A 57,671-nucleotide genomic window follows, 5' to 3' on the forward strand; every position below is an offset into this window, starting at 1 on the left:
TTAATTCCCGGAGAACACCTTAATTTGCCTTTGCCCTTGTAACTATTGTAAAACACAAGTTCTATACTCTGTTTTACTTTTACAAGTCTAAAGGAGAACACCAACCAGGAGAATAAGCACACGCGACACGCCTGCGCCAGGGATGGTTTACTTTTACAAATCTAAGAGAGAACACCAACCAATTGGAATCATGCTATATTAGAGACTGGAATTGAATATGGCAACAGAAAAATTAAATGATAAATTAATCCTTGTGGAAGGATTAAAGATGCAGATTGATGGTATCAGGATGATATCAAATCTTTTAAAATCTGCTATTGTCAAAGCAGTGGTATCAAACGAAATTTCCGTTACTAAAACAGCAGTATGTGCCTCCAATGTACAAATCGCGGCAAACTCGATCGTTCGTCTTGCCAGTGATATGGGAAGTATCTCAAATATTATTTCTGCAGGAGATTCTGGGAGTGATCTGCATGAACTATGCAAAAAATCTATAGATCAAATAAATAAAACGGCTAAAAAGGCAGAAATAGCCTCGCAATTAGCGATGGAGGCATCCATATTTAGTTCTGAGGTGTCCTTAAATATTGTTGGATCTAGTATCGAGAAAATCTCTGGTTCTATTCAGAATCTGTTGAATGTTCATTTTTCTGCTCCCGATTCTTTTTTATCTGAACTGCTGGTACATCCAATCCGAATCAGGAAAGTGCCAGAGAAATTATTGGCAAAATCAGGTTTAAACCATGAATTGGAATTGAAACATAATCAGTCTCTTGTTGATTTGTGGCAGAGTGAATTAGCTGTTGTGACAGAAATCAAGAATGCCGCCACATTTAGGGTGGAAAGAACAAAAGAAAGAGCTGAACTTTTCAAGCAGGTAAAACAGGATATTTTTGCTCTGCAAATGAATGGAATGCTTGCACAATCTGAATTGATTGAGTGGAGTATTAAAATGAAGTCACTTTTTCATGAGATGAAAGCGATTAACAGAGACTTGAAAGTTGCTTTTGCATCTGTTAGAAACCTTTCTGAACTGGTGGTTCGAAAAAAAGCAATAAATCCTTTGATTTCAGATGAATTAATAAGCATAATCGTGCAGGCTATTCAAGATTCTGATAAGGCTGCTGCATTGTTTTCTATCGCGCTTAAATCAACATTTGCTGCCAGTCCTGATAAGCTTTTAAAGGAGTCATCAATTTTATTTGGGTGCCTTTTTTATCTCGCTGAAACAGAAAAAAATAGCAATTGGTCAAATCTTCAGGATTTTATTGCAAATACTTCAAAGAAGTCAGAAAGTCATTTAATCGCGGTTAATAAGGCCGGGGATTTAATTGTGGAACAACTTAAAGTTGCCAATGAGGACTTATCAAAGGCTGTAATGCTTTCAACTATTGAAGAGAGTGCTTCGCGGGCAATTCAAGCCGCTAAGGGGATTTAAATATCCCTGTGCCCGGAATATCATCAGGCACAGGGATATAATTTATACTGCGTCAGACAATGAAGAGAACGTGAAATCTCTGATCTTCATTGGTGGTATCAGTGCATTGATTCCCGATTCACCACTCACTGTTCTTTCCGGTTTGCCCAGGGCTTCCAGATTATTCAGCATGATGATCGGACTTTCATTGAACCTGAAATTTTTCACAGGGAATTTGATCTCGCCATTTTCGATATAAAAAGTACCATCACGGGTTAATCCGGTTAGTAAGACAGTTTGTGGGTCCACACTTCGGATATACCATAGACGGGTTACCAAAATGCCCTTTTCAGTACTTTTGATAAGATCTTCCAACGATTGATCGGTACCGGCCATGATCACTGCATCGGGAGTTGGAACGGCTTTTACACCTTTCTTTTCTGCCCAATAGCGTGAGTAGAACAGGTTTTTCATTACTCCGTTTTCAATCCAGTTGACTTTTTCCTGAGCTCTGCCGTCACCACTCCAGGTGCTTGTTGGGAGTTCAGCATTGAATGGATCTGAATAGATATTTACACGCTCATCAACAAGTTTTTCACCAAGTTTAGTTAATCCGCCGGGTTTACTCATAAAGCTTCTTCCTTCATCCGCCTGACGGCCATCCATCCCGAAAAATAAATTTTCAAGAAGCACCAGACCTGCAGCAGGTTCAAGGATCACCGTGTATTTTCCCGGCTCGATAGCTCTGGCTGTTGCAGAACGGGCCGCTTTAAAAGCAGCTGATTCCGATGCAGCCTTTACATCTAATTTTTTGAAATCGTTATACGATTTGGTCGCATAACCCGAACCTTTTCCATCCTCTGTACGCAGGGTCACATTGAAGCTGACACCGGTAGATGTATTGTATGCAAATAGTCCTTTAGAATTCATCATTGCCGAGTAGGAGGTGTTATTCTCCAGAAAACCGGCTGCAGTCAGATTATTGTCTTTGGAGATCTTTAGGCTTGCCGCAACGGCATCGGCACGGTCTTTCGGACTCATATCTGCAGTCGCCTGAACAAAAGTGGCAGATTCAGGATAGGTCTGCGGTCCCATAAATGAAACAAATTCCGGATTTTCCGGTGCCAGCATTGCGAGCTCTTCTGCGCGCTGAACTACTTTACGAAGAGATTCATCATCATATTCATTGATGGTTGCAACTCCCATTTTTTTGCCGAAGGCAGATGATACCACCAGACTATTGGAGCTTACTCCACCACTGGTTGAAACCGAATTTCGGGCATATCTTATATTTCCTGCATCAGAACCACTGAGATTTACCTCACATTCATCTGCTTTGGAATAACTCAGTACTTTCTTTAAAAGTGCCTGAGCCTGTTCTTTACTTAGTATTGACATGGTCTTATCCTCAGATTTTTCTAGCTGTATTGATTACATTAACTCCATTAAAACGGGTAGTAGCACATCCGTGTGAAACTGCACTGGATTGTGCCGGCTGACCTTTGCCATCAAAGAATGATCCACCCAAACGATAATCGCTTTCATCACACATATCGCTGCATGCATTCCAGAATTCCTGTGTATTTGCTTGATAGGCAACATCTTTCAGCATTCCTGCAATTTTTCCTTCTTTGATCTCATAATATAGCTGACCACCGAATTGGAAATTATAACGCTGCTGGTCGATCGAGAATGATCCGTCACCAATGATATAAATTCCCTTTTCAACATTTTTGATCAGGTCATCAATGCTTTTCTTTTGCTTTCCCGGTAACAGGGATACATTTGGCATCCGCTGAAACTGAACACTGCTCCAGTTATCTGCATAGCAACAACCCTGTGATTCATTCAGCCCAACAATATGTGCCTGATCGCGGATAGCCTGGTAATTGACCAGAACACCATCCTTAATAATATCCCATTTCTTTGTTCCAACACCTTCATCATCATAACCTACGGCACCAAGAGATCCTGGTTGTGTTTTATCACCTACGATATTCACCAGTTCACTTCCGTATTTAAAGTTTTTAGACTGCCATTTATCCAGGGTCAGGAAGCTTGTTCCGGCAAAATTAGCTTCATAGCCTAATACCCTGTCCAATTCAGTTGGGTGACCGCTTGACTCATGAATGGTTAACCAAAGGTGTGAAGGATCTAATACAAGGTCGTATTTTCCGGCTTCAACAGATTTGGCAGTTATTTTTTGGCCGACCTGGGTAGCTGCAGCTTTCGCATCTTCCAGCATATCATATCTTCCTTTATAGAGGGTAGTAACTCCCTGAATCTTATCCTGCGGGCGGGCTTCCAGGTATTCATATCCCATGCCCATTGGTGCGCTGAGGGAATTCCGGGTTTCGAATTTTCCGGTCTTGGCATCGATCTTAGTTAAGAAGAACGTTGGCCAGATGCGGTGAATGTCCTGGTCGATATAGGAACCGTCTGTAGAGGCAAAGTATTTTTGTTCATTGACAAGAAACAGTATCGAGTTGGCATAGTTTGCACCGCCTTTCAGCGCAGCATCATTCACCGAAAGAAGAAGATCAACTTTTTCTTTCATCGGTACTTCAAATGCATTTTTCTCGATCGGTGCTTTCCAGCTTACTTCTCCATATCCTTTTTGAGGCGCCAGCTGAACGGGTTCTGTAAGCAGACGTGAATTTTCTTTGGCTATAGCTACAGCCAGTTCAGCTGCTTTTGCAATACTGTCATTGTCCATCTTGTCGGTAGCAGCAAAGCCCCAGCTTCCGTTAGCGATCACGCGGATCCCCATACCATAGGATTCGGTATTGACTATGTTCTGCACCTTGTCTTCACGGGTAACCACGAACTGATTCAGGTAACGCCCAATGCGTACATCTGTGTAAGTTGCTCCTCTGGAACGTGCAGCATTCAAAGCTACATCCGACATCCGTTTTTTAAGAGCCGGATCGATCCTGTCGAGAGCAGCATCCAGCGGAACTGAATTACCCCAGACAGGAATGGACGGAAGCATGGCTGCAGCAGCACCCAGTCCCGTTAGGTGAACAAAATCTCTTCTTTTCATTTATTTTTTGGTTAGTTTTTTCCTTGGTTAATGTGGTCAGCAAAAATTTCACTTAGATACTTTTACGGTTTTTGACAGGCCTTTGAGCTGAAACAAATTAAATATATAAATAATTTATTTTTCAATTAAGAGAAACCTCCTTTTAAATTTCATGCTATTCTTAAGACGCAGGCGGAACCAGAATGTTACGATCTCTGATTTAGAAATAAGTGAATAAAGAGCATGAAAAGAGTATCAAATAGGGGTCGGAAGCATTATCTTCTTTTAGCCTTTGATAACAGCCAAAGGCCTTAGTTTCGCTACTTTCTTTGCTATCCCGGCTTGTTGAACTGTCTCAACTACCAGATCAACATCTTTATAAGCAATGGGTGCCTCTTCGGCTAAGCCGCGAAAAGATCCCGACTGTATGTGTATGCCCTGATCCTGTAATTTCTTCTTTAATTGTACAGCTTCCACTTGTTTCTTTGCCGCAGTTCTGGATAATCTCCTGCCGGCACCATGACAGCATGAGCCGAAGGTCAGATCCTCGCTGCCCCTTGTACCAGCCAGAACATATGAATTGGTACCCATGCTTCCTGGAATTAAAACCGGCTGGCCCGTTTGAAGGAAATGGGCAGGTATTTCCTTGTTCCCTGGTCCGAAGGCCCGGGTTGCTCCTTTCCTGTGAACGATCACTTTTTGAATTTTAGAATCTATATGATGTTCTTCAATTTTTGCAATATTATGTGCTACATCATATAAAAGATCAAGTTTCCCGCCGTTTTCTCCAAATACCTTATTCCATGCTTTTCTAATTTCCCAGGTAATAACCTCCCGGTTACACCAGGCAAAATTCGCTGCTGCACACATGGCTTTATAATACTCCTGACCCTCTTTTGAGTCGAATGGGACACAGGCCAGTTCCCTGTCGGGACTCTTCAACCCATAGCGGCTCATGGCAGTCTGCATGATCCGGATATAGTCGGTAGCAACCTGATGACCTAGTCCGCGTGAACCGGTATGGATCAAAATGACTATCTGTCCTTTCTGTAATTGAAATACCCGGGCTGTTTCTTCGTCATAAATTTCTTCAACCCTGTCGACTTCCACGAAATGATTTCCAGCTCCAATTGTTCCCAGTTGTGCGAAGCCTCTCTGGAATGCATGCTCAGACACATATTGCGGATCTGCAAAGTCGAGAACTCCGCCAGATTCAATATTCTGAAGGTCTTTCCTATCGCCGTAGCCATTTTCTACCGCCCATAAAGCCCCTTTCTTTAAAACCTGGGTAAGTTGTTCCCTGTCTAAAGTTAGCTGGCCACCTTTTCCAATGCCGGAAGGCACTTCTTTGTAGAGTTCAACTGACAGCTCTTCAAGCTGAGCGCTGATTTGTTTTTCATGTAATTGACTTCGTAAAAGCCTGACTCCGCAATTGATATCATAACCTATCCCACCAGGAGAAATTACACCGTCAGGCCATCTCATAGCAGCAATACCTCCGATCGGGAACCCATATCCCTGATGTACGTCCGGCATCACCATAGCAGCTTTCATAATTCCGGGTAGCATGCTAACATGGATCAGTTGTTCTATGGAATTATCATTAAGAATTGCATCGATCATTTCCTCCAGAGCATAGATTTGGGCAGGAACTAACATTCCGGGCCTTGTTCCCATTGGTATTTCCCATAAATAAGGCATTAGCTTCTTTAAATCTGTTCTGCTGATCATATTTTTTGAGTAAAGAGGACTTAAATATCAAATACGATGCTGGTTTGCCATTTCCCATCAGGCCTTTTTTCAACTTTGGCCATATGATAGGTTACAGCTTTCACATCATCATCGAAAGATTCTACAGGAATTCCATAAATGCAGGCTTTTATGTAAGAGGTTTTTAAATCGAGGATCTTTAAACCAGAGTATATCCTCCTTTTTTCATGGCTTTCGGTCAATATGTCTGAAAGGAAATCGATTAGTAGGCAGGTTTGATCTGGAGCACCGACTTCAATTTCAAATTTTTCGTTTTTTGTGATATTAACTTCCGGGATATCAGCTTTAAGAATGCGATTCATCCCATCCAAAGCACCTTCAAAGAGCTCTTCCATGGTGTCAGCTTTAACCAGAATCTGTACATCTGCTGTATGCGATTCATGTGTGATCGTTTTCATTTGAGGATAACTCTTTTGTATATGGAACAATCCTTCGGAATTTCTGTTTTTATACAGGACCTCAAATACTATTAATATGCCAAATAGTTGTATGATAAGACTCATGGGGGATGTAATGATTGGAAGATCGGTGAACCGGAATATCATTGAGTATGGCTATGATCATCCATGGGGAAATGTTTTGTCTTACCTGAAAAATCCGGGAATTAACATCATTAACCTGGAAGCAGCCCTGACAAGCAGTGAAAAAAAGGTAGCTAAAGTTTATAATTTCAAGGCGGAACCGGATCACGTTAAAACCCTGAGCAGTGCTCGTATTCATGTGGCAAATATTGCGAATAACCACATTCTTGATTATTCAGAAGAAGGTTTATTGGAAACGATCAGGGTGCTGGACCGTTTCGGAATACTACATGCCGGAGCAGGAAAAAATATTAAAGAAGCAAGAAAGCCTGCTATTTTAGAGTGCAATGGTGTAAAGATTGGACTATTAGGCTGTACTGATAATGAACCCGGGTGGAAATCGAACCGGCATCCCGGGATTAATTATGTTGAAGTCGGGGATCTGTCTGACCTGAAAAAAGATATCAATTCTCTTCGTCCTAAGGTGGATATTCTAATCCTCTCTGCCCATTTCGGACCCAATATGGTGGAAAGGCCTGGTAAGGATATCATTGAATTCAATCATCAGTTAATTGATCTCGGTGTAGACATTATTCACGGTCATAGTGCGCATATATTTCAGGGAATAGAGCTTTATCACAGGAAACTGATCTTATATGATACCGGCGATTTTATCGATGATTATTATGTTGATCCTGAATTGAGGAATAATCGGTCTTTCCTTTTCGAAATTACAATTACTGATAAAAGGGTAGTCGGATTGAAGATTTTACCTGTTCTGATAGAGAATATGCAGGTGAACTTTGCGGATAAAGAAATTTCAAAATGGTCGATTGCGCGGATGCAGTATTTGTCTGAACGTTTCGGGACAAAAATCAGCGATAGCGGTGATTTGAAGGTTTCTGAATTTCATCCTGGTTTGGGATCTGAATAAATATTAATTACACATAAATTCTTATTCTATGCACACGATAAACAAAGAGCTTGCCCGAATCTTTGAAGATATGGGCTCTATCTATGAGTTTTTAGGGGAGGAAAACCGCTTCCGGTCAATAGCTTATCATAATGCTGCTGCAGTGCTGAATGATTTGAATAAGGATATTCAAAGTTTTATTCATGATGGAGAGTTTGAAAAAGTACATGGGATTGGTGAAAGTATCGAAGAAAAAATACTGGAGTATTTAAAAACCAGGACGATGAAAAAGTACGAAGAGCTAAAAAAGGCTGTTCCATATGATTTTATCGATCTGATGAAGGTTCAGGGCCTGGGTCCCGAAACCTTAAAGTATTTACATGATGAATTGAATGTAAGTTCCAAAAAGGATTTGATAAAAGTCCTTGAAGATGGAAGTGTTATGAAATTGAAAGGATTTAAAGAAAAGAAGGTCAAAAATATTCTGGAAGCATTGAACCTTCAGAAGAGCTACGAACAAAGAGTCACGCTTTGGGCTGCTCTTGATCTGGCGGAAACGATCATTGGAAGGTTAAAAAAAATACCGGAGATCCTCAGAGTGGATACTGCGGGGAGTGTGCGGAGAGGAAGGGAAACAATTGGCGACATCGATATTTTGATAGCTGCAAAAGTGCAGGATAGAAAAATGATCATATCTCAATTCACAAAAATGGAGGATGTCAGTAAAGTTCTGGCTGAAGGTGAGACCAAGGCCAGCATTTATCTGGAACATTTTAACAGACAGGTTGACCTGAGAATTGTTGCCGAAGACGAATGGGGAGCGGCATTACAATATTTTACCGGATCAAAAGCTCACAATATTCATCTCAGGAAAATAGCCATTGATAAAGGTTTGAAGATCAACGAGTATGGCCTTTTTATGGTTGGATCAGACAAGAAAATAGCAGGAGAAACTGAAGAGGGAATCTATGAAAAATTAGGACTGACATGGATGCCACCTGAAATGCGGGAAGACAGTGGAGAGATAGAACTTTCAGCATCCGGGAAGATTCCTGAGCTGATCAGCCTGAAGGATATCAAGGGTGATATGCATACTCATTCCAAATGGTCTGACGGTACTTTTTCTCTTGATGAGATCGCTGAATATGCAGCAAAAAACTTAGGATATGAATATCTGGTGATCACGGATCATTCAAAAACAGAAATTATTGCCGGCGGATTGGATGAATCTGAGTTTGAAAAGCAAATTCAGGAGATCCGGGAAATTAATAAAAAACAGAAGAATGATCTTCTTAAAACAGGTGCAGAAGTAGATATTCTGGCCGATGGGACATTGGATCTTTCAGATGAATTACTTCAAAAACTGGATTGGGTGGTAGCAGCTATACATACACAGTTTAACAGGGATAATACAGAACGCATCATCCGGGCTTGTGAGAGCCCTTTTGTCCATGCCATTGCTCATCCAAGCGGAAGGTTACTGGGGATCAGGGAACCATATGATGTAGATATGGAAAGGGTAATTAAAGCAGCTGCATCAACAGGCACCGCACTGGAAATAAATGCCCATGCATTGCGAATGGATCTGGATAGTAAGTGGGCCAGAATTGCCCGTGATAAAGGAGTAAAATTGGTTATTGGTACGGATGCTCATAATAACGATAACTATGGCTATATGAAATTGGGCGTGTTAACTGCCCGCCGGGCATGGTGTAAAGCCGAAGATATTCTCAACACCAGATCATGGGCAGGAATAGTCGATTTTAAAAATGCAAAATTGAAAAGGCGTAAAAAAGTAAGAGAGTTGATAAAAGTTTAATGATAGTAGGAATTAGTTTAGAGTCTGATTTTAATCAAAAAAATACCGGCAAAGTATGTAAGCTTTGCCGGTATCAAATGATTCTGTCTGAATTATATCTTCCTTCCAGTATTAATGACATTCACACCTTTAAACAGGGTAGTAGCACATCCGTGCGAAACCGCACTTACCTGACTAGGCTGACCTTTTCCATCGAAAAAGGATCCGCCCAGGCGATAATCTTTTTCATCGCAAATGGCTGAACATGAGTTCCAGAATTCCTGGGTGTTCGACTGATACGCCACATCTTTCAATAAGCCGCCGATCTTTCCATCCTTCACTTCAAAACAAAGTTGTCCGCTGAACTGGAAATTATAACGCTGCTGATCGATAGAGTAGGAGTTACGACCGAAAATGTAAATTCCTTTCTCCACATTTTTAACCATATCATTTGCACTGAGTGGGGTTTTTCCGGCTTTCAGTGAAACATTTGGCATTCGCTGAAATTGTACCTTATCCCAGCTGTCTGCATAGCAGCAGCCCTGAGATTCAGGAAGTCCCAGGATATGTGCCTGGTCGCGAATGGTCTGGTAATTGACCAGAATTCCATCTTTAATGATATCCCAGTTCTTGCATTTAACGCCCTCATCATCATAACCAACTGCTGCAAGAGATCCTTTTTCTGTTTTGTCGGCTTCAAAGTTGACGATCTTACTGCCAAAGTTGAATTTCTTGCTTTCCCATTTATCCAGAGTAAGGAAACTTGTTCCGGCATAATTTGCTTCGTATCCCAAAACACGGTCAAGCTCAGAAGGGTGTCCCACAGATTCATGAATAGTAAGGAAAAGATTAGTCGGGTCAATGATCAGATCATATTTTCCTGGCTCTACCGGTTTTGCTTTTAATTTCTCCTCAACATGCCGGGTTGCAGTGGTAGCATCCTCCAGCATATTATACCGGTTTTTGTAAATGGTGAATACTCCGTCGATCTCTTCTTCCTTCTTCGGATTCAGGTATTCATACCCCATTCCCATAGGTGAACTAAGAGAGTTACGGGTTTCAAATTTTCCTGATTTCGCATCGATCTTGGTCACAGTGAATGTTGGCCATAGCCTGTGAATATCCTGATCAATATATGATCCTTCGGTTGAAGCAAAGTACTTCTGCTCATTTACCAGAAACAGGGATGAATTGACAAAGTTGGCACCACCTTTTAAGGCGGCATCATTCACAGCAAGAAGCAGTTCTGTCTTTTCCTTGATCGGAATCTCGAAAGAGTTCTTTTCAAAAGGAGTTTTCCAGTTGACTTCACCATATCCCTTTTGAGGAGCCAGTCTGACTGGTTCGGCTAACAGTTTAGAGTTTACTTTTGCGATCTGTACTGCAGAGGCAGCCGCTTTTGCAATATTATCCTCGGTTAGATTATCGATTGCTGCAAAGCCCCAGCTTCCATTAGCAATAACCCGGATTCCCATTCCATAAGATTCCGTGTTGCTGATGTTCTCAACCCTGTTTTCACGGGTGGTGAGAAACTGGTTCAGATACCTGCCAATGCGAACATCAGCATAGGTAGCTCCTTTGGATCGGGCAGCATTTAATGCGATATCTGCCAGTTTTTTCTTCAGACTTACATCAATTGGCATCAAAGCATCTTCAATAGCAATATCACGGCCTATGACCGGGATAGACTGCAGCATGGAAGCCCCAACACCTATTCCTGAAACATATAAAAAATCTCTTCTTCTCATAACGATAATTAATTAATTCTGAGTTAAATATAAAATGAATTATACTGCGTCAGAAAGTGATGAGAAGGTGAAATCTCTGATCTTCATTGGTGGTACGATCATATTTCCGCTACGTTGTGGTTTACCTAATGCTTCCACATTGTTCAGCATGATAATCGGACTTTCGTTGAACCTGAAGTTTTTCACGGGGAACATGATCTTTCCGTTTTCAATATAGAAAGTACCGTCGCGTGTCAGTCCGGTTAGTAATAAAGTTTGCGGATCAACACTTCTGATGTACCAGAAACGTGTTACCAAAATGCCTTTTTCTGTACTTTTGATCAGATCTTCAAGAGAAGCCGTTCCGCCTTCCATGATCACTCTGTTAGCTCCAGGGACAGGTTTTACATTTTTTTGCTGTGCCCAGTAACGGGAATAGCTCAGGTTTTTGACCACGCCTTTTTCCACCCAGGTTACTTTTTCCTGTGGAAGACCATCGCCATTCCATGTTGCTGAAGGAAGATCAACATTAAAAGGGTCTGAATAAATGGTTACCTGTTCATTGAACAATTGTTCACCTAAGCGGGTTCCACCTCCTTTTTTACTCATGAAACTTCTGCCTTCTTCTGCACTTCTTGCATCAAAGCCCCTGACCATATTAGACAGCATATCACTTGCTGCAAGTGGTTCCAGAATTACGGTGTATTTACCTGGTTCAATAGCTCTGGCTCCTGCAGAACCATTTGCCTTTCCTGAGGCAACTTTAGTAAGTGCCAGGGTATCCAGTTTGCGGATGTCATTAAAGGTCTCACTTACATAACCAGAACCAGTACCGGCCTGATTACGTGTTGTTACTGAGAATGAAACATCAGTATCTGTATTATAAGCAAACAGTCCTTTTGAATTCATGATCGCTCTGAAACTGGTAGAATTTTCAAGAAATCCTGCAGCTTCCAGGTTAGCGCCTTTGGCAACTTCCAGACTCTTTCTAACGGCTTCAGCTCTGATGTCGGGATTGACAGCAGCAGTTGCAGCATTATAGGTGATGGATTCTGCAAATGTTTTTGGTCCTTCCAGGGAAACGTATTCCGGGTTAGGAGGTGCCAGTTGTGCCAGTTCTTCAGATCTTCTCACAACTTTTTCAAGTGATGCATCATCAAATTCATTGATCGTTGCAGAACCTGTTTTTTTACCGAATGTGGAGCTGATCGCCAGTCCCATCGTGCTGATATCTCCTGCAGTAGAAACCGCATTTCTTGCATAACGGATATTACCTCCCTCGGTACCGTTCAGACTTACTTCGCATTCATCTGCTTTAGAAAAACTCAATGCCTTCTTTAGAATTGCCTGAGCTTCTGCTTTACTTATTATGCCCATATCTTATATTTTTCTTGCTGTATTAATAACATTAACTCCATTAAATCGTGTTGTTGAACTTCCGTGAGATACGGCATTCGACTGGCTTGGCTGACCCTTGCCATCATTGAAGGCACCACCAAGACGGTAGTCACTTTCATCGCAAACAGCTCCCACTGCATTCCAGAATTCCTGGGTATTCGATTGGTAGGCCACATCTTTAAGCATCCCAACGATCTTACCTTCTTTGATCTCGTAGAACATTTGTCCGCCGAACTGGAAATTATAACGCTGCTGGTCAATAGAGAATGAACCATCACCAATAATATAAATGCCTTTTTCAACATTTTTGATCATGTCATCCACGCTTAACTTTTCCTTACCCGGTTGAAGAGATACATTCGGCATGCGCTGGAACTGAACATCTGCCCAGCTTTGAGCATATGAACATCCCTGAGATTCCTTTAATCCGATCATATGTGCCTGATCACGGGTTGCCTGGAAGTTTACCAGGATTCCATCTTTTACGATATCCCATTTCTTACATGCTACACCTTCATCATCATATCCCACTGCTCCCAATGAGGTTTTTTCGGTCTTGTCAGCAACAACATTGACCAGCTTATTACCAAAATTGAATTTTTTGGAGTTCAGCCTGTCAAGACTTAAGAAGCTGGTTCCTGCATAGTTTGCTTCATAACCCAGTACGCGATCCAGCTCTGTCGGATGCCCAACAGACTCATGAATAGTTAACCAAAGGTGTGAAGGGTCAAGCACCATATCATATTTGCCGGGCTCAACCGATTTTGCTTTCATTTTCTGGTCTACATTAACTGTAGCAGATTTTATATCTTCCAGAATATCGTAGCGATCTTTGTATCGGGTAACAATACCTTTAACCTTACTGCTTTCTTTTGGCTCCAGATATTCGTATCCCATTCCCATTGGTGTACTCAGCGACTTGATCGTATCAAACTTTCCGCTGCTGCGGTCAATTTTTGTGACTGTGAAATTCGGGAAGATCCGGTGTACATCCTGGTCGATATAAGATCCGTCAGTTGATGCAAAATACTTCTGCTCATTCACAGCGAATATCACTGAATTGACAAAGCTAGCACCGCCTTGCATGGCCAAAGCATTGGTAGCCAAAAGAAGGTCAACCTTTTCTTTTACTGGAACTTCAAATGCATTTTTTTCTATCGGCGATTTCCAGCTTACTTCACCATAACCCTTTTGTGGTGCCAGCTGAACAGGTGCACCCTGAATCTTTGAATTTGCTTTGGCAACGGCAACAGCCTTTTCGGCAGCCTTAGCAATATCTTCTTTGGTAACGTTGTTGGTTGAGGCAAAACCCCAGCATCCGTTAGCAATTACGCGTACACCAACCCCATAAGATTCGGTATTTGCAACCCCCTGTACCCGGTTTTCGCGCGTAGCAACAAACTGGTTCAGGTAGCGCCCGATCCGAATATCCGCATAGCTGGCTCCTTTTGCCCTGGCGGCATTCAAAGCCACATCGGCCAATTCCTTTTTAATTTTCACGTCAACCACATTCAATGCTTCCATTGGATCGATTGGATTACCAAAAAGTGCCAGGTTTGGTAGCATTAATGCACCCGCACCTAATCCACTCAGGTAGAGAAATTCACTTCTTTTCAATATGTTATCCTCCTTTAAATTGGTTATTTGAAATGACTGATACTGCTATCAGCTTGTTTCTAAAATTGAAGTTATGATAATTTTACTTCAAGCCATAAATATGTGCAACAAAGTAAAAATAAAATGTAAAACCAAATTGGGGGAATAGTGTCTTCATACACCTGGATGGCCCCATTTTTTGTTGTGATATTTTCCTCAGACCGTTCGATAGAGATCTGTGTGTTTTTTAGTTTTTCTGATGCCTTAACTCCCTTCCATGATTTTTCATCAAATACATAGAACCAATCGATATCAGTATTTTCAGATTGTAATGATTGCCATCCGGACTGTGCTGGCCAGAATGATCCTGTCTGCTGAAATCTCAGTACAGGATGCTGCTTAAACGCTATCCCTTCCTCATTTATTTGAATGCCTGGAATAGTACCGTTCTCACTTTGAAATTCAATACCCGAGTTCTTGTTAATCACAGGAAGGGAATTAATTGCAAAGCTTTTGGAATTTTCTTTCTTTCTGGCTGCTTTTTCAAGAATGTATGACCAAAAGGAGGAATAATCTTCTACATTGTTGCCAAGTACCCAAGTGTAGGAATCATTGATGACAGTAAGAATGATTCTTCCCTTACCTGATAGCTTACTATTTGTTAAAATATCTCCGCTTTCATTTTTTACCAGACTTTGTGTTCCGGACTGTGCTATGATCTCGATAGAATTACTTCCCTGAAGTACTGTTTTTATTGCAGAATGATCTTCCCAGATCAATTTAATTGTTTTTGGGATCAGCTTTTTATTTTCACGTATGCTGAACGCTTTCCTGTAAAATCCATTTCCGGGTTCTGAAGCATCAGCCTTGATGATCAAGCCCATGCCATTGTTAATCTGGTTTTGAACTGCCTGATTTTCTGTGCTGCTCAAACGCGACAATTCACTCATATCGCCAATTAGGATATCAAAATTATTAAGCAGTGTCGTGTTGATACGATTGAGATCATTTTTCCTGCTGTTCAGAAATTCTGTGCTGTATTTTGCAGTGCTGATGGTAGTTCTTACTGATACACTGTATCCCTGTTCCGAAAGCCAGTTTTTTAGAAATTTATTCTCAAAATCAGGAGATGATGCCAGGATCAATACCCTCAGCGATTCCCGTTCTTTCACCAGCACCGGTAATTCTTCCCTTGAAATGGTGTCCTTGTCGGCAATTGCTATCAGTGAGTAAATAGCTTTGTCGAGATGTTTGGGAATGCATTTTAACTCAAAATCAATCCATGTTTCTTTCCCGATTATCACCGAGTCCAAATTCGTTCCCAAACCTTGAAGAATAAGTTTGACCCCGGTTTCTGTGGTATTATTATATCTTCCCTGCACGAGCAATTGTTCGCCGGATCGGATCTTTCCCCGCCAGCTAATTGAGCTGATCCCATCTGCTAAGGCCGATGGATGAAAAATCAGATTTTTAGTTTTCAGGCTTTTTAATTCATCCGGTTCCAAACCATAGCCAAGAATATGAATGGTTTGAAAATCAGGGTTTGAACTTAAAAAATAAGCGATATCAGGAATGTAGTTTACTTTTTTATCCTTTTCGGTGATCTCTTTGTCTGTGCTGAAAAGAGAAACATCTTTCCATGCAGCCAAACTATCTTTGCTATATCCCTCAGTTAATAAAACAGCAGTATTACCATTGCCCGTACTAACTTTTCTGTCATAAGAAATGGGCAATGCAATGAAGAACAAGGAAAGAATGGCAAGAATTGAGGCGGCAATTCTGAAGATCAAATTAGACTTGTTCTTCCTCCCGATTTCTTTAAAAACGATAAATCCGAGCAGCAGGGCAAGAGTGATTATAATATAGATCTTATCCATCTTAAGGTTGCTGGCGCTTTAAACTATTGAAATATTCTGTCGAAAGCGATGTCCCCGGTGCTGTTATTTTAGCCTGAGGTGTTTTAACTTCGTTTTTGATCATTCTTTGTAATGCGGCCTCCATTAGGAATAGTTCCCCGGAACTTACCTTCGAACTTCGTGATGTGTCGAGTATTTTCCGCATGATTCCCAATGCCTTTAAATAGGATGCAGGTTCTGCCGAGGCTTTTGCGGCAAGTTTCCTGTTTGCCTCCTGCAGAATAATGAGATCCGACTGGTTTAATTTCTCTCCTTCTTTTAGTTTTGCAATAATTGAGGTCGATTTCTTCAGGGGATTTTCTTCATCGTTTTTTGAAAGAGTTCGCTCTGCCGAAGGCTGAATGATTTTATCAAGTTCGGCGGTGAGACGCTTTTCAGCTTTTATCGCTGGCGTTTTAAGTGCTGTTTTCGAAACATAAGCTCTCGACTTTTGCTGAAGATCTTTGAGCAGGCGGAGGGCCTTGTATTCAAAAGGGAGCGCTTCCTCAGGTTTATAGGTCCTTAACCTAAGCTCCGATTTCCACATTTCAGTCAAGGTGGCTTTAAGCTGAGCTTTTAACTCTGGTTCAAAGAAAGTGGCATCCTCAGCGATATCATGTTTGTGGGCATAAGCATCCATGATTTTTTGAGCATCTCCAAAGGCGGCAGATTCTTCCCCTGCTGCATGTTCATCATGTTCTTCACCAATCTCTTCATCGGTTTCTTCACCCAGGAACTTCCCGTAACGAAGCCGGAGTAATTTTTGATCGATCCCCAGATTATTACTTCGATTTTTAAATTCTTCTTCGCTGATCGAGTTTTTTTCTTTCAGGATCTTCTCCGTGTCTATAATGATCTGCCTCTGACTTCTGAAATATTCGGGAACTAAGTTGATGCCTCCCAGCATACCGTCCATACTCATTAATTTGGCAGTATCCTGGATGGTCACAATATAAACATCAGACCGGCTTTGCTGCTTCCTGCTGTCAGTTGCGTTAATATAGAAATACAATTCATCACCTGGCACCATCCCCAATGCAGGGAGATCAATCATTTTCTGAAGCTTGTATTCCTGTTTTCCATTAATACTTTCGCTGAACCGGATCACCTTCTCCTTGAATTTTACGCTTTCCCCTTGTCCGCTGCTAATTGTTGCCGATATATAGGTGTCGTTTATTCCGTAATCATCGTTGATCTGAACCTGTAAATTTGTCTTTTGAGGTTCACCAAAATCAATGGTACTATACTGTTTTGGAGAGGTGATGCGGATCAATGCTGGCTCATCCTTTATCGTTTCCAGTTTATAAAGGTCAGAAAGTTTGCCATCCAAATCCACCTGGTAAAATCCGGGTTTATTGATCGCTTTGCTTAGGGTCCACTTTGTGCCTGTTTTATTCAGTGAGTGTAATTTCATTCTCTCTTTATCATTAAAAATAAACTGGAGTTTATTTACAGGCTGACTTGTCTCAATGACCCACTCCAGCAAGGCTCCATCTTCTACTGTTGCCGAAAACTGCTGCTGAACTCTGGTATTTTTATTTGTATATGCCGGAGGAATGACCTTTAGCCTGACTGAAGATATTTCAGGCAATATTTTATCTGGTATTGATGGTGTTCCTTCGTTTTCTATCCCTGAATCGATGGATTTTAAAGTGTTAATATCAGTTTTTGCGATCAATACTGAAACAAGTACCGAAATGATAAGGAAAAGGGCAGAGATCTTCAAACGCTTATAGATCAAGGCTGGCGTTTTGATGTTATTTATCTCATTTTCAATCTTTTGAGCCTGTAATCTCTCCAGAATATTCAGGGTTTCAGATTTCCTGAGGACTAATGAGGAACTTTCTTCAAGCTGGGGATAGGTCTGGTCGAGGAGCCTTGAAACATCATCTTCGTTGATCTTCCATATTCGAAAGATTTGGACTATCACAACAGAGATAAGCAGGCTTAGAGGAAGTATCAACCAATAAGATGCCGGCGAAATGATATTCCAGAAGGTGATTCCAACCAGTGAGATGGATGCAGCCAAAAATACAGATGCAAGTAGCCCCGAGCTAATCCAGCGCATCCTGATCGACCTTAAATATTTTATCCCCTCTGAATCTCTCATGTCAAATAAGATTGTTTCTGAAGGTTAAATACCTTTCCAGTAAAAAAATTACAACTAAAGCAAGCCAGAATTGATCTTTCAGGCTTTTTTGGCTCTCCGGATTTTTGTCGGAAGGCTGAGCGTTATCATTTATAAAGACTGGCTTGATCTGTGTCTGGTTGGCAATTCTTTTGTCTGAGGGATGCATCTCTGAAACATTTTGCTCCGGAATAATAATTGAGATCAAAGCTTTGGGAAAATCATCGCTCCAAACCAGTTCGTTCCAATCCGGGTTAAACCTGGAGTAAAAATGAAAGACTGATAACTTGTTTTTCATCTGCAGATCAAGTATGGGCTGACCATAGCCATCTTCCCAAACGGGAAAACCTCTTCCCCCAGGTTCAGAGTAGCTTATTCTTTTGTAAAGATCAATATCCCCTTTTTCTGTATTGCTAATTGCCGGTGATAATTTTAATCTGCTGCTGACCTGTTCCAGCTTTCCTTTTTCATACACAAAGAGCGAGTTTAATGGAATAATGCCTGAAGGTATAGCTGACTCTGATAGCCAGAAGATAATATTTTGGCCGGATGGAATATTCATCGTTGAAAATTCACTTAACTTTATTTTCCTTTCTGTATATTTTTGGATGGCACCTATTGCTGCCTTCAGATAGCCCGCATCACTTTTAAATTTATCTGTATAAATTGCTATTCTGATTGTTGCAGTATCTATAATCACCGGTAGGGAATCGCCTTGACAGATATCTTTAAATTTGAGACTTGCATTCCCATTTTGAATGTCAATTGCAAAGGATGAGTTTTTATCTGCCGGATCAATTGTTACGGTTTTGTAAGTCGTTCCAACCGGACTGCTGGAGGCAATCGTTACCTTTACACTGTCTGACTCACTGAACCAGGCATTTTCAATCCATGTGGCTGTTGAATCAGAGGGTGTATAAGTTTTCCAGCTTAACTGTTTGGATATTACCGGCCGTTCAGCTCCTAATCTATTTAGCCTGTTAGGTGTGAAAATAACAGCTTTGGTATTCTGTGGAATTTTATCATCCAGTAATTTGATCAATGACCAGTAGGGGAGTAACACCTCTGAACCTTTTTCGGTGGTCATTTCTTTCAAGGCACCCCGTAGTTTGGCAAGCTCGAATCCCGGCTCAAAATAGTGAAACTCATAACCAAGACTGTTTAGAGAATCAATTTCTGACTTAAATTTGGTATAAGTTTCGGTAAGATTTTCTTTTTCTATCAGGAGCCAGCCCTTGTTCACAGCGGTATTTATTTTGCTGTTCCATATTGGTCCGGCGAAGATCAAAGCTAAAATGATCAGTAATAGGCAACGAAGAAATAATAGGAGCAGGTCGATCAGTTTTAAACTGCGCGCACTTTGCCTGGAGCTTTCTCCCAGGAGACTTATACTTCCAATTTTCAGGGTCTTCCCTTTTTTAATATTCCACAAATGGATGATCAGCGGGATTGAAATTCCGCCGATTGCATATAGCCATATAGGATTTATTAGTTGGAACAAGGCTTAGGTTCTTAATTTACTGCGTTGGTTTAAAAAATCTCTCAATGCCTGATCGAGAGGTTCAGCCATACTGATCAGGCGATAATAGATCTGACGGTCGAGCAGTTTCATTCTCAGACCGCTCAAATGCTGTTCAAGCTTCTCCTGGTAGATATTTTTTGCTGTTTTGACATCAATTTTAATGGTTTCACCAGTTTCAAGATCTTCTAATTCTGAATAACCTTTAAAATCAAGTTCCAGTTCGTTTTTTCCCATCAGGTGGAACACGATCACTTCATTTTTTAGGGATGTTAAGGTGTCCAGCAATTGTATGATCTCAGCATTCTTTTCATACATATCGGTAATAAAGATCAGTAGCTCCCTCCTTTTTGATCCAGTGTAAATATCTTTATAATGAATGGGCTTTGTAAACTCACCACCAGCCTTGATGTTTTCCAGCTGGTAGAACATCCTGGATAAATGCTGAAAATCCTGTTTGGATGCTAATGAGAATAAACCCCCATCCTGAAATACATACAGGCCAATTGCATCGCCTTGAATATTAGCAAGATAGGCCAGGGATGCAGCGAGATATCGGGCGTAATCTATTTTTTTATACCCTCCATCTTCATGGTTCATTGATCCGCTGGCATCGATCAGAAACCGTACAGAAATACTGGTCTCAACTTCTGATTCTCTGATATAATACCGATCAGAACGGCCATACATTTTCCAGTCGAGCCAGCGCAGGTCATCACCTGGTTGGTAGCTCCGGTACTGGCTAAACTCCAAACCCGGACCTTTAATAGAGCTTTTATTAACGCCTGTCATAAAGCCATCCACCACAGTTTTTGCTGCCAGCGAAAGGTCTTTAATAGCCATTACGACTTTTGGGTCTAATAATTTACTCATAGGATGGATTAACCATAATTTATTAAGAAGAGGGCAAATTGCCGTTCTAAACCTGAACCTTTGGCCGTTCTACAGTTCTGATCAGCTCTGAAGTAACCTGGTCTGAGTTGACGTTTTCTGCTTCTGCCTTAAAGTTGACAAGAATACGATGGCGCAAAACCGGATAGGCCATTATATGGAGGTCGTCCATTATAACTGCATATCTGCCTTTTAGCAGGGCTCTTGCTTTAGCGGTTAATATCAACGCTTGTCCGGCTCGAGGACCTGCACCCCATCTTACCCATTCCTTCACATAATCTACGCTTGTAGTATCCGGCCTTGTTGCACGGATAAGCTTGCTTACATATTCAATCAGATCATGGCTGATGCTTACATCTCTGACAAGCGACTGGATCTGTAATATTTCTTCGCCTGTTAAAACTGGCTCAATGGCAGCTTTCTTAGATCCTGTGGTGCTGTTTAATATTCCGAATTCTTCCTGCTCGTTAGGATATCCAATTTTCACGAAGAGCAGAAAACGATCCAGCTGTGCTTCCGGCAAAGGATATGTTCCTGCCTGCTCGATCGGGTTTTGTGTTGCCAGTATAAAAAATGGACGGTCTAAAGGGTAGGTCTGACCACCATAAGTAACCTCAAATTCCTGCATTGCTTCCAATAAAGCGGCCTGAGTTTTTGGCGGTGTACGGTTAATCTCATCAGCAAGAATGATATTGGCAAAAATGGGACCTTTATTGAATTTGAAAAATCGTTTTCCTGTGCTATGGTCCTCTTCCAATATCTCTGTTCCGATGATATCTGTTGGCATCAGATCGGGTGTGAACTGTATTCTTCTGAAGGAAAGATGCATGGCCTGCGACAGGGTTTTAACCATCAGCGTTTTGGCAAGACCCGGTACTCCTTCCAAAAGGCAATGCCCGCCAGCCATTAAGGCGATGATCATTTCTTCCAAAACCTGATCCTGCCCAACAATTACTTTCTGGATCTCTTGCTTTAAATGCGGTAGCTTAGCAATTATTGCCTTAATATTACTTTCTGAAATTTCCAAGTTCGTATAATTGGTTTAATAATGCGAAAATTAGGAATAAATTGGCGGAAACAGGACATATGTGTATGCCCATCGGTATTTTTACAAAAATATCTTCTGAAAAGAGTCTTTTTGGAATAATTATAGAGATAATTTAGACGAATGTTTGGTTCGAAGTTCACATTTGCAAGGATAAAATACCGCTCAGGCGACTGGGATACAGATCAGCGTATGCCATCAAATCTGCTAAACTCTCTGGTAGAGTATACCACTATTCCAATTAATAACGAAGAAAAAGTGGTGGAACTTTCTGGTAATGAGTTGTTTCTCTATCCATTTACATACCTCAGCGGACATAAACTGGTTCAGTTCGATCAGCAGGAGAAATCCAATTTCAAGAAATATATTGAGAATGGTGGCTTTGTATTTGTGGATGATTGTAACCATGATATTGACGGACTTTTCGCCAGGTCGTTTGAAGCCCAAATGAGTGCTATTTTCGGTCCGACAGCCTTGAAAAAGATCCCCAATGACCATGAGATCTATCGTTCCTTTTTCAAATTCGAAAAGGGGCCCCCTACAACGTCTTTTGAATTAAATGGCTGGGGTGATGATCTGGTGCATGATTATCTGAAAGCTGTTGAGATCAATGGCCGGATCGGAGTATTGTACAGTAATAAGGATTATGGTTGTGAATGGGATTATGACTTCCGGAATAAACGGTTCTATGCAGAGGATAATACCAAATTTGGAGTGAATATTATCCTGTATGCGATGGGAGTATAATTGTCAAAATGTCCTGTGCAGGCAATTTTGTTCTGAACAGTTTAATGATTATCGGTGAATAATACCACTGAATCAGTCAAAAACAAGATTGTCTCCTTCCTGATGGGTTGACAGTTTCGATTTTTATTCCAGAACAAAATTTGACATTACATAAGCATCATATTATGTAGTTTTGTAAAATATTGATCCCTTTTAATGATTAAGAAGCCTTTTGATGCTTTAAGCGGCAAGTATTGTAATTCTTTGGATAGTTATTCCAGATTTCTAACCCGTGAAGTAACTATCGGACATATCCCTATGGGGGCAAATAACCCGATCAGGATACAAAGTATGACCACAACGGATACTATGGATACCATTGGTACTGTAGAACAATCTATCCGTATGGTGGATGCTGGTTGCGAATACGTAAGAATTACTGCTCCAAGTGTCAAGGAAGCCAAAAATCTGGCCCTGATCAAGAAGGAATTAATTGTCCGTGGGTATAATGTTCCGCTGATCGCTGATATTCATTTCACTCCCAATGCCGCTGAAGAAGCGGCAAGGATCGTTGAGAAAGTACGGATCAATCCTGGAAATTATGCGGATAAAAAGCGTTTTGAGAATTTTGAATATACCGAAACTGAATATAAGGCTGAGCTTGAAAGGATCTACAAAAAATTTACTCCTTTAGTAAAGGTTTGTAAAGAATATGGCACAGCCATGCGTATAGGAACGAATCATGGTTCGCTTTCAGATCGTATCATGAGCCATTACGGTGATACTCCGCGAGGAATGGTTGAGTCGGCCATGGAGTTCATGCGCATGTGTGAAGATCTCAATTACTACAATCTGGTGATCTCCATGAAATCCAGTAACCCTCAGGTTATGGTTCAGGCTTACCGGCTGCTGGTTGAAACCATGGTTAAAGAGGGGATGAACTATCCGCTCCACCTTGGAGTTACTGAAGCCGGTGATGGAGAAGACGGCAGGATAAAATCAGCTGTGGGTATCGGTGCTTTGCTGGAAGACGGATTGGGTGATACCATTCGCGTTTCCTTAACAGAAGATCCAGAATTTGAAGCGCCTGTGGCAATTTCATTAGCAGATCGCTATAAAGATAGGGAGTTATCAGTTAACAGTTATCAGTTGTCAGAAAACAGAAAACAGACAACCGATAACAGACACAATCCCTACGAATACGAAAAGCGTCATACTACTGAACTTAATACTTTTATTGGTGGGCATCAGGTTCCGCGGGTTATAATTGATATCTCCGGAAAGAATCTGAAAGATCCGTCAATTCTAACTGATGTGGGATACTTGTATTCTTCGCTGCTCGATAAATACAATATGGCTGAGCAATCAACCGATTTTGTTTATTTGGCTGATGAATTACCTTCGTTCAGCTTTCCTGGTAACCTTAAGCAGCTTTATAATTATTCAACCTGGAAAACACTCGCTCATAAGAGTAATTGCCATCCCTATTATTCTCTGCAAGAATTTGTTTCATCAAAGGATCATGATCAGGCATTGAATCTGGTTTCAATATCTAATCAGGATATTGATTCTGAATTGTTCAGGGAGCTGCCAATAGATAATACTCTGGTTTTTGTTCTTGAAACAACTGCTGTTTGTGGCTTGCAGGATCAGCGGAATGCATTTTTCAAACTCATGGATATGGGTCTGGAGATTCCGGTAATTATAAAAAGAAAATATAGCCTGACGGATCAAAATTCAACTGTTTTGCCAAAGGATACAGATTTTCAGTTATATGCTGCAACTGATCTCGGCGGATTACTTCTTGACGGTTTTGGCGATGGTGTATGGGCAGATGCTCCGGATATATCCACAAAAACGATTCTTTCTACCTCATTCGGTATTTTACAGGCTACCCGCTCAAGAATATCAAAAACAGAATATATTTCCTGCCCGAGTTGTGGCAGAACACTTTTTGATCTTCAGATCACCACCCAAATGATCCGCAGCCGTACCGATCACTTGAAAGGATTGAAGATCGGGATCATGGGCTGTATTGTCAATGGTCCGGGAGAGATGGCAGATGCAGATTATGGCTATGTTGGTACAGGTCCGGGAAAGATCACACTCTATCGTGGGAAAGAGGTCGTAAAGAAAAATGTGAATACCGAAAATGCGCTTGATGAGCTGATCGGAATCATACGCGGTGATGGAAATTGGATAGAGCCTGAGGTTGTTAATTAATATACCTATTATTGGGTATTTTAACAATTATGTAAATACGTTATTTTTATTGAAAACGTTATGCCAACTTTTCTCAAGCGCGTCCTCTTTCCTCTTTGTTTAATTTTAACTTACAGTAAACTCTCAGCACAAGTAAATTATACCAGAGGGCTTGAATTTGACAATACGGCCTACGAACAAGTATTAAAAAAAGCCAAACTCACCCGAAGCTTAACAATTGTACCTAAATCTTTCTCGATTAAAATGTTTGCTCCTTATCCTGAAAGTCAGGGCCAATTTGGCACCTGTACTGCTTGGGCAAGTGCTTATTGCGGGCGTACAATTGTTCAGGCTGTAAAGAATAATTGGACAGACAGGGATTTTATAACTAAAAATGCATATTCACCTGCATTTTTGTACAGGGTACTCAGACCTGATGACCCATCCTGTGCTGGAGGTTCCAGTATTCCGGAGGCTTTTTCCTTTTTGAAAAGCATGGGTGTTCCGGGTAAATTAGACCAGCCTGAACCGTGTATTGGAGTAATTGATCCTTCAATCCGCGCGAAAGCAGCTGATGGAAAGATCAAAGATTTCATGCGTTTATTTGACGCAGGTAATTCTAAACAAGTCAATATTCAGGCAGTCAAAAAATCGATCTCAGAAAAAAAGCCTGTTGTTTTTGGAATGATTTGTCCGCCTTCATTTAATAATGCCGGCGAACTTTGGACTCCTAAAGAGGATCCGCTTCAGTCATATGGAGGACATGCTATGTGCGTTGTGGGTTATGATGATGAGAAATTTGGCGGTGCTTTTGAAATTCAGAATAGTTGGGGTAAATATTGGGGAAATGCAGGATATACCTGGATTAAATACGATGATTTTGCCCGCTTCACCCCTTATGCATTTGAATTTGTAGATTTACCTGAACCAGCTCCTGCAAAGCCTGACCTTTCAGGTCAGATCAGGTTTGTTCTAGCTTCGGGACAAGAAATGCCGGTAAATCTTTTGGTTTCAACCAGGGGATTAAAGGTTGTTCCAGCGAAAACTACTCCTGGCCCTCTAACTATTTATCAAAGCCAGAACTCTTATTCATCAGGGACAAAATTCAGAATGTATATTTCGAATAATGAGCCTGCTTATGTCTATGCAATAAGTACAGATCTTAGCAATGAGATTACTAAAATATTTCCCAATGAAGAGGGTATAAGTGCTGCCTTGACAGACAGTAAAAATGATATCGCCATACCCGATGAGGACCATTTTATTGAGTTTGATAATAAACCCGGCAAAGACTTTTTATGTGTTCTTTACAGCAAAAATGAACTTGATATAAATGGGCTTATTCAAAAGATCAGAGGCCAGTCGGGAACTTTTAACGAACGAATTTTCAATGCAATTGGGGACCAGTTGGTTGATCCTCAAAATATGGACCTGTCCAAAGATAAAATTGCGTTTAATGGGTTTACCAAAGGAAAATCAATTGTTTCAATGGTTGTTGAACTTGAGCATTTTTAAATGATATTTATGTTAATTTTTCAACAGGAATATCTGAAAATATTAAGACTATCCTGAATTTATAGCATGTTATAATTATACCAAAAATGTGTAAGATGAAAAAAAGCTTAATGATCATTTTGACATCACTTATTCTCAGCCTTAATGCAAACCGAGGGCTAGCTCAAAGTGATAAGGTTAAAGATAGAGAAGCCTACAATAAAGCCTGGGATCTTAGAAGGGCAGGGCTTAAATTGTTTTATAAGGATAGAGCTGCGGCATTTAAATTATTCGAGGAGGCTAATATGTTCAGTCCTGGAAATCCGGATGCTTCTCTGGGTGTTCCGGAGAGTAGAAATTTAGTCCCGGCTTTATTATTTTATTATGGAGATATAAGAGGTGCAAATAAAGCTATTGAAAATGAAATAGTAAGATTGAAATCAAGAAAGGAGGTCTTTACTACAAATGGGGTCTCCGTTAATTACATTCCTGCTAATGAATGGATAAAGAAATATTATAATCTGAGAGCAAATGCAAATCTAACGTATGGAGATGCAGCATTAGCCAGCGAGGATCTGCTTAAATTGATAGAGTTGGGATTTGATGAAAAAGAATATAAAAAGCAACATAGCTCCTGGATGGGAGGATTAGGAGCTGCAACTATTCAAAATACTTTTCAATTGGGGCAATATATAGGTTTTCTAAATGATGATGTTAAACTTATTGGAGCTATGCAACCCATGTTTGAGAAAATGGGCGATAATGATTTTATTACTACTGGCATTATTTATCAGGCCATCTTAAAAGAAGATTATAAGCAGGCTATTGCTGTTGCAAGGGAATTTGAAAAAACTGGTGCCAATAATAGAATCAATGCCAGGTATCTTTTAGCATACTCCTATGCAAAACAAAAGCAAACCGCGGAATCTGAAGAGTTTATAAAAATTTTGCTCAAAGGTATTCGTGTCGGCCCTCAAATGGTGGCCCGGATTAATGCGATGAATGCTCTTAATGAAGGGAAATATGCAGAAGCTATTGCTTATGCCAATGATGCACTTAAACCTATGCGTTTTCTTACTATGAGCTATGATCAGCCTGGAAAGTTTGCCTATTATACGATCAGAGCAGATGCTTATGCTGCCTTGAAGCAATTTGCTAAGGCAAAGGATGATTATGAGCGGGCTTTGCTTTATAACCCTAGTTATAATTATGCTATAACTGGTCTGGCTAAATTGGAGTCTGCAATAGTAACGGTGCAAAAATCTGACATTATACCTCCTGTTATTACACTTCTGGAACCAGCCATTCAACGAGGACTAAAAGTAAGTAGTGCAGGTAAGGATCTGATGGTCAAAGGAATTGCTATGGATCCTTCCGGGATAAAAGAGGTAAGTGTCAATGATCAGAGGATATTTTTTAAGGCAGATGGGAATTTCTGGGGAAGTATTCCCATTAAGGATGGCTCAAATAAAATTAATATTGTTGTTATTGATAATGCCGGTAATAAGGCTGAACAAAGTTTTGAAATTGAAAAACCAACTACTCCAATAATAGTGGCAACTGAAATAATGCCGGTTAAAGAAAAACCAGGCAAGAATTATGCTTTGATCATTGCAGCTCAAAATTATGATGATAATAGTATTCCTTCATTGGAAAATCCAGTTTCTGATGCGATCAAATTAAAGCTGATCCTGAAAAACAATTACAATTTTGCTGACGATAACATTTATACCCTGTATAATCCGATTATAAATGATTTCAAGAGAAAATTTGCAGAGATGCAGGAACTTATTCAGCCTGAAGACAACCTGATAATTTTCTATGCCGGTCATGGTATATGGGTTGAAAAGGAGCAAAAAGGGTATTGGTTATTAACAGATGCATTACGTACGGATGCTAACACCTGGTTATCCAATAAGCTTGTGTTGGAGATGATCTCTAATATCCCTTCCCGCCATACCTTGCTTATTACTGATGCCTGTTTTTCCGGGTCAGTATTCAAAACAAGGAGTATCGATGCTGATGCACCTCCTGCTATTCGTGAGTTGTCTGAAAAGATAAGCAGAGTAGCGATCACATCAGGAAATGATACAGAAGTCCCTGATGAATCTGTCTTTATGAAATACCTGGTTAAGGCGCTTACAGAGAACAAGGATAAATACCTGACTGCTCAAAAGATGTTCATCACACAGATCATAGAAGCGGTAATGTCAGAGAGTAAAACAGAACCACGATATGGTACTTTAGAATTGGCTGGCCATATTGGGGGAGACTATATTTTTACGAAAAAATAAAATCAGGATTGTTGATGGTATTTGGAATGAGTAAACTATTCGAATCTTATAAAATCTTCATTTTCTAATGAAAAACATCCTGGGCCGTTTGATAATCTCCGCTTTCCATGGGTTTTTACTCCTCCTGTTAACATGGGCCTGGTTAGGTTCATACATGACCTATGGGGATGAGTTTTTGCTGGTCAAATGGTCTTCTACAGTTAAGAGGGTATTCTTAAATATAGACGAAGATCCGCCGGCTAACAGATTTCTTTTTATAGATCTGGCATATGATAAGGCCATAATACCCAGAGAAGATGGACCGGGTAATGAGGTCATTACAGACCGCGCTCAACTTTCCCGATTTTTTGAAATTTCAGGCAGGCAACAGAATGTAGCCCGTTATATTTTTTGTGATGTTTTTTTACAAGGCAGATCGGAATGGGATGATAGTTTAGAATTGAGTGTAGCAAAAAATGCGAATCTCATATTTCCAATCCATAAAGATGAAAATGGACTTTTGCTGAAACCAGAATTAAATGTCCCTTATGGAATTGCTGATTATCAGTCAAACAGAGGAAATACATTTTTGAAGTTTAAATTGTTTCAGGATAGTAGCTATCATACGGTTCCGGTTGAAATGTATAAAAAGCTGAATGACAAGTCGTTTGAAAGCGGACTATTTTTTAATTATGACAAGGGTTTACCTATTTTAAATTCCGTTATTATTGATTATCCAATAAGGAATTATGAACTTATGGATGAACAGGAGTATGCATTAATCAGCCTTTCTGAGTTATTGATGCTCCCGGAGGAAGTTATAATTAATGAATATCTTAAGAACAGAATAGTTTTAATGGGAGATTTCAAAAATGATTCTCATCAAACTATTTTTGGGCCAATGGCTGGTACCCTGATCTTACTAAATACGTTTCTGACCTTAGAAGGAGGGCAGCATCGCCTACCCTTGACATGGTTCTTATTTTTGATCATTGCTTATACCAATTTGTCCTATTTTGTCTTTTTTGCGCAGAAGAATCATCAAAATATTTCTGGAAAACAGAATGAAATTGTTCAGCGCTACCCATTTTTACTTTCGCTAATAGGATATTTGGTAATTCTAAGCTCATTCTCGATATTTTCTTATTTGATTTTTGGAGTTCATATAAATATATTAATCATAGCACTTTATCTAAATGTACTGGGCTTAATACGAAATTTAAGAGAACATTCAGGTTGGAAGGAAGCCGCAAAGAATTGGTTGATCTATATTAAAAATGAATATTTTAAATTTTATTGAAATGAAAACAGGTTTATTGGCTTTTATATTTTATCTGACTTTAATTCAGACCGATGTATATTATGTAACCTTTGTAAAAGGAATTGTGCAGCTTGAAAGCACAAAAAAAATAATTAAACCAGGTGATAAAATTACCGCTAAGGATAAATTGATCTTCAAAGATCAGGCATCAAAGGTTTCTTGTATCAGCCCTTCAAAAGGACGATTTGAAATTCGTCCGGATACAGAGGCTGCAACAAAAAAAGGGGAGTGGTTAGCAGTTATTGGAGAGAAGCTGATACCCTCTTCTACCTACCAGCGTTTAAGCACGCGATCTTTGGATGTTGATAATGGTTATGACCCAATAAACTATTTTGGCAATAAGTTGGAGAAACCAATTGTTATTTTAAGTGGTATTCCATTGCCAGTGAAAATGAGTTATAAGATCGATGCGTTTAATTTTTTCTTTCTTCAATATGATCATGAAGGTAAAACTATTGTTAGAAAAGTAGGATCAATAGGGCAGTCTCTTCTTTTTATACCTGAATTGTTTACTGATAGTGATGGCAATATGCTAACTCAGGAATCTCTTAAAAAGGTTTTTCTTTGTTATCAATCAAACATAAATTCAATTGCAAGATCTAAATCACTTGTTGAGTTTCGCCCACTCCTCGTAGATAGAGATCAATTAGCTTCAGAGATTAGCTTTATGTACAATTACTTAAAGCCACTTAAAAATAATAGTCTAAAAGATATTCATGAAGAGATTTTCGCTCATCTGATTGAAAATTACGGAAAAATTGATGCGAACCTTATCGAAAAGGAGTTCCTGGTTCAATTAAAATAACTTAAAACTCTTTTCTCAAAAACTCGACACTTTTTTCACAGGTTAACTGTAATTCAAGAGGTAATTCATCTTTAGTAAAAGGATGTGAAGCCCCAAAAACATGATTTGCATAGGGAATTATAAATAGTTCTGCATTTGGGGAACTATCCTTCAGTCTGACAGCTTCACTTAGCAACACATTTTCATCCTGATCACCATGAATTATAAGCCATGGTTTATTAATTCGGCCTGCAGCAAGCAGAATGTCGTATGATTTAGAATGTTTATCCAAATCATGTAAAAGATCAATTTTAAGTGGTGTATATTGTTTTGTTCTGGTATTGAAATTAAATATTACCCCTTTATTTCGCCATTCCACTTCATCTTCCTTTTTCCAGAGGCTCCTGAAATCAGCAATGGCAGCCCAGGTAATAAGTTTGTCAATACGCGGATCTTTGGCTGTCTGAATGATACATGTTCCACCACCCCGGCTATGTCCGATCAGGCTTAACATATCAGGTGCATTAAATTCATTTCCGCTTTTTGCAAAAGAGATCACCAGATCCAGATCAGTAAATTCTTTGGTAAAAGTATTGTCTCCAAAAGCTCCCAGGTCTGCAAAATCAGTTGGGCTTTCAGGCGTCGTTCCATTATGAGAAAAATTAAATTTGAGGAATCTGAAACCTTGTTTTACAAAGTATTCAGCTACAAGGTCATATGCTCCCCAATCTTTAAATCCCTTAAATCCATGAACGAAGATTACAATTGGGTTTTCTTCCTGGCCAGTTTTAAAGCTGAGATCCATTAAAATGGGTTTGCCTTCAGAGCCTTTAATTGTGAATGATTGCCGGATGATCATATAGATTGAACGTTTTTATTGATATTTGGAGTATGTCCCTGTTTTGATTCGATCCCATGGTTCGTATCGAAACGATCTCAAACAATATATGAAATTAAAAGGTTTTTTCAGGAATTTAATGATAGTGTTTATTCTGGTGCTGAATTTTAGTTGTGACCAGATCACAAAAACGATTGTTCGGAAAACAGTAGCTGAATACGAAATTATCCCCCTCATTGATGGATATCTCACCCTCACAAAAGTTGAAAATACAGGTGCATTCTTAAGTGCCGGAAGTTCCTTGCCCTATTTTATTCGTTTCCTTGTCCTAACTCTCCTTCCCATAGTATTTCTATCTTATGGATTATATTTGATCATTCGTAAAAAAGAGCTTCCGCAAATACTTATCATTGCCTGGTGCTTTGTGATCGGAGGAGGTATAGGCAATCTTTATGACCGGATTGTTCATGGCTCTGTTACCGATTTTCTGCACCTTGACCTTGGATTATTTCAAACCGGAATTTTTAATATGGCTGATGTTTCCATAATGACCGGAATGTTCATCATAATTTGGAGACAGTTCTTGATTGGTATAAATCAAAATAGCAAAGGGGATTAAAAAATAGATATTTGGCGTGTTTTTTCAGATTTTCATAATTTTTCACTCTTATTTATAATCTTTCTAAACGCTTGTGTTTACACAGGTGTGACACATTCAAAATCGCTTATTTGTTACATTTGTTTCGGTTTATATTTAGGAGTAGGAGAACTTGAAGTATTTAAAAGTTATTGCCTTTACGCATAAGCAGATTGACCTTAAGGATTTAGGGAAATTTGTAATCTGTAACGAGTCTTTGGAGAGTAGTTTGGAAAGTGTCAGGCAGAAGTTTGATATTCCTGAAATATTTTACATTGGAACATGCAATCGCGTAGAGTTTGTATTTACTGCCGATCAGAATCTTACAAATGAATTTGTCAGGGATTTTATTCAGGCATTGAATCTGCCTGTTTCTGACGAACAGGTTCAGGCCTTTGCAGAACAGGTTTCCATTTATGAAGATGTAGATGCATTGAACCATTTACTTCGTATATCATGCTCACTCGAGAGCCTTGTTGTGGGTGAAAAAGAAATTCTTGCTCAGGTTCGCAAAGCTTATGATACCTGTCGCCTTGCTGGATTTACGGGTGATTATTTACGCCTTATTATGAATAGGGTTGTAAAAACATCCAAGGAAGTTTATACCAACACTGCTATTGCACGTAAACCTATTTCAGTTGTTTCATTAGCTTACAGGAAGTTGCGTGAGCTCAATATGTGTACAAATTCACGGATATTGATTATTGGTGCCGGAGAAACAAACAAGAATATTTCGAAGTATCTTAAGAAACATAAATACTCCAACTTTACCATTTTTAACAGAACACTTGATAATGCTCAGGTTCTCGCTGAAGAGCTTGGAGGTAAGGCGTATGGTTTGGATGCTCTGAAAACATTCAAAGATGGTTTTGATGTGATCATCACCTGTACAAGTGCTACCGAGCCGATCATTACAAATGAAATTTACAATTCCCTTCTCAATGGGGATAAATCCAGGAAAGTAATTGTCGATCTGGCAGTACCAAATGATACAAGTCCTGAAGTGCTTGAAAATAACCCTGTTACTTTCATTGAAGTTCACAGTTTGCAGGAAATAGCAAACAGCAATTTACAGGAGCGTTATGAAGAACTTATTTTTGCTGAGCGTATCATAGAGGATAATATTCAGGAATTTAAGCCTGTGTTAAAACAACGCAGGGTTGAGATCGCTATGAGAGAAGTTCCTGTAAAGATCAAAGAGATCAGGAATACTGCTGTGAACAATATCTTCGCTGATGAAATTGAAAGTATGGATCCAAATTCGCGTGAAGTATTAGAGCGTGTGATGAATTATATGGAAAAGAAATATATCAGCCTTCCAATGGTCATGGCTAAGGATATATTGATAAATAATAGCTGAATTTCGGTTGATCCCAATCATTTTGGCTATTTTTAGCCTCGAAAAAAACACGTCCGAACAATTTTAAAAGCCATGCCTGATCATTTACCAGAAGATAATAAAAAGTCCGGAATCATAATTGGTACACGGGGAAGTGAACTTGCATTATGGCAGGCTAATTATGTAAAGGATCTTCTGGCCGGAATAGGCCTTAACTCCGAATTAAAGATCATTAAAACCCAGGGGGATAAAATTCTGAACCTGAGTTTCGACAAGCTTGAAGGGAAAGGATTTTTCACTAAAGAACTTGAAGAAGAACTCCTTAGCGGAAGTATTGATCTGGCGGTACATTCGCATAAAGATCTTCCTACTAATCATCCTGAAGGTTTGATCATTGCTGCAGTTTCTGATCGTGAGGATCCGGCTGAACTATTGCTTATTTTAAAAGATTGCGTGGATGTTCAGCAAAAACTGTCAGTAAAATTTGGCGGTATGGTTGGAACTTCTTCAAATCGCCGGAAGGCTCAGCTTTTAGCTGTTCGCCCTGATCTTGAAATCGAAGAACTTCGTGGAAATGTAATAACCCGCATTCAAAAATTACGTGATGAAAAATACGATGCAATCATGCTTGCAAAGGCAGGAGTGTTGCGTTTAGGACTCGATCTGAGTGAATTTTATATCGAAGAACTGGAGCCTAATGAATTGATACCTGCACCTGCACAGGGAGTATTGGCTTACCAGATCCGTGAAAGCGATACCGCACTTTTTCAAAAACTACAGGAAATAAATAATCATGATATTGCTGAGCAGATCGGAATAGAGAGAAAAGTGTTGAATTTGTTCGAAGGTGGCTGTCAGATGCCACTAGGCTGTTATTGCCGCAAGGATGGTTCAACCTTTCAGATCTGGACCTCCAAGGCAGCTGATGGTAATGATTTTCCTGATCGGCTATTTACGCAAACCGAAACTGCAGAAGGTATTGCCGAAATGATCGTTGCTAAATTTGCACCCGACCGTAAGTTTCCTAAGAATATATTTATTACCCGAGAACTTTCCGAATCAAGCTACCTGAGAAATGCATTGGGGAAGCATCAGATTGAAATTGAAGGCCGATCATTGATCAGAACATTTCCCTCCATAAATAAACTGGATCCATTTATCTTAAGAAATATCGATTGGGTTTTCTTCAGCAGTAAGAATGCAATTGAATACTTTTTTAAACTTGATCCTCAGCTGCTTTCAAAGAAAGTAAAATTCGGGGTTCTTGGAAGAGCTTCTGAAGATGCACTTCGCCTTCATGGTAAAAAAGCTGATTTTAATGGAGAAGAAGAAGGAATTGATACCAGCGATATAGCTAAAGAGTTTGCAAAACTGGCTAATGGGACTATTATTTTGTTTCCAAGTGCAAAGGGCTCCCTGAAGACCATTCAGAAAGAACTTTCTGCAGAAACCAAAATCATTGAACTGACCGTTTATGAAACAGTTAGCGAAGAAAATGTTCAGCAATCGTTTGCTGAGGTTCTGATCTTTACAAGCCCATCGAATGTAGATTCTTATTTTGCTGAAAATTTACTGGAGCCAGATCAGAAAGTTATTTGTATAGGGAAGACAACCGGCCAGAAATTTGATGAAATGGGAGTCAAATATACACTGCCATTTTCACCCGATGAAATGGGTTTAGCAGAGGCAATATTTGCACTGGACCAATAATTGTATTATAAACCAATGGATCATATGTTAATTCGTCCCAGGAGGTTGAGAAAATCGCCGGTATTACGCGAAATGGTTGCAGAAACCAGATTATCAAAGGATATGTTTATCTATCCTTATTTTGTTGTACCTGGTAAAAATGTGGTACATGGAATTGATGCTATGCCCGGCGTTAGTCATTTTTCTGTAGACACTCTCCTGAAGGATGTAGAGAAATCTATGAAACTAGGACTGAATAAAGTATTGCTTTTTGGCGTTGGTGAAGAGAAAACTGAAGATGCCAGCTCCTCTTTCGATAAAAACTCGATCGTAGCAAATGCAGTTCGTGAATTAAAAAGAGCATTTGCTGATGATCTGTATGTGGTAACTGATGTTTGTACCTGTGCCTATACTACCCATGGACATTGTGGTATTCTTCAGAATGATTATGTTCAGAATGATAAGACCGTGGATGTTCTGGCGCAAATGGCCTTAGTACACGCCCAGGCAGGTGCGGATATGGTCGCTCCATCAGATATGATGGATGGACGTATACTTGGCATTCGCGAAAAACTGGATCAGAATAGTATGGTCAATACTGCGATAATGAGCTACAGCATAAAATTTGCATCTGCATATTATGGACCGTTCAGAGAGGCTGCAGATTCAGCTCCCGGAAAGGGCGATAGAAAGGCCTATCAAATGGACTTCAGGAATCCGCGGGAAACCATGCGAGAATCAGCTCTTGATGAACAGGAAGGTGCTGATATACTGATGGTTAAACCTGCACTTGCTTATTTGGATGTCATTCATCGTCTGAAAGAAAGCACAAATCTGCCGGTTGCTTGTTATAATGTTTCAGGAGAGTACTCAATGGTTAAGGCTGCAGGTGCAAATGGCTGGATAGATGAGCAGAAAGTAATCATGGAAAACATGTATGCATTCAGCAGGGCAGGCGCTAATATAATTATTACTTATCATGCACGTGAGATCCTTGAAAAGGGATGGATGGATTAAGCAAAAAGCCTAAAGCTATTAGCAGAAATAAAATAATTGATTTTTAGAATAAGTTTGAAATTAAGGTACTAAGTTTAACTTAAAACCTAATACTTATAACTTAATACTTATAACTTAATACTTACAATACAACTCAATGTTAGGATCAATAAAAAAGATGTTTTCAGGATCTGAGGAAGAAACAACGGTTAATTCTACTGTTAAACCAGATATTTCAAGAGAAAGATCAGCAGAGTTATATGAAAAATCAAAGACTTACTTTCCCGGCGGAGTAAATTCGCCTGTTAGGGCCTTTAAGTCTGTACACGGAACTCCATTATTTATACAAAAGGGAGATGGTTGTTTTATATGGGATGCTGATGGCAATCAGTTTATTGATTTTTGTGCTTCCTGGGGACCATTGATCCTTGGACATAACAATTCTGCAGTACGTGAAAAGGTGATCGAGGCGATGCAGAACGGTATGAGCTTTGGTGCACCCACCGCACTTGAAAATCAACTTGCCGAACTCATTCTGAAAAATAATAAATATATCCGAAAACTTCGTTTTACCAGTTCAGGTACTGAAGCGGTGATGTCGGCAGTACGTTTGGCCCGCGGATATACCAAACGCGATAAAATTATCAAGTTTGAAGGTTGTTATCATGGCCATCTGGACTCTTTACTTGTTAAGGCAGGTTCAGGCCTGGTCACATTTGGTGAGACTTCATCTGCAGGTATTCCAAAATCATTTGCCGATGAAACCATTGTTGTTCCTTTGAACAATATTCAGGCTGTAGAAGAAGCGTTTGAACAATTCAGCGATCAGATAGCAGCAGTAATTATTGAACCTGTTCCGGCGAACAACGGACTTTTACTTCAAACACAGGAGTTCCTTGAATTTTTACGCAGGATCTGTACAAAGAATAAATCACTGCTGATCTTTGATGAGGTAATTTCCGGATTCAGAGTTGGTTTTGAAGGTGCCGCAGGGTATTACAATATCTATCCAGATATAATTACCTATGGAAAGATCATAGGTGGTGGTTTGCCTGTGGGGATGTATGGAGCATCAGAAGAGATCATGGGAATGATATCTCCTGACGGCCCGGTTTATCAGGCAGGTACTTTATCCGGCAATCCGGTTGCTATGGCTGCAGGAATTGCTCAGCTAACGGAACTGTCAAAATCTAATTTCTATAAAGATCTGAATAATAAAACCTTCGAGTTTACGGAATCAATTCAACGTTACGCAACGGCTAAGAATTATAAGTTTAAGGTCTTTACCATAGGTTCTATTTTCTGGTTTGCCTTCACAGATCGGGAAAGTATCAGTAATGCTGATGAGATCGATGCATCAAGCATGGAAAAATTCAAGATCATGCATCGTGAGTTGCTGAACAGAGGAGTTTATCTAGGACCATCGGGATATGAAGTTGGTTTTGTTTCCTCAACTCATTCTAAGATTGAGCTTGAAAAAGCAAAACGAGCTATTTTTGAAAGTCTTGATATTGTTTTCAGAGGTTCAAGGGCATGAGAAGGCCGCTCCTGATATTTTATAGTCTGATCATTTACACTGTACTTCAGGTAATTTGGTGGGGCAGACTATTGTTGTCTGCAAAACCGGATAGTTTGGGGATGATATTGGGAGAAAGTGCTGTATTTATATTCATTTTTCTTGTCGGCGCCTATTATATGCATAAGGCAATTAATGGTGAAAGGAAATTACATAATCAACAGAGGAATTTTTTACTTTCGGTTACACATGAGTTGAAATCACCTCTTGCATCTATAAAATTGTATCTGGAGACCATCCTGAAAAGAGACCTGGAACCTGCACAACAGAAATCATTCCTTAAAAATTCCTTAAAGGATATTGAGCGACTGGATGATCTGGTTGAGAACATGCTTATAGCGACAAAGATTGAGAGTAAGTCATACACCTTTCCAAAAGAGCAGTTTAATTTCTCTCAGCTTGTAAATTCAGTTGCCGGACGACTTCAATTACATACCTGTAGTTCACAGGTTATCAAAACCTCGGTTCAACCCTTTATATTTCTGAATGGAGACAAATTCGCATTAACTTCAGTGGTTACAAACCTGATCGAAAATGCCGTAAAATATTCTCCTCCATGCGCAGAAATTAAAGTAAGTCTGAAGCAAAAAGGTGGTCAGATCTACTTTATTGTTGCCGATTCCGGTATTGGTATTAATGATCAGGAAAAATCACGTATTTTTGAAAAGTTTTATAGAGTTGGGAGTGAAGAGACACGTAAAACTAAGGGAACAGGTTTAGGCTTGTTCATAGTAAAACAGGTTCTTGATAAGCATCAGGCCATTATTAAAGTTAGAAACAACAATCCTTCGGGAACTATTTTCGAAGTAATATTCAACGCAAATGCCAATTAAACAAAGAATTCTACTGGTAGAAGACGAAGAACATCTTCTGGAAGCTATCAAATTAAATCTGGAACTGGAAGGATACAAAGTTTCAACAGCAACAGATGGGAAAAAAGCATTAAAAGTTTTCAAAGAAGAACGTTTTAATCTGGTGATCCTTGATGTGATGTTACCTGAGATCGATGGATTCCAGGTGGCAGAAACAATAAGACTTGAGAATTCAGAGGTTCCGATCATGTTTTTGACTGCCAAAAACACGAGTGAAGATCGTGTGATGGGTTTGAAAAAAGGTGCTGATGATTACCTGGTAAAGCCATTTAATCTGGAAGAATTGATCTTAAGGGTTGCAAATCTTGTTCGCCGTAGTCTTAAAGGGGATCAGTTGAAGGAATTGAATTCCTATAAGATTGGTGATAAAACGATCTACTTCAACTCTTTCGAATTGAAGAGTGACGACGGTACCGTCACTCCGCTAACGAAGAAGGAGACCATGTTATTAAAACTTTTGATCGAGCGTCGTAATGAGGCGGTTTCAAGAGAGCAAATTCTTGAGACGGTCTGGAATTATGATGTATACCCATCAACAAGAACCATTGACAATTTTATTCTGACTTTCCGTAAATATTTTGAGCCTGATCAGAAAAATCCGACTTATTTTCATTCAATCCGTGGGGTTGGGTATAAATTTATTGATAATCACTAAAAATGTTAACTAAAAAGGCCCGCCTATGGGTTATTGGAATTGCAGTGCTCCTGCTTGCATGGACTATCAGTCAGCAGGTTTATGAAATAACGGCAGTTGTTGGTATCGGTATAGCCCTGTTGATCTGGGGCTATTTTCGTGAAGGTACTGTGGTTATGGCAGCCAGAGAATTTCATGCTAAGAACTACGTGGAAGCAGAAACCCTGCTAAAGGAGATTGAAGATCCTGATCGTTTGGGCAAACATAGGCGTGGGTTCTATGAGTTTATTTATGGGAATCTGGAACTTCACAGGCAAAATTATGACGAAGCTGAAAAGCATTTTCAGATTGCCAGTAAATTCCCTTTACGTAACCAGAATGATAAAGCAATCGTGTTGGTACATCTGGCAAATATTAACTTGCGTAAAAAGGATGTTGAACGAGCCAGAGTATACGTAGAAATGGCCAGGGCTTATAAAATATCATCAAGAGTAAAAGATATTATTCAAAAGATCGAATCCGAAATTAATAAAGCATAGTGAGCGAGAAGAACATACAAGATAGCCTCTTTTTAAGGGCCGCATTTTCAAAAAGTACAGAGCGTCCTCCGGTATGGATGATGCGCCAGGCCGGTCGGTTTATGCCCGAGTACTGGGAGATAAAGAATAAATACTCCTTTCTGGAGATGTGTAAAACCCCGGAGATCGCAGCAGATGTGACCATGCTCCCTGTCAATCTTTTAGGGATCGATGCTGCAATTCTCTTTTCCGACATTCTCGTTACTGGAGAGGCAATGGGTGGTGATCTGAGTTTTACTCAGGGTGTAGGGCCAAAATTTGCAAATCCTGTTCGTACTCAGGCAGATGTAGATAAACTCCTCACAGAAGTAGATGATAAGCTTCAGTATGTAGCAGATGCGATAAAAGTAATTCAGCAAAGGTTAAATGGAAGTATTCCTCTGATCGGTTTTGCTGGTGCTCCTTTTACTGTGATGAGCTACCTTGTGGAAGGCGGATCTTCCAAAGATTTTAAACTTACTAAACTTCTTATTCATAACCATCCTGAGCTGGCTCATCAGCTGCTTGCAAAGATCGCGAAGGTGACTATTGATTATTTAAACCTCCAGATCAATGCCGGTGTCAATGCGCTTCAGCTATTTGATAGCTGGGCTCTTGCATTGTCATGGGATGACTATAAAGAATTCTCTCACAGTTACAATACAGAAATAATTTCAAAGCTGAACAGAAAGGACATTCCAATCATTTCTTTCTGTAAAGGCAGCTCTGTTTTTGCACCACTGATGGCAGAATCAAAGCCTGATGTGATCTCTGTCGACTGGAATGCAGATTTGCTCGACATAAAAAAGAAACTTCCTGCTGGTATTGCTGTCCAGGGTAACCTGGATCCGCATATTCTATATGCAGATAAGAAAGTAATTAAGGAAAGAATACATCGCTTATTCGAACGTATGCGTGGAGAAGATGGCTTTATTTTCAATCTGGGCCATGGCATTATGCCGGATATTCCTTTTGATAATGTAAAATATGCAGTGGAGTTAATGAAGGAATTCAGATACTGATCAACGTCAAAAATAAAAAAGTAAAAGCATTCAGCTTTTTGACCAGCAAATTATGACCTATTTATATTTAAAGGCAATTCATATCATATTTGTTGTAAGCTGGATGGCCGGGCTGTTTTATATCGTTCGTCTGTTCATCTACCATGTGGAAGCTAATGATCGCCCTGAGTCAGAGAGAATAACTCTTCAACGACAGTTTGAGATCATGCAGCATAAGCTCTGGTATATAATCACAACGCCTGCAATGGCCATTTCTTTCCTGGCTGGTATTGCAATGATATGGGTTAATCCCAGTTTGTTAAGTATGAACTGGATGCTGGTAAAACTGGCATTTGTATTTGGCCTCTTGATCTATCACTTCATGTGTCAGAGCATCATGAACAAGTTGAAGCATGGTGTTTTTACCTGGTCATCTACTCAATTGCGGCTCTGGAATGAACTTGCAACAATTTTTCTGGTAGCCATTGTATTTACCGTGATCCTTAAAAGTGCTGTCGATTGGATCTATGGATTAACAGGGCTTATTGTATTCAGTACTGTGATCATGTCTGCTGTCAAGATCTATAAGTATTATCGTTTAAAAGGGAAATAAAATTAAAAGCCTGCAGGATTGGGGATATTCCTGATCTATATTCATCATTAAAACCTGAGATCATCATTAATGACTGATAATTTTCAATGAAGAAATACCTGATTTTTTTATTCTTCCTAAGCAATTTTAATGATTCGGTTGCTCAGATATCTACTGATAGTTTAGAATACCGCATCCGTCCTGACAGTCTGAAAACAGGTGAACTTCATTTAAGTGTTCAGAGTTTCAATTTTATGCGGAACTATGAATACTTCAATAAAATTCAGGACGGTTATACCCTTTTCGGAACCCAGTTAGAGCCTCAGCTGGTTTATTATGCGCATCCCAGGCTTGCGGTAACAGCAGGAGTACACTTGCAAAAAGATTTCGGAGCTAAGGGCATATATAGAACACTTCCCCTCTTCAGTATTAAATATCAAAATGGACATACTACCCTTATCAATGGAGTTTTGGAAGGGAATATCCATCACCGTATGGCGGAGCCACTGTTTGATTTTGAGAAAAGGATCACCGAGCCTGTTGAATATGGTACGCAGTTCATAATCAATAAGAATTCTTTATTCCTGGATGCATTTATCAATTGGAAGCGGATGATCTATAAGCCGTCTCCTGTACAGGAGCAGATTTTGGGAGGACTATCAGCAGATTTCAGACTGATCAGGAACTCAAAGATCGATCTTTCTATTCCGCTTCAATTAACGGTCTTTCATCAGGGCGGTCAGATAGATATTACACCTGAACCTTTGCAAACGCTGGTTAATACGGCTTTGGGTTTTAAATTGAAGATTCCACTAACAGGGTTTGTAAATGCTGTCAGATCGGAAAACTATCTGATGGGCTTTAATGATTTTTCATTCACAGATGTACAAGCTTTTTCTAAAGGACATGGTTGGTATCTTAATACAGGAATTGATACGCATTACGGTTCATTAATTGGAACTTACTGGAATGGTATGTCTTTTATTTCATCTAACGGGATGCCCTTGTATCAGAGCGTATCTCAACACATTGACCATGCCGGATTTACAGAAAAGAACAGAAAATTGATCATGCTCCGTTATTCCTACCAGAAGCAACTTATTCCAAATCTTTATCTTGATTTCCGGTTCGAGCCTTTTATGGATATGGGCAGACCCGCAGGAACCAGGAAAATAGAATTTTCAAATTCCTCTTTTCTGGTTTACAAACAATCGTTCAGACTTCTCAAGTCTAAAGCAGAAAGATAGCAGTAAGTGCTAAAGTTGCAGGTAAAGCCTGTACATACAGAATTGATTTTTGAACAGAAATTGCGCCATATACTCCGGCTGTGATCACACAGGCTAAAAAGAATGTTGCAACATGCTGTGACCATGTATTGTCTTCAATTATAAGCGACCAGATCAGTCCGGCAGCCAGAAATCCGTTATATAATCCCTGATTTGCAGCCATCGACTTTGTTTTTTCAAACATATCTGCCGGCATAGATTTGAAAGTTCTCCTTCCTGCAGTTGTCCAGGCAAACATTTCAAGCCAGAGAATGTAAAGATGCTCCAGAGCAACAATAACGATCAGTATTTTCGAAATAATATGCATACTTTGTTATTGAAAATATAAATTAATCAATGTCTTCATAAAGTCTTAGTCTATTCTTAAGTTGTATCACTTCCTGCTGAAGCAGATCTACCCGCTGTAACATGTGATCAATGGTATCTATTCCTTCAAGGTTAATTTCCAACTCCCTGTGAATTCGCAGTATTCGCTCCAGTTTTTCGATCTGTTCGGAGGGAATATAATCGATCTGTTCAAGTGTAATCGTTTCAACCAGTCCATACTCCTTTAAATGAAGGATAAATGAGTGCCCAATATTATGGTAAACACAAAACTCATGGGCAGAAATTAAGTTTTCCTCTGTCATGGCCTTATTTTCTAAGTTGAGATAATTCTATGAATAGCTCTTTTTCTTTTTCACTTAAGTCTGTTGGGATGATTACTGAATAAGTTATAAAAAGGTCGCCAAACTGACTTTCATTTTTATAAACGGGGAATCCTTTTCCTTTTAGTTTAACCTTGGAGCCATTCTGGGTTCCCGGTTTTACCTGAAGTTTTACCTTTCCGCTAAGGGTGTCAATCTGAATTTCACCCCCTAATATTGCGGTGTAAAGATCGATCTCAGTATTTTTAAACAGATCATTTCCAACCCGTTTAAATTCAGGATCATTGGCAATGGAGAATGAAATAAAAAGATCTCCGCTTGGCCCTCCGTTTATACCGGCTGCCCCATGTCCTTTAATTTTAATTGTCTGACCATTTTCTATTCCTGCCGGGATTGTCAGACGAATATTTTTGCCATTTACTGTAATTGTTTGTTTTTGGGTGGTGTAAACGTCTCGTAAGCTAAGACGAAGTTCGGCATTGAAATCCTGTCCTTTAAAACTGCTCTGTCTGCTTTGCCTGCCCGATCCTCCAAACATAGAACTGAAGAAATCTGAAAAATCACTTTCACCGAAGTTCCCGGAGTAAGTCTGCTGACCTCCGGAAGGTCTGCCTGCACCAGGTCCTCTTTGTCCCGCAGCTTCATACTGATCAGCATGCTTCCAGTCTTTGCCATACTGGTCGTATTTTTTTCTTTTTGCAGGATCGCTTAGAACTTCATTTGCCTCATTGATCTCCTGAAATTTTTTCTGTGCATCCTTGTCATTGGGATTTACATCGGGGTGAAATTTCCTTGCCTGTTTACGATAGGCATTCTTAACCTCTTTTTCAGTAGCATTTTTGCCAATACCTAATATCTGATAGTAATCTACAAATGCCATGAATTAAAAATTAATTTGTAAGGTGAAATGATTCATTTCACACTGAAGAATTGAATTATACTAATTTAATTAAAAGTTCGGCTAATTCAGTCGTATTGCTTTCAGAATTTTTTTTTCTTGCCGTGCAACTAATTTATAGTGTTTAGCATCTTACCTTTAAAGCATATGAATTTGGATCATACATATACGATAGATAGTTTGCTTGAAGGATGCAGAAGGGGCGATCGAAAAGCTCAGGAAAGCCTTTATAAAACTCTTGCGTCCCGCATGATGGGAGTATGTATGCGCTACGCTAAGGATACTTATGAAGCAGAGGATGTATTGCAAATGGGCTTTGTAAAGGTATTTCAAAAAATTTCCGAATTCAGAGGTGAAGGATCCTTTGAGGGATGGATCAGAAGGATCATGGTGAACACTGCCATTGAGTCCTACCGGAAAAACCTCAGGAATTTAAATTTAGTGGATATAGATGAGGTATATGACCAGCCACAAAGCACTTTTGATATGAGTGGACTGGAATTAAAAGATTTGCTTAAGCTGGTACAGCAATTATCAAATGGTTACCGGCTGGTATTTAACATGTATGTGATAGAAGGCTACTCACATAAGGAAATAGCCACGCAGCTGGGAATAACTGAAGGTGCTTCTAAATCACAGTTATCAAGAGCCAGGGCAATATTAAAGGAAAAAATAATTAAAATGGAGGGCTTAAATTATGCATCCCATATCGGATAAAGAATTGGATAAATTATTTCAGCAGCGTTTTGGAGATTTTGAAGTTGAACCTTCAAATGACGTTTGGGGAAAGATTTCCAATAAAATGGATAACAAGAAATCAGGAAGAAGATCTTTTTCACCGTTCTGGATGGCTGCTGCAAGTGTTATTGTGGTGATCTCTGCGGGTCTATGGTTTACCAGGCCATTAGAAATAGTTAAACTTCAGGGGAATTCTGAAATGGCTGAAGAAAAAGTTGAAAGCTTAGTTCCGCCAACTATAAGTGAGCCCACTGCTGAACCTGTTCAGGAAGAACCAATACTTGCTGAGCTTAATCCCGGGCTTACTGAGTTTTCTCCAGAGAAGTCAGTAACAAATGATTTTAAATTAATAGCTGAAGTTCCACAAGCATTACCTGAAGTGAAACCTGCTGCAGAGCAGCCTCAGATTGTAATAGCTTCAAATCCAGTTAAAAAGCCAATTGCTGCTCAGCAGAAGCAAGCAGTTAAAGTTCCTGCAAGGTATTCGGGTGATCAGTCACAGCTTGATGTAACCCAACCTGATATGATCGCTAAAGTGGATGTTCAGGAAGAACAAATCATAGAGGAAGAGCGTGTAAACACCGGGAGTAAGAAAATAAGAAGTATTGGAAGCCTGGTTAATTTTGTGATTGCCCAAGTTGATAAGCGTGATGATAAATTGATAGAATTTAAAGATGGTGTTGAGGGCTCTGAAGTTTCAGGAATTAATTTAGGATTGGTTAAAATAAAAAGTAGAAAATAAAATAATACAGACAGAAATGAAACGACTACTAGTTTGTGCTCTATTATGCACATTTGCAGCAGGTGCCTTTGCTCAGGACAAAAAGGATACAGTTCTTGTTATAACAAGAGATACAACCAATAAGGACAGGAAAAGTGTCACTATAAGCTTTGGTGATAAGGATTCCAACGATGATAGTACCAAAACGGAGGTAAAATCCAAAACTAAATTTTCATTCCAGTTTATTGCTGCACGCTTTGACCTGGGATTGAGTACCTATACTGATAAGGGTAGTTTCACCCTTAGTGCTGCAAATTCTTACCTGGAACGTGAGACCTGGAAAAGCAGCAATTTTGGTTTTGAGTTTTTTCAAATGGGTTACCGGTTTAACAGCTATTTTAAAATATATACTGGCGCCGGTCTCGACTGGAATCATATGCGGCTGAAACAGAATATTACCTTTCAAAAGGATAAGCCGACTCTTACCTATGTTACCGAAGCCGTTGACTTCAAGAAAAACCGCTTCTCCAGCCAGTATCTTCGTATTCCATTGTCCTTCCAGTTGCGGACTAAAGATGACAAAAATGGAGATAAACTCAATTTTGTCTTCGGTCCTGAAATTGGTTTCCTGTTGAACGGAAAAATTAAACAGGTGAGCAAAGAAAATGGTAAGGAAAAGTTTAAAGACGATTATAATCTGAATCCATTCAGATACGGAGCATTTGCCAGACTCGGATATGGCGGTACAGGGGTTTATGTCAAATACTATGGCAATGATGTTTTTGCGAATGGACAGGGCCCTGAAGATTTTAAAAATCTTTCATTTGGATTAATGTTCGGATTTTAAATAAGAAAAATAGTGAAGAGCCCCGCTTCTGCTGAAATTCAGCAGGCGGGGTTTTTTAGTATATTTGAAACTATGTCACAGCCTTTTATTTCTCTCGAAAATGTCAGTAAACACTATTCTGAAGATTCAGCAGCGGGGGTCAGTACGATCGACCTTGTAATCAAAAAGGGTGATTTTATTGCCATTGTTGGTGAAAGTGGAAGTGGAAAGAGTACACTGCTGAAACTTATTTATGGTTTGCTTGCGCCTGATTCAGGGGAGGTGTTTTTTAAGGGAGAACATCTTAATGGGCCACATGAAAAATTGATCCCCGGCCATGATTCAATGAAAATGCTAAACCAGGATTTTAATCTGAATCTTTTTGCAAAGGTTTATGAAAATATTGAGAGCATGCTTTCCAATGAGGACGTAGAGGGGAAAAAGCAAAAAGCACTGGCAATGATGGGCTTCCTAAGGATCGATCATCTGGCAAATAAAAAAATAGTTGAGTTGAGTGGGGGAGAGCAGCAGCGTGTAGCCTTAGCCAGAGCAATCATAACGGAGCCTGAGGTATTACTTCTCGATGAACCTTTCAGCCAGCTTGATGCTGTACTGAAAACCCAGTTTCGTGCAGATCTGAAAAGGTTAAATGATGAGCTTGGAATCACCATCATTATTGTTTCGCATGATCCGGTCGACGGACTTACACTTGCGAATCAAATGATAATTTTAAAAGATGGAAAATTAATTGAATCAGGTAAACCCGATCAGCTATATTCAAAACCTGCTTACATTTATACCGGCAAATTACTTGGAAATGCATTTGTCTTATCTTCCGAAGCAGCGAGAAAGATGGGAATAAAAACTAAAAAAGAAAGTGTTATGATCTATCCTGAATGGGTACAGCTTAAAAGCAGCTGGAGCAGCAAAGGATATTTGATCAAGGATGTTTTCTTTAGGGGGTTTTATGAAGACCTCCTTCTGGAAAGAGATGGAATTGAGGTAATTGCAATGAACCCTAAGCCGGGGATATACAGTAAAGGGCAAAAGGTTCAGGTAGTTATTAGTAACTTCCTTGAATTTTAAGGCTGACAGAGTTTTTCAAACTTGCCAGCCTTAATGTTTTAAATATTCTTTGCCAGCCAGTCGCCAACCTCACTGGTTTTATAGGCTTTATTCTTTCCGGAAAGATCTTCGGTGACAATACCTTCAGCTAAGGATTTGTTTACCACTTCGCGGATTAGCTCAGCTTCGTCTTTTAATCCGAATGCATCTTCAAACATCATGGCTGCTGAAAGCACAGTTGCCAGAGGATTTGCGATGTCTTTACCGGCAGCCTGTGGATAAGATCCGTGTATTGGCTCAAATAAAGAGGTGTGAAGCCCGATCGATGCGGAAGGCATCAATCCCATTGAACCTGAAATAACAGATGCCTCATCAGTAAGAATATCTCCAAAAAGATTTTCAGTGATCATTACATCATAGGTGCTTGGCCATTGAACTAATCGCATGGCTACAGCATCAACAAATTCGTAACTAACAGTAACTTCAGGATAATCTTTTTCCATGTCCTGAACTGTTTCTCTCCATAGTCGTGAACTTTCAAGAACATTGGCTTTATCCACACAGCAAAGTTTCTTGCTTCTGGTCATTGCCATCTCGAAACCTAGTTTTGCCAGACGGATTATCTCATCGCGAGTATAGGTACAAGTATCAAAAGCAGTATTCCCATTGTCTTTCCTTCCGCGTTCACCAAAATAAATACCTCCTGTCAATTCACGAAGGATGATCAGATCGGTACCTTCAATACGCTCTCTTTTCAAAGGTGAGTTGTCTATTAAGGAAGGAAAAGTAAAAGTAGGACGAACATTGGCGAACAATCCCAGTTTTTTACGCATTTTCAAAAGACCCTGCTCAGGACGAATAGGCGCTTTAGGGTCATTATCATATTTTGGATCTCCAATAGCTCCGAATAGAATTGCATCAGCTGCCATACAAACCTCATGGGTTGAATCAGGATATGGTTCACCAACAGCATCAATAGCACAGGCACCTGTCAGAGCAGATGTCCAGTTGATCTCATGGTCGAATTTTTTTGCGACAGCATTACAAACTTTAACTGCCTGATCAATTACTTCAGGACCAATTCCATCTCCAGCTAAAAGGGCGATATTTAATTTCATTTTTTTTTTTGAGTTATACGTTATACGTTGTAAGTTCTAAGTATTAAGTTCTAAGTTCTAAGTTATTGAGTGGTACCTAATGTTAATTGTACTATATGAATTTCTAACCACTAACCAACTAACTACTAACCACTAAATAATATTAAGCATTTTCTGTGTCGATTTTATCGCACAAACAGTTTGATCTGAATCGAGGCCTCTTGTGATGAATTTTTTGTTTGGGGTTTCCCAGGTAATAATAGTTTCACACAGCGCATCCGAATTACTTCCCGGAGCAATCCTTACTGCATAATCGATCAGTTTAGGTAAACATAACTGCTTTTTTGCATATACTTTGGAAAGCGCTTTCATGAATGCATCAAACTGTCCGTCGCCCTGTGCGTTTTCCTCGAAGAGTTCGCCATCTATCCTGACTGATATTGTTGCAGAAGGCCTTAATCCTTTTGAATGTGTTAATACATAAGACTCCACAACTACTTTGTCCACCGTTGAAGTGCTGTTCAATACATCAGAAATGATATATGGCAGATCTTCTCTTGTGACAGTTTCCTTCATGTCTCCCAGTTCAATAACCCGTTGGGTTACTTTTTTAAGATCCTCGTCACTTAGTTTAAGTCCCAGTTCCTGAAGGTTTTTCTCAATGTTGGCCTTTCCTGATGTTTTACCTAAGGCATAGGTCCGTTTTCTGCCAAATCGTTCTGGCAGAAGATCATTGAAATACAAATTATTCTTACTATCCCCATCAGCATGAATGCCCGCTGTTTGAGTAAATACATTTTCACCTACAATTGGCTTGTTAGAAGGGATCCTGATGCCGGAGAAAGTCTCCACAAGTTTACTGACCGTATAGATAGCTTCTTCGTTGATATTGATCTCTACTTCAGGCATGAAGTCATTAATGGCAGCTACAGCACTTGCAATAGAGGCATTTCCTGCTCTTTCACCCATGCCGTTCACAGTTAAGTGCAAACCATCGGCACCTGCCCTGATCGCTTCTAAAATATTGGCATTTGCCAGGTCATAGTCATTATGAGCGTGAAAATCGAAATGAATACCAGGATAGCGCGATTTTATCTCCGAAATGTAGTTGAAAGTTTCATTTGGAGTTAACACTCCTAACGTATCGGGTAATAAAACTCTTTTTACAGGCTGAGTAGATAGAAAATCAAGATACTGGTAAACATATTCCGGTGAGTTGCGCATGCCATTACTCCAGTCTTCAAGATATACATTGCTTGAAATACCATGGCTTTGTGCAAGTAGTATGATAGCCCCGATTTCTGAAAAATGTTGTTCAGGAGTTTTTTTAAGCTGGTGGATCAAATGGTTTAAAGAACCTTTAGTCAGTAAATTCTGAACCTTAACACCTGCGTTAGCCATCCATTCTACGGATACCCCCTGATCAACAAATGAAAGTACCTCTATTCTGTTTGTATAGCCATGAAAGTTGGCCCAGTCCATAATAGCCTTAACAGATGCAAATTCTCCTTCTGATACCCTTGCCGATGCAATCTCAACCCTGTCAACCCTGAGTTCTTCAAGCAGTAGTTGGGTGATGGTCAGTTTTTCTGATATAGAAAAGGAGACCCCGGATGTTTGTTCACCATCACGGAGGGTAGTATCCATTATTTCTATTTTCCTTTTTTCCATTTGGATGGTCTTAATATTATAAAGGAAGTTTTGAAGCAAATTCTTCTATTTCAGTTTTGATGTTTTGCAGATAATCTATATCATCAAAGCCATTGACCATATTATCTTTTTTGTAAGAGCTTATGTCAAACGTTTCTTTATCTCCTGTCGGAAGGATAGTGATACTTTGTTCCGGAAGATTAACTTCAATCTCAGTTTTCGGATCAGCCTCTATGGCACGGAAGATCTTTTCTGCGAAATCGGGACTTACCTGAACAGGTAATACTCCAATGTTCAGGCAGTTGTTTTTAAAGATATCGGCGAAGAAACTTGATACCACACATCTGAATCCATAGTCATATACAGCCCATGCCGCATGCTCTCTTGATGAACCAGAACCGAAATTTTTACCACCAACAAGAATTTTACCACTGTACAATGGGTTATTAAGCACGAAATCGGCCTTAGGTGTATTGTCTGGATTATATCTCCAGTCGCGGAAAAGATTATCACCAAATCCCACACGTTCAGTCGCTTTTAAAAAGCGTGCCGGTATGATCTGATCAGTATCCACGTTCTCTATTGCCAGAGGAACAGCGGTACTTCTTAATATATTGAATTTATCGTAAGCCATTTTATTTTCTTTTTGCGAATGATCGCCTGTTATTAAATAAGAGTTCTCGGATCAGTAACTACTCCTGTAATAGCTGCTGCAGCAGCAACCAGCGGACTAGCAAGCATCGTTCTTGAGCCGGGGCCCTGACGGCCTTCAAAATTCCTGTTTGATGTACTTACCGCATATTTTCCTGCTGGTATCTTATCATCATTCATGGCAAGGCATGCTGAACAACCAGGCTGACGTAAGGTAAATCCGGCTTCATTTAAAATATCAAGCAAGCCTTCTTCTTTAATCTGAGCCTCAACAATATGAGATCCGGGTACAAGCCATGCTGTAACATGATCTGCTTTTTTCTTCCCTTTTACAATGGATGTGAAAGCTCTGAAGTCTTCAATACGACCATTGGTACAGCTTCCGATGAAAACATAGTCAACTTGTTTGCCCATCATTGATTCTCCCTCATGGAAACCCATGTAGTTCAGTGATTTGGCATAAGATGCGGCTCCACCTTCAACATCGTCTGCATTTGGTATTGAATGTGAAATTCCCATACCCATTCCCGGATTGGTTCCGTAGGTGATCATTGGTTCAATCGTAGCACCATCGTAGCTGTATTCAATATCGAAAACAGCATCTGAATCCGTTTTTAACGATTTGTAATAGGCAAGTGCTTTATCCCATGCTTCACCCTTAGGGCTGAATTCACGTCCCTGAACATAATTTATAGTTTTCTCATCAGGTGCGATCATTCCACCTCTTGCACCCATTTCAATACTCAGGTTACAAACGGTCATACGACCTTCCATCGTCATGTTTTCAAATACTTCGCCAGCATATTCAACAAAATATCCGGTTGCTCCTGAAGTTGAAAGCTGAGAAATGATAAATAAAGCAACATCTTTAGGAGTGACACCTTTGCCTAGTTGCCCATTGATATTGATCCTCATTTTCTTTGGCTTTTCCTGCATGATGCATTGGGTAGCAAGAACCATTTCAACTTCAGATGTACCAATACCAAAAGCGATGGCACCAAAAGCACCGTGAGTTGAAGTATGCGAGTCACCGCAAACGATCGTGGCACCAGGCTGTGTAATACCATATTCTGGTCCTACAACATGTACGATACCATTTTTTTGATGTCCCAATCCCCAGTAGCTGATACCATATTCATTTGAATTTGATTCCAGTGCTTTTAACTGGTTCGCAGATAGAGGATCCTGAACCGGTAAATGCTGGTTAATGGTTGGTGTATTATGATCAGCTGTTGCGAAAGTGCGCTTTGGATATAAAACTTTTATACCTCTGCTTTTCAGTCCAAGGAATGCTACAGGGCTTGTAACTTCATGGATCAGGTGTCGGTCGATAAATAATACGTCCGGTCCGCCTTCAATCTTACGAACTACGTGAGTATCCCACACCTTGTCAAACAATGTTTTGCTCATATTTTTTTTTATTAGTATTTAGTACTCAGTACTTAGTATTTAGATTTTATTTTTCCAATTATAATCCAATACCCTTAATTCAATATAACCTGTTAATAAAACTTATAACCTATTCCTTATAACATACAACTTATAACGTACAACGTAGTCCCCCTACACAAACTTATTCAGCGCATCCAGATAGGCATTTGCCGATGCTCTGACGATGTCGGTACTAAAACCGTAACCTACATATGATTTCCCTTCATCAGTTACACGCATATCTACCTTACTGACATCATCGCTTCCACTATGGATCGCATGAATATTGAATTCTTTAATATTGAAGCTTTTGCCAATGATCTTTTCAATTGCCTTGATCGTTGCATCAACCGGTCCGTTTCCTGTTGCCGTTGCTTCGTTATCTTTTCCTTTATAATTTAAAATTATAGTGGCTGTCGGACTAACCTGATCGCCACATACAACCTTCAATCCTTTGATCGCAAGTCCGTTTTTATAATTATTCTCAGTCTCATGTCCCATCAGGAACAGGATATCATCATCCTTGATCTCTTTCTTGCCATCTGCCAGGGTTAGGAACCGTTCGTAAACCTGATCAAGGTCAATACGCTCAATTGTATAGCCCAGGCGCTCCAGGTGATGATTCAATGCATGGCGGCCACTGCGGGCAGTTAATATGATCTCTGATTGATCGATACCAACATCCTCCGGATTGATGATCTCATAGGTCTCTCTGTGTTTTAAAACACCGTCCTGATGAATTCCCGAGCTATGGGCAAATGCATTTTTACCTACAATAGCTTTATTTGGCTGAACTGGCATACGCATCATCCTGCTAACCATTCCACTCAACTCATATAGGTGCTTACTGTTCACTTTATGAGTAAAATTCAGGCTGTGGTGAGTTTTAAGGATCATCACAATTTCTTCCAATGCTGTATTTCCTGCACGCTCTCCTATACCGTTGATCGTACATTCAACCTGCCGGGCTCCATTCTGTATACCTGCAATGCTGTTGGCGGTAGCCAGGCCCAGGTCATTATGGCAATGCACTGAAATAATGGCCTGATCAATGTTTTTAACATTTTCTTTCAGAAAACGGATCTTTTCACCGTATTGTTCAGGCAGGCAATATCCATTGGTATCAGGGATATTGACAACTGTAGCGCCTGCAGCAATAACCGCTTCCACCATTTTTGCCAGAAATTCATTGTCTGCCCTGCCTGCATCCTCCGCATAGAACTCGATATCTTCAACGAAACTCTTGGCATATTTTACGGCTTCAACAGCACGCTGAAGTATCGCTTCACGGGTACTGTTGAACTTATATTTTATATGATTGTCAGATGCACCTATTCCGGTATGAATACGTGGTCTTTTTGCAAATTTTAAAGCTTCTGCGGCACAATCAATATCACCTTTATTTGCACGTGTTAATGCACAGATCACGGGTTCACGCACAGCTTTAGAGAGCTCAACCACACTTTGAAAATCGCCGGGACTTGAAATAGGGAATCCCGCTTCAATTACATCAACACCCAGATTTTCCAGTGCCTTTCCAATTTCGATTTTCTCTACTGTAGATAGCTGACATCCGGGTACCTGTTCTCCATCCCTTAGAGTGGTGTCAAAAATATAGATGCGGTTTGGGTCGTGTAACATATTTTATATTTTAAATAAAGCTTTCTTGCTTTATTGCGGTCCTTAACATAAATTCTGTTGCGGTCCTTTGTTTCTTGTAATGGGGATTAATCCCCATTAATAATTTTATAATCCTTCGAATTTTCGAATTCTTCGATATTTTCAAGTCTGTTTAAAAGGTAATCAGTGTCATTATATCCTGCAACAATAGCGGAACCATCAAAAGTGATCATCCCTGCTGAGTGCGGATTCGATCTTGATTGCATAAGTTTCGATAATCCTATCCCGTAGTTTCCGGGACCAATATCTTCTGCGTCAAATTCAAGAACCTCATCAAACACAGCGCTGTCATCTGAATACAAATCTTTCTGAAATGCATCCTCGTTCTGATTCTCAACTTCTACTATCGAACTATATTTGCGGATGTAAGCAAAGGTTTTTTCATCCGGCGCAATCAGTCCGCCGAAAGCACCAATTTCCCTGCTCATTTTGCAAATAGCCATACGTCCTTCCATTTCTAAATTAAGAATGGTATCTCCGGCATACTCAATAAAATAACCATTAGCACCACCCGCAGAGATCTCTGACATCAGGTAATGATTAATGTCCTTAGCCCCAAGTCCTTTAGCCAGTTTGCCATTGACTTCTATTTTCATTCGTTTCGGCTTATGTATCAACAGGCATTGTGTTGCAAGTACTTGTTCTACATGTAATTCGCTGATACCAAGAGCAATTGAACCTAGTGAACCTAGTATATCTGAAAACTTTTCATCACAGACAATCGTTTGTCCTGGATAGCTTACATATGGAAATACCTGATCTAAGCGAAGCTGTTCTATCCTGTTTAATCCGAAATCACTGCAATTCCTGTTAAGCATGTCAAGCTGAAAGTGCGACAGGTCGGTAAGAGGAATATGCTGAAATGATGGCTCAGTAATTACAATTGTTTGATTGGGTCTGTAAACAGGGACGTGCCGCTTGCGCAAGCCTTCAAAAGCTGCCGGACTCGTTATTTTATTGATGATATGTGCATCAATATATAATGTGTCCGGAAAACCGGCATTGCTGCTGACGACGTGCTCATTCCAGATTTTATCAAACAGGGTTTGTGCCATAGTTTGTAGGTTATAAGTTGTAAGTTTTAAGTTTCTGCGTGACGGCTGTTTACTTAAAACTTACAACTTATTACTTGTTACTTGTTACTTTTCAGGTTGATTCTCAGGACGTAAACTTCTTACTGCCTGACCTGCCTGCCAGATTTCGCTATCATGAAGAGTTTTTAATTCTGCTTCAAGTTTTACACGGTAATCAGGCTGACTGTTCAATTTAATTGTACGTTCAGCTTCTTTTCCTGAGGCTACACTTTCATACAGTTCATCAAAAACTGGCTGGGTTGCATCACGGAAACGACCTTTCCAGTCTAGTGCTCCACGTTGAGCAGTTGTTGAACAATTAGCATACATCCAATCCATTCCATTCTCTGCAACCAATGGCATTAAACTTTGAGTTAGTTCTTCAACAGTTTCGTTGAAAGCCTCAGATGGTGAATGACCGTTTCTGCGAAGTGTGTTATACTGTGCTTCGAAGATACCAGCGATAGCGCCCATCAAAGTACCACGCTCACCTGTTAGATCAGAGTATACTTCTTTACGGAAATCAGTTTCGAACAAGTATCCTGAACCAACACCAATGCCTAATGCGATAGCACGGGTTCTTCCTTTGCCTGTTGCATCCTGATGGATAGCAAAAGAAGAGTTCAGGCCTTTACCTGCTAAGAAAAGACGGCGTAATGAAGTTCCTGATCCTTTTGGAGCAACTAAAATTACGTCAACATCTGCAGGAGGAATGATTCCGGTTTGTTCCTTGTACGTGATACCAAATCCATGAGAAAAGTATAGTGCTTTTCCGGGAGTAAGGTATTTTTTGATTGTTGGCCAAAGAGCGATCTGACCTGCATCTGATAAAAGATATTGAATGATGGTACCTTTTTCAGCAGCTTCTTCAATTTCAAACAGAGTTACTCCGGGTACCCAACCATCTGCGATAGCTTTGTCCCATGTTTTAGAGTCTTTACGCTGACCGATAATTACATTAATACCGTTGTCGCGCAGGTTTAATGCTTGTCCCGGACCTTGAACCCCATAACCAATAATTGCTACAGTTTCATCCTTTAAAACTTCACGCGCTTTGTCTAAGGGGAATTCTTCGCGGGTTACTACCTCTTCTACAACCCCACCGAAATTGATCTTTGCCATATTGTTTTGTTTTTACTTTGTGTTTTTATTTAATGTTATTTATTTGAATCATTTATTTTTAGAGATCTCTACATGGTGAAGATCTTCTGTCCGTTATTAAGATATTCATTCTCAGCTACTTCCTCACCGGGTTCGGCTTTTTCAAACTCACGAAGTTTGCGGTTAAAGCCATCACTATGTTTTATGATAGCCACACGTGCACTGCGAACGAATTCGATCAGTCCAAAAGGTTGCAGGATCTTGATCAGTGCATCTGTTTCTTCACGATGCCCTGTAGTTTCAAAAACAGTATAATCTTTACGGATCACAACTGCACGCGCACCATTCTCGCGAAGTAAACGCTCCACGCTTGCCTTTTCTGCAATAATATCAGTGGGAACCTTGTATAAAGCAAGTTCCTGCCAGATCACATCCTCATTTGTGTTGAAATACACTTTCAATACTTCCACCTGCTTTTCTATTTGTCTGGACAGCTTTCTTACTACGTCCTCAGTTTCCTGAACCACTATATTAAAGCGGTGGATGCTCTCGATCTCGGAAGGAGAGGTATTGAGACTATGAATATTTATTTTGCGTCTGGTGAAAATGATCGCGATCCTGTTCAGGAGGCCGATCTGATTTTCAGTATAGACAGTAATATTATATTCCTGTTTTCCTGACGGTTTTTCTGTATCGTTCTGATTGCTCATATTGTCTTTTTTCCTGGTTCTGCTGAACATTTATTATTTCAATCTGATCTCACTAACACTGCATCCCTGTGGCACCATTGGAAATACATTATTTTCTTTAGTTACCATTACTTCCAATAAGAAGGAACCCTTATTATTTAGCATTTCCTGCAATGCAGTAGTAATATCTTCACGTTCAGAGATGCTTCTGCCTTTTATGCCATAGGCAGCGGCCACCGCAACAAAATCAGGGCTGGCAATATCAACGAATGAATAGCGATGCTCATTAAACAGCTCCTGCCATTGCCTTACCATCCCTAAAAACCTGTTGTTCAGAATCAGGATCTTCACATCAATACCACTTTGCATGATCGTGCCGAGTTCCTGAATGGTCATTTGAAATCCGCCATCGCCAATAACTGCTACCACTGTCCGGTTAGGAGCACCGAATTTAGCACCAATAGCTGCCGGAAGGGCAAAGCCCATAGTTCCTAGTCCGCCGCTGGTTACATTGCTCCTTGTATTATTCAATTTTGCATACCTGCAGGCCACCATCTGATGCTGACCAACATCCGTAACAATCACAGCTTCCCCTTTAGTTAGTTCATTTAACTGATGGATCACTTCACCCATAGTTAGTTCTCCACTGGCAGGATGAAGTTCATTGTGAATAACCGCCTCAATCTCTTTTTTATCGAAATCTCTGAATTTTTGCAGCCATTCAGTATGTTCTTTTTGTTGTATTAGTTCTGTTAAAGCAGGGATAGTTTCTTTACAATCACCCCAAACCGGAACTGTTGTCTGAACATTCTTATCTATTTCAGACGGGTCAATATCCAGATGGATAACTTTAGCTTGTTTAGCATATTTATCCAGACGGCCGGTTACACGATCATCGAATCTCATGCCTATAGCTATTAAAACATCACATTCATTTGTAAGTACGT

49 protein-coding genes (1 of these 49 running past the window's edge) are annotated in these 57,671 nt (G+C 39.8%); 24 read left to right on the top strand and 25 right to left on the bottom strand.

Features of this window, described 5'->3' with window-relative positions:
• Window positions 1–217 precede the first annotated feature (217 nt).
• Window positions 218–1,438, top strand: a complete 1,221-nt coding sequence (locus BLR27_RS01485) for a hypothetical protein (protein WP_090698383.1) — start codon at window positions 218–220, stop codon at window positions 1,436–1,438.
• A gap of 42 nt (window positions 1,439–1,480) precedes the next feature.
• On the opposite strand, the gene BLR27_RS01490 is transcribed toward BLR27_RS01485, so the two are convergent.
• From BLR27_RS01490 to BLR27_RS01505, 4 genes are all read right to left on the bottom strand, one after another.
• Window positions 1,481–2,815 (bottom strand): TldD/PmbA family protein, encoded by a 1,335-nt coding sequence (locus BLR27_RS01490; RefSeq protein ID WP_090698393.1) that lies wholly within the window; start codon window positions 2,813–2,815, stop codon window positions 1,481–1,483.
• Between the two features lie 10 nt (window positions 2,816–2,825).
• Window positions 2,826–4,460, bottom strand: coding sequence for a TldD/PmbA family protein (locus tag BLR27_RS01495; RefSeq protein ID WP_090698400.1), 1,635 nt, complete (start codon window positions 4,458–4,460; stop codon window positions 2,826–2,828).
• A gap of 264 nt (window positions 4,461–4,724) precedes the next feature.
• Entirely contained in the window at window positions 4,725–6,170 is a 1,446-nt protein-coding gene (locus tag BLR27_RS01500) for an RtcB family protein (protein WP_090698413.1), read from the bottom strand.
• Window positions 6,171–6,190: 20 nt separating this feature from the next.
• Window positions 6,191–6,607: an archease gene (locus tag BLR27_RS01505; protein ID WP_176767579.1), complete on the bottom strand. Its 417-nt coding sequence runs from the start codon at window positions 6,605–6,607 to the stop codon at window positions 6,191–6,193.
• A 91-nt stretch (window positions 6,608–6,698) separates the two neighbouring features.
• Between BLR27_RS01505 and BLR27_RS01510 the strand changes: the two genes are divergently transcribed.
• Together BLR27_RS01510 and polX are read left to right on the top strand one after the other, a co-directional pair.
• Window positions 6,699–7,664 carry a CapA family protein gene (locus BLR27_RS01510; protein ID WP_176767580.1) on the top strand — a complete coding sequence of 322 codons (966 nt, stop codon included), beginning with the start codon at window positions 6,699–6,701 and terminating at the stop codon, window positions 7,662–7,664.
• Window positions 7,665–7,692: 28 nt separating this feature from the next.
• Window positions 7,693–9,462, top strand: coding sequence for a DNA polymerase/3'-5' exonuclease PolX (polX, locus tag BLR27_RS01515; RefSeq protein WP_090698422.1), 1,770 nt, complete (start codon window positions 7,693–7,695; stop codon window positions 9,460–9,462).
• 92 nt (window positions 9,463–9,554) lie between these two features.
• Here polX and BLR27_RS01520 read toward each other — a convergent pair whose 3' ends face one another.
• The 8 genes from BLR27_RS01520 to BLR27_RS01555 all read right to left on the bottom strand — a co-directional run bounded on the left by BLR27_RS01520 (window position 9,555) and on the right by BLR27_RS01555 (window position 21,622).
• The gene (locus BLR27_RS01520; protein WP_090698427.1) at window positions 9,555–11,189 is read right to left on the bottom strand and encodes a TldD/PmbA family protein; all 1,635 of its coding nucleotides are present in this window, start codon (window positions 11,187–11,189) and stop codon (window positions 9,555–9,557) included.
• A gap of 39 nt (window positions 11,190–11,228) precedes the next feature.
• Entirely contained in the window at window positions 11,229–12,545 is a 1,317-nt protein-coding gene (locus tag BLR27_RS01525) for a TldD/PmbA family protein (protein ID WP_090698431.1), read from the bottom strand.
• Between the two features lie 3 nt (window positions 12,546–12,548).
• On the bottom strand, window positions 12,549–14,183 hold the full coding sequence (locus BLR27_RS01530) for a TldD/PmbA family protein (RefSeq protein ID WP_090698436.1): 1,635 nt from the start codon (window positions 14,181–14,183) through the stop codon (window positions 12,549–12,551).
• 71 nt (window positions 14,184–14,254) lie between these two features.
• Window positions 14,255–16,039 (bottom strand): hypothetical protein, encoded by a 1,785-nt coding sequence (locus tag BLR27_RS01535; RefSeq protein WP_090698438.1) that lies wholly within the window; start codon window positions 16,037–16,039, stop codon window positions 14,255–14,257.
• Between the two features lies 1 nt (window position 16,040).
• Window positions 16,041–18,167: a hypothetical protein gene (locus tag BLR27_RS01540; RefSeq protein WP_090698442.1), complete on the bottom strand. Its 2,127-nt coding sequence runs from the start codon at window positions 18,165–18,167 to the stop codon at window positions 16,041–16,043.
• Window position 18,168: 1 nt separating this feature from the next.
• Window positions 18,169–19,686, bottom strand: coding sequence for a BatA domain-containing protein (locus BLR27_RS01545; protein ID WP_090698446.1), 1,518 nt, complete (start codon window positions 19,684–19,686; stop codon window positions 18,169–18,171).
• A 3-nt stretch (window positions 19,687–19,689) separates the two neighbouring features.
• Complete coding sequence (locus tag BLR27_RS01550) at window positions 19,690–20,577, bottom strand: DUF58 domain-containing protein (RefSeq protein ID WP_245704395.1); 888 nt, start codon at window positions 20,575–20,577, stop codon at window positions 19,690–19,692.
• A 46-nt stretch (window positions 20,578–20,623) separates the two neighbouring features.
• Complete coding sequence (locus BLR27_RS01555; protein ID WP_090698450.1) at window positions 20,624–21,622, bottom strand: AAA family ATPase; 999 nt, start codon at window positions 21,620–21,622, stop codon at window positions 20,624–20,626.
• Between the two features lie 141 nt (window positions 21,623–21,763).
• Here BLR27_RS01555 and BLR27_RS01560 point away from each other — a divergent pair, with 141 nt between their 5' ends.
• From BLR27_RS01560 to BLR27_RS01585, 6 genes are all read left to right on the top strand, one after another.
• Window positions 21,764–22,387, top strand: a complete 624-nt coding sequence (locus BLR27_RS01560; RefSeq protein ID WP_090698454.1) for a DUF4159 domain-containing protein — start codon at window positions 21,764–21,766, stop codon at window positions 22,385–22,387.
• A 195-nt stretch (window positions 22,388–22,582) separates the two neighbouring features.
• The gene (ispG, locus tag BLR27_RS01565) at window positions 22,583–24,589 is read left to right on the top strand and encodes a (E)-4-hydroxy-3-methylbut-2-enyl-diphosphate synthase (protein WP_090698458.1); all 2,007 of its coding nucleotides are present in this window, start codon (window positions 22,583–22,585) and stop codon (window positions 24,587–24,589) included.
• A gap of 60 nt (window positions 24,590–24,649) precedes the next feature.
• Window positions 24,650–26,083, top strand: coding sequence for a C1 family peptidase (locus BLR27_RS01570; RefSeq protein WP_090698462.1), 1,434 nt, complete (start codon window positions 24,650–24,652; stop codon window positions 26,081–26,083).
• Window positions 26,084–26,178: 95 nt separating this feature from the next.
• The gene (locus BLR27_RS01575; RefSeq protein ID WP_176767581.1) at window positions 26,179–28,356 is read left to right on the top strand and encodes a caspase family protein; all 2,178 of its coding nucleotides are present in this window, start codon (window positions 26,179–26,181) and stop codon (window positions 28,354–28,356) included.
• A 67-nt stretch (window positions 28,357–28,423) separates the two neighbouring features.
• Window positions 28,424–29,635 carry a hypothetical protein gene (locus BLR27_RS01580; protein WP_090698470.1) on the top strand — a complete coding sequence of 404 codons (1,212 nt, stop codon included), beginning with the start codon at window positions 28,424–28,426 and terminating at the stop codon, window positions 29,633–29,635.
• A 1-nt stretch (window position 29,636) separates the two neighbouring features.
• Window positions 29,637–30,461, top strand: coding sequence for a hypothetical protein (locus BLR27_RS01585; protein ID WP_143007681.1), 825 nt, complete (start codon window positions 29,637–29,639; stop codon window positions 30,459–30,461).
• Window position 30,462: 1 nt separating this feature from the next.
• Here BLR27_RS01585 and BLR27_RS01590 read toward each other — a convergent pair whose 3' ends face one another.
• Window positions 30,463–31,299 carry an alpha/beta hydrolase family protein gene (locus BLR27_RS01590; RefSeq protein WP_090698479.1) on the bottom strand — a complete coding sequence of 279 codons (837 nt, stop codon included), beginning with the start codon at window positions 31,297–31,299 and terminating at the stop codon, window positions 30,463–30,465.
• 88 nt (window positions 31,300–31,387) lie between these two features.
• Here BLR27_RS01590 and lspA point away from each other — a divergent pair, with 88 nt between their 5' ends.
• The 11 genes from lspA (at window position 31,388) to BLR27_RS01645 (ending at window position 42,418) form a co-directional block, all read left to right on the top strand.
• Window positions 31,388–31,897, top strand: coding sequence for a signal peptidase II (gene lspA / locus BLR27_RS01595; protein ID WP_090698482.1), 510 nt, complete (start codon window positions 31,388–31,390; stop codon window positions 31,895–31,897).
• A gap of 151 nt (window positions 31,898–32,048) precedes the next feature.
• Entirely contained in the window at window positions 32,049–33,275 is a 1,227-nt protein-coding gene (gene hemA, locus BLR27_RS01600) for a glutamyl-tRNA reductase (protein WP_090698486.1), read from the top strand.
• 72 nt (window positions 33,276–33,347) lie between these two features.
• Window positions 33,348–34,964 carry a hydroxymethylbilane synthase gene (gene hemC, locus BLR27_RS01605; RefSeq protein ID WP_090698491.1) on the top strand — a complete coding sequence of 539 codons (1,617 nt, stop codon included), beginning with the start codon at window positions 33,348–33,350 and terminating at the stop codon, window positions 34,962–34,964.
• Between the two features lie 24 nt (window positions 34,965–34,988).
• The gene (hemB, locus tag BLR27_RS01610) at window positions 34,989–35,960 is read left to right on the top strand and encodes a porphobilinogen synthase (RefSeq protein WP_090699315.1); all 972 of its coding nucleotides are present in this window, start codon (window positions 34,989–34,991) and stop codon (window positions 35,958–35,960) included.
• Between the two features lie 136 nt (window positions 35,961–36,096).
• Window positions 36,097–37,476: a glutamate-1-semialdehyde 2,1-aminomutase gene (gene hemL / locus BLR27_RS01615; RefSeq protein ID WP_090698495.1), complete on the top strand. Its 1,380-nt coding sequence runs from the start codon at window positions 36,097–36,099 to the stop codon at window positions 37,474–37,476.
• Window positions 37,473–38,348: a sensor histidine kinase gene (locus tag BLR27_RS01620; protein WP_090698500.1), complete on the top strand. Its 876-nt coding sequence runs from the start codon at window positions 37,473–37,475 to the stop codon at window positions 38,346–38,348. The genes hemL and BLR27_RS01620 overlap by 4 nt, the downstream gene beginning before the upstream one ends.
• Window positions 38,338–39,042, top strand: coding sequence for a response regulator transcription factor (locus BLR27_RS01625; protein ID WP_090698504.1), 705 nt, complete (start codon window positions 38,338–38,340; stop codon window positions 39,040–39,042). Before BLR27_RS01620 ends, BLR27_RS01625 begins: the two co-directional genes overlap by 11 nt.
• 2 nt (window positions 39,043–39,044) lie before the next feature.
• The gene (locus BLR27_RS01630; RefSeq protein ID WP_090698508.1) at window positions 39,045–39,560 is read left to right on the top strand and encodes a tetratricopeptide repeat protein; all 516 of its coding nucleotides are present in this window, start codon (window positions 39,045–39,047) and stop codon (window positions 39,558–39,560) included.
• Between the two features lie 14 nt (window positions 39,561–39,574).
• Window positions 39,575–40,600 carry a uroporphyrinogen decarboxylase gene (hemE, locus tag BLR27_RS01635; protein WP_090699319.1) on the top strand — a complete coding sequence of 342 codons (1,026 nt, stop codon included), beginning with the start codon at window positions 39,575–39,577 and terminating at the stop codon, window positions 40,598–40,600.
• 52 nt (window positions 40,601–40,652) lie between these two features.
• Window positions 40,653–41,192, top strand: coding sequence for a CopD family protein (locus tag BLR27_RS01640; protein WP_090698511.1), 540 nt, complete (start codon window positions 40,653–40,655; stop codon window positions 41,190–41,192).
• 86 nt (window positions 41,193–41,278) lie between these two features.
• Window positions 41,279–42,418: a hypothetical protein gene (locus BLR27_RS01645; protein WP_090698515.1), complete on the top strand. Its 1,140-nt coding sequence runs from the start codon at window positions 41,279–41,281 to the stop codon at window positions 42,416–42,418.
• Here the strand turns inward: BLR27_RS01645 and BLR27_RS01650 are convergent.
• Genes BLR27_RS01650 through BLR27_RS01660 form a run of 3 tightly spaced genes read right to left on the bottom strand, consistent with a single transcriptional unit; the run spans window position 42,402 to window position 43,984 of the window.
• Complete coding sequence (locus tag BLR27_RS01650) at window positions 42,402–42,764, bottom strand: DUF1304 domain-containing protein (protein WP_090698519.1); 363 nt, start codon at window positions 42,762–42,764, stop codon at window positions 42,402–42,404. The genes BLR27_RS01645 and BLR27_RS01650 overlap by 17 nt on opposite strands.
• Window positions 42,765–42,786: 22 nt before the next feature.
• Window positions 42,787–43,086 carry a chaperone modulator CbpM gene (locus tag BLR27_RS01655; protein ID WP_090698521.1) on the bottom strand — a complete coding sequence of 100 codons (300 nt, stop codon included), beginning with the start codon at window positions 43,084–43,086 and terminating at the stop codon, window positions 42,787–42,789.
• Between the two features lie 4 nt (window positions 43,087–43,090).
• Window positions 43,091–43,984, bottom strand: a complete 894-nt coding sequence (locus tag BLR27_RS01660; RefSeq protein WP_090698525.1) for a DnaJ C-terminal domain-containing protein — start codon at window positions 43,982–43,984, stop codon at window positions 43,091–43,093.
• Between the two features lie 165 nt (window positions 43,985–44,149).
• Between BLR27_RS01660 and BLR27_RS01665 the strand changes: the two genes are divergently transcribed.
• The 4 genes from BLR27_RS01665 to BLR27_RS01680 all read left to right on the top strand — a co-directional run bounded on the left by BLR27_RS01665 (window position 44,150) and on the right by BLR27_RS01680 (window position 47,373).
• The gene (locus BLR27_RS01665) at window positions 44,150–44,719 is read left to right on the top strand and encodes an RNA polymerase sigma factor (protein ID WP_090698528.1); all 570 of its coding nucleotides are present in this window, start codon (window positions 44,150–44,152) and stop codon (window positions 44,717–44,719) included.
• Window positions 44,700–45,482 (top strand): hypothetical protein, encoded by a 783-nt coding sequence (locus BLR27_RS01670; RefSeq protein ID WP_090698534.1) that lies wholly within the window; start codon window positions 44,700–44,702, stop codon window positions 45,480–45,482. Before BLR27_RS01665 ends, BLR27_RS01670 begins: the two co-directional genes overlap by 20 nt.
• Window positions 45,483–45,498: 16 nt before the next feature.
• Window positions 45,499–46,308, top strand: a complete 810-nt coding sequence (locus BLR27_RS01675; protein WP_090698539.1) for an outer membrane beta-barrel protein — start codon at window positions 45,499–45,501, stop codon at window positions 46,306–46,308.
• A 72-nt stretch (window positions 46,309–46,380) separates the two neighbouring features.
• The gene (locus tag BLR27_RS01680) at window positions 46,381–47,373 is read left to right on the top strand and encodes an ABC transporter ATP-binding protein (protein WP_090698542.1); all 993 of its coding nucleotides are present in this window, start codon (window positions 46,381–46,383) and stop codon (window positions 47,371–47,373) included.
• Between the two features lie 38 nt (window positions 47,374–47,411).
• On the opposite strand, the gene leuB is transcribed toward BLR27_RS01680, so the two are convergent.
• The 9 genes from leuB to ilvB all read right to left on the bottom strand — a co-directional run.
• Window positions 47,412–48,470 carry a 3-isopropylmalate dehydrogenase gene (gene leuB / locus BLR27_RS01685; RefSeq protein WP_090698548.1) on the bottom strand — a complete coding sequence of 353 codons (1,059 nt, stop codon included), beginning with the start codon at window positions 48,468–48,470 and terminating at the stop codon, window positions 47,412–47,414.
• 132 nt (window positions 48,471–48,602) lie between these two features.
• The gene (locus BLR27_RS01690) at window positions 48,603–50,120 is read right to left on the bottom strand and encodes an alpha-isopropylmalate synthase regulatory domain-containing protein (RefSeq protein WP_090698552.1); all 1,518 of its coding nucleotides are present in this window, start codon (window positions 50,118–50,120) and stop codon (window positions 48,603–48,605) included.
• A 16-nt stretch (window positions 50,121–50,136) separates the two neighbouring features.
• Window positions 50,137–50,733 carry a 3-isopropylmalate dehydratase small subunit gene (leuD, locus tag BLR27_RS01695; RefSeq protein ID WP_090698556.1) on the bottom strand — a complete coding sequence of 199 codons (597 nt, stop codon included), beginning with the start codon at window positions 50,731–50,733 and terminating at the stop codon, window positions 50,137–50,139.
• A gap of 32 nt (window positions 50,734–50,765) precedes the next feature.
• Complete coding sequence (leuC, locus tag BLR27_RS01700; RefSeq protein ID WP_090698559.1) at window positions 50,766–52,160, bottom strand: 3-isopropylmalate dehydratase large subunit; 1,395 nt, start codon at window positions 52,158–52,160, stop codon at window positions 50,766–50,768.
• A gap of 153 nt (window positions 52,161–52,313) precedes the next feature.
• Window positions 52,314–53,822 (bottom strand): 2-isopropylmalate synthase, encoded by a 1,509-nt coding sequence (locus BLR27_RS01705; RefSeq protein WP_090698562.1) that lies wholly within the window; start codon window positions 53,820–53,822, stop codon window positions 52,314–52,316.
• A gap of 86 nt (window positions 53,823–53,908) precedes the next feature.
• A complete protein-coding gene (locus BLR27_RS01710; protein WP_090698566.1) occupies window positions 53,909–54,916 on the bottom strand; it encodes an aconitase family protein in 1,008 nt (335 codons plus the stop codon).
• Window positions 54,917–55,000: 84 nt separating this feature from the next.
• Window positions 55,001–56,056, bottom strand: a complete 1,056-nt coding sequence (ilvC, locus tag BLR27_RS01715) for a ketol-acid reductoisomerase (protein ID WP_090698570.1) — start codon at window positions 56,054–56,056, stop codon at window positions 55,001–55,003.
• A 68-nt stretch (window positions 56,057–56,124) separates the two neighbouring features.
• Entirely contained in the window at window positions 56,125–56,745 is a 621-nt protein-coding gene (gene ilvN, locus BLR27_RS01720) for an acetolactate synthase small subunit (protein ID WP_090699323.1), read from the bottom strand.
• Between the two features lie 33 nt (window positions 56,746–56,778).
• A protein-coding gene (gene ilvB / locus BLR27_RS01725) for a biosynthetic-type acetolactate synthase large subunit (RefSeq protein ID WP_090698573.1) crosses the window boundary here: on the bottom strand, window positions 56,779–57,671 show its 3' portion. The gene runs 844 nt beyond the window's last position; only the last 893 of its 1,737 coding nucleotides appear in the window; its start codon lies off the right edge, out of view — the gene reads right to left on this strand; the stop codon is at window positions 56,779–56,781.

The sequence above is a fragment of the Daejeonella rubra genome (assembly GCF_900103545.1).
GTDB classification, from domain to species: Bacteria; Bacteroidota; Bacteroidia; order Sphingobacteriales; family Sphingobacteriaceae; genus Daejeonella; species Daejeonella rubra.

Coding starts and splice junctions, on each gene's coding strand:
- ispG (WP_090698458.1), top strand. CDS start 22,583: ATGATTAAGAAGCCTTTTGATGCTTTAAGCGGCAAGTATTGTAATTCT.
- BLR27_RS01550 (WP_245704395.1), bottom strand. CDS start 20,577: ATGAGTAAATTATTAGACCCAAAAGTCGTAATGGCTATTAAAGACCTT.
- BLR27_RS01535 (WP_090698438.1), bottom strand. CDS start 16,039: ATGGATAAGATCTATATTATAATCACTCTTGCCCTGCTGCTCGGATTT.
- BLR27_RS01500 (WP_090698413.1), bottom strand. CDS start 6,170: ATGATCAGCAGAACAGATTTAAAGAAGCTAATGCCTTATTTATGGGAA.
- ilvN (WP_090699323.1), bottom strand. CDS start 56,745: ATGAGCAATCAGAACGATACAGAAAAACCGTCAGGAAAACAGGAATAT.
- leuD (WP_090698556.1), bottom strand. CDS start 50,733: ATGGCTTACGATAAATTCAATATATTAAGAAGTACCGCTGTTCCTCTG.
- hemB (WP_090699315.1), top strand. CDS start 34,989: ATGTTAATTCGTCCCAGGAGGTTGAGAAAATCGCCGGTATTACGCGAA.
- BLR27_RS01590 (WP_090698479.1), bottom strand. CDS start 31,299: ATGATCATCCGGCAATCATTCACAATTAAAGGCTCTGAAGGCAAACCC.
- polX (WP_090698422.1), top strand. CDS start 7,693: ATGCACACGATAAACAAAGAGCTTGCCCGAATCTTTGAAGATATGGGC.
- ilvC (WP_090698570.1), bottom strand. CDS start 56,056: ATGGCAAAGATCAATTTCGGTGGGGTTGTAGAAGAGGTAGTAACCCGC.
- BLR27_RS01640 (WP_090698511.1), top strand. CDS start 40,653: ATGACCTATTTATATTTAAAGGCAATTCATATCATATTTGTTGTAAGC.
- BLR27_RS01620 (WP_090698500.1), top strand. CDS start 37,473: ATGAGAAGGCCGCTCCTGATATTTTATAGTCTGATCATTTACACTGTA.
- BLR27_RS01655 (WP_090698521.1), bottom strand. CDS start 43,086: ATGACAGAGGAAAACTTAATTTCTGCCCATGAGTTTTGTGTTTACCAT.
- BLR27_RS01525 (WP_090698431.1), bottom strand. CDS start 12,545: ATGGGCATAATAAGTAAAGCAGAAGCTCAGGCAATTCTAAAGAAGGCA.
- BLR27_RS01575 (WP_176767581.1), top strand. CDS start 26,179: ATGAAAAAAAGCTTAATGATCATTTTGACATCACTTATTCTCAGCCTT.
- BLR27_RS01585 (WP_143007681.1), top strand. CDS start 29,637: ATGAAAACAGGTTTATTGGCTTTTATATTTTATCTGACTTTAATTCAG.
- BLR27_RS01690 (WP_090698552.1), bottom strand. CDS start 50,120: ATGGAAAAAAGGAAAATAGAAATAATGGATACTACCCTCCGTGATGGT.
- BLR27_RS01625 (WP_090698504.1), top strand. CDS start 38,338: ATGCCAATTAAACAAAGAATTCTACTGGTAGAAGACGAAGAACATCTT.
- BLR27_RS01630 (WP_090698508.1), top strand. CDS start 39,045: ATGTTAACTAAAAAGGCCCGCCTATGGGTTATTGGAATTGCAGTGCTC.
- BLR27_RS01570 (WP_090698462.1), top strand. CDS start 24,650: ATGCCAACTTTTCTCAAGCGCGTCCTCTTTCCTCTTTGTTTAATTTTA.
- lspA (WP_090698482.1), top strand. CDS start 31,388: ATGAAATTAAAAGGTTTTTTCAGGAATTTAATGATAGTGTTTATTCTG.
- BLR27_RS01670 (WP_090698534.1), top strand. CDS start 44,700: ATGCATCCCATATCGGATAAAGAATTGGATAAATTATTTCAGCAGCGT.
- BLR27_RS01645 (WP_090698515.1), top strand. CDS start 41,279: ATGAAGAAATACCTGATTTTTTTATTCTTCCTAAGCAATTTTAATGAT.
- BLR27_RS01650 (WP_090698519.1), bottom strand. CDS start 42,764: ATGCATATTATTTCGAAAATACTGATCGTTATTGTTGCTCTGGAGCAT.
- BLR27_RS01560 (WP_090698454.1), top strand. CDS start 21,764: ATGTTTGGTTCGAAGTTCACATTTGCAAGGATAAAATACCGCTCAGGC.
- leuC (WP_090698559.1), bottom strand. CDS start 52,160: ATGAGCAAAACATTGTTTGACAAGGTGTGGGATACTCACGTAGTTCGT.
- BLR27_RS01520 (WP_090698427.1), bottom strand. CDS start 11,189: ATGAGAAGAAGAGATTTTTTATATGTTTCAGGAATAGGTGTTGGGGCT.
- BLR27_RS01580 (WP_090698470.1), top strand. CDS start 28,424: ATGAAAAACATCCTGGGCCGTTTGATAATCTCCGCTTTCCATGGGTTT.
- BLR27_RS01680 (WP_090698542.1), top strand. CDS start 46,381: ATGTCACAGCCTTTTATTTCTCTCGAAAATGTCAGTAAACACTATTCT.
- leuB (WP_090698548.1), bottom strand. CDS start 48,470: ATGAAATTAAATATCGCCCTTTTAGCTGGAGATGGAATTGGTCCTGAA.
- BLR27_RS01675 (WP_090698539.1), top strand. CDS start 45,499: ATGAAACGACTACTAGTTTGTGCTCTATTATGCACATTTGCAGCAGGT.
- hemL (WP_090698495.1), top strand. CDS start 36,097: ATGTTAGGATCAATAAAAAAGATGTTTTCAGGATCTGAGGAAGAAACA.
- BLR27_RS01495 (WP_090698400.1), bottom strand. CDS start 4,460: ATGAAAAGAAGAGATTTTGTTCACCTAACGGGACTGGGTGCTGCTGCA.
- BLR27_RS01485 (WP_090698383.1), top strand. CDS start 218: ATGGCAACAGAAAAATTAAATGATAAATTAATCCTTGTGGAAGGATTA.
- BLR27_RS01490 (WP_090698393.1), bottom strand. CDS start 2,815: ATGTCAATACTAAGTAAAGAACAGGCTCAGGCACTTTTAAAGAAAGTA.
- BLR27_RS01710 (WP_090698566.1), bottom strand. CDS start 54,916: ATGGCACAAACCCTGTTTGATAAAATCTGGAATGAGCACGTCGTCAGC.
- hemC (WP_090698491.1), top strand. CDS start 33,348: ATGCCTGATCATTTACCAGAAGATAATAAAAAGTCCGGAATCATAATT.
- BLR27_RS01510 (WP_176767580.1), top strand. CDS start 6,699: ATGATAAGACTCATGGGGGATGTAATGATTGGAAGATCGGTGAACCGG.
- BLR27_RS01505 (WP_176767579.1), bottom strand. CDS start 6,607: ATGAAAACGATCACACATGAATCGCATACAGCAGATGTACAGATTCTG.
- BLR27_RS01665 (WP_090698528.1), top strand. CDS start 44,150: ATGAATTTGGATCATACATATACGATAGATAGTTTGCTTGAAGGATGC.
- BLR27_RS01705 (WP_090698562.1), bottom strand. CDS start 53,822: ATGTTACACGACCCAAACCGCATCTATATTTTTGACACCACTCTAAGG.
- BLR27_RS01540 (WP_090698442.1), bottom strand. CDS start 18,167: ATGAGAGATTCAGAGGGGATAAAATATTTAAGGTCGATCAGGATGCGC.
- BLR27_RS01660 (WP_090698525.1), bottom strand. CDS start 43,984: ATGGCATTTGTAGATTACTATCAGATATTAGGTATTGGCAAAAATGCT.